Source organism: Thermodesulfobacteriota bacterium (assembly GCA_034189135.1).
Lineage (GTDB): Bacteria > Desulfobacterota > Desulfobacteria > Desulfobacterales > JAUWMJ01 > JAUWMJ01.
Map to the genome: position 1 here is coordinate 1 of JAXHVO010000014.1, position 57,671 is coordinate 57,671.

The 57,671-nt window shown below is 46.3% G+C and carries 48 protein-coding genes (1 of these 48 running past the window's edge); 28 read left to right on the top strand and 20 right to left on the bottom strand.

The features are described 5' to 3' along the window. The first annotated feature begins 132 nt into the window (after window positions 1–132). The 6 genes from SWH54_01545 to SWH54_01570 all read left to right on the top strand — a co-directional run bounded on the left by SWH54_01545 (window position 133) and on the right by SWH54_01570 (window position 4,564). The gene (locus SWH54_01545; protein ID MDY6789927.1) at window positions 133–807 is read left to right on the top strand and encodes an MBL fold metallo-hydrolase; all 675 of its coding nucleotides are present in this window, start codon (window positions 133–135) and stop codon (window positions 805–807) included. Window positions 808–817: 10 nt separating this feature from the next. Next, the gene (locus SWH54_01550; GenBank protein ID MDY6789928.1) at window positions 818–1,273 is read left to right on the top strand and encodes a pyridoxamine 5'-phosphate oxidase family protein; all 456 of its coding nucleotides are present in this window, start codon (window positions 818–820) and stop codon (window positions 1,271–1,273) included. Between the two features lie 92 nt (window positions 1,274–1,365). Next, window positions 1,366–2,133, top strand: coding sequence for a 3-hydroxyacyl-CoA dehydrogenase (locus SWH54_01555; GenBank protein ID MDY6789929.1), 768 nt, complete (start codon window positions 1,366–1,368; stop codon window positions 2,131–2,133). A gap of 65 nt (window positions 2,134–2,198) precedes the next feature. Then, window positions 2,199–3,371, top strand: a complete 1,173-nt coding sequence (locus tag SWH54_01560) for a beta-ketoacyl synthase N-terminal-like domain-containing protein (protein MDY6789930.1) — start codon at window positions 2,199–2,201, stop codon at window positions 3,369–3,371. Then, complete coding sequence (locus SWH54_01565; protein MDY6789931.1) at window positions 3,368–3,769, top strand: Zn-ribbon domain-containing OB-fold protein; 402 nt, start codon at window positions 3,368–3,370, stop codon at window positions 3,767–3,769. The genes SWH54_01560 and SWH54_01565 overlap by 4 nt, the downstream gene beginning before the upstream one ends. Window positions 3,770–3,775: 6 nt before the next feature. Beyond that, complete coding sequence (locus tag SWH54_01570) at window positions 3,776–4,564, top strand: creatininase family protein (GenBank protein MDY6789932.1); 789 nt, start codon at window positions 3,776–3,778, stop codon at window positions 4,562–4,564. Between the two features lie 200 nt (window positions 4,565–4,764). Here the strand turns inward: SWH54_01570 and SWH54_01575 are convergent, their stop codons facing one another. Next, complete coding sequence (locus SWH54_01575) at window positions 4,765–7,146, bottom strand: VIT domain-containing protein (protein ID MDY6789933.1); 2,382 nt, start codon at window positions 7,144–7,146, stop codon at window positions 4,765–4,767. A 361-nt stretch (window positions 7,147–7,507) separates the two neighbouring features. Between SWH54_01575 and SWH54_01580 the strand changes: the two genes are divergently transcribed. Beyond that, complete coding sequence (locus SWH54_01580; GenBank protein ID MDY6789934.1) at window positions 7,508–10,585, top strand: trypsin-like peptidase domain-containing protein; 3,078 nt, start codon at window positions 7,508–7,510, stop codon at window positions 10,583–10,585. Window positions 10,586–10,991: 406 nt separating this feature from the next. Here SWH54_01580 and SWH54_01585 read toward each other — a convergent pair whose 3' ends face one another. Together SWH54_01585 and SWH54_01590 are read right to left on the bottom strand one after the other, a co-directional pair. Beyond that, window positions 10,992–12,260: a propanoyl-CoA acyltransferase gene (locus SWH54_01585; protein ID MDY6789935.1), complete on the bottom strand. Its 1,269-nt coding sequence runs from the start codon at window positions 12,258–12,260 to the stop codon at window positions 10,992–10,994. Between the two features lie 115 nt (window positions 12,261–12,375). Then, the gene (locus tag SWH54_01590; GenBank protein MDY6789936.1) at window positions 12,376–13,161 is read right to left on the bottom strand and encodes an SDR family oxidoreductase; all 786 of its coding nucleotides are present in this window, start codon (window positions 13,159–13,161) and stop codon (window positions 12,376–12,378) included. A gap of 238 nt (window positions 13,162–13,399) precedes the next feature. On the opposite strand from SWH54_01590, the gene SWH54_01595 reads away from it, so the two are divergent. Further along, on the top strand, window positions 13,400–15,394 hold the full coding sequence (locus tag SWH54_01595) for an acyl CoA:acetate/3-ketoacid CoA transferase (GenBank protein MDY6789937.1): 1,995 nt from the start codon (window positions 13,400–13,402) through the stop codon (window positions 15,392–15,394). Window positions 15,395–15,470: 76 nt separating this feature from the next. On the opposite strand, the gene SWH54_01600 is transcribed toward SWH54_01595, so the two are convergent. Next, window positions 15,471–16,877 (bottom strand): sigma 54-interacting transcriptional regulator, encoded by a 1,407-nt coding sequence (locus SWH54_01600; GenBank protein ID MDY6789938.1) that lies wholly within the window; start codon window positions 16,875–16,877, stop codon window positions 15,471–15,473. A gap of 298 nt (window positions 16,878–17,175) precedes the next feature. Here SWH54_01600 and SWH54_01605 point away from each other — a divergent pair, with 298 nt between their 5' ends. The 15 genes from SWH54_01605 (at window position 17,176) to SWH54_01675 (ending at window position 34,824) form a co-directional block, all read left to right on the top strand. After that, window positions 17,176–18,015 (top strand): SDR family oxidoreductase, encoded by an 840-nt coding sequence (locus SWH54_01605; protein MDY6789939.1) that lies wholly within the window; start codon window positions 17,176–17,178, stop codon window positions 18,013–18,015. Window positions 18,016–18,189: 174 nt separating this feature from the next. After that, window positions 18,190–19,272 carry a TRAP transporter substrate-binding protein gene (locus tag SWH54_01610; GenBank protein ID MDY6789940.1) on the top strand — a complete coding sequence of 361 codons (1,083 nt, stop codon included), beginning with the start codon at window positions 18,190–18,192 and terminating at the stop codon, window positions 19,270–19,272. Window positions 19,273–19,425: 153 nt separating this feature from the next. Then, window positions 19,426–19,947 (top strand): TRAP transporter small permease subunit, encoded by a 522-nt coding sequence (locus SWH54_01615; GenBank protein ID MDY6789941.1) that lies wholly within the window; start codon window positions 19,426–19,428, stop codon window positions 19,945–19,947. Window positions 19,948–19,950: 3 nt separating this feature from the next. Further along, window positions 19,951–21,336, top strand: coding sequence for a TRAP transporter large permease subunit (locus SWH54_01620; GenBank protein ID MDY6789942.1), 1,386 nt, complete (start codon window positions 19,951–19,953; stop codon window positions 21,334–21,336). Window positions 21,337–21,373: 37 nt separating this feature from the next. Beyond that, window positions 21,374–22,639: an ABC transporter substrate-binding protein gene (locus tag SWH54_01625; protein MDY6789943.1), complete on the top strand. Its 1,266-nt coding sequence runs from the start codon at window positions 21,374–21,376 to the stop codon at window positions 22,637–22,639. Between the two features lie 35 nt (window positions 22,640–22,674). Beyond that, window positions 22,675–23,205, top strand: a complete 531-nt coding sequence (locus SWH54_01630) for a universal stress protein (protein MDY6789944.1) — start codon at window positions 22,675–22,677, stop codon at window positions 23,203–23,205. A gap of 47 nt (window positions 23,206–23,252) precedes the next feature. Next, window positions 23,253–24,788 (top strand): AMP-binding protein, encoded by a 1,536-nt coding sequence (locus tag SWH54_01635; GenBank protein MDY6789945.1) that lies wholly within the window; start codon window positions 23,253–23,255, stop codon window positions 24,786–24,788. 505 nt (window positions 24,789–25,293) lie between these two features. After that, window positions 25,294–26,124 carry an SDR family NAD(P)-dependent oxidoreductase gene (locus tag SWH54_01640; protein ID MDY6789946.1) on the top strand — a complete coding sequence of 277 codons (831 nt, stop codon included), beginning with the start codon at window positions 25,294–25,296 and terminating at the stop codon, window positions 26,122–26,124. A gap of 170 nt (window positions 26,125–26,294) precedes the next feature. Further along, window positions 26,295–28,022, top strand: coding sequence for a thiamine pyrophosphate-binding protein (locus SWH54_01645; protein MDY6789947.1), 1,728 nt, complete (start codon window positions 26,295–26,297; stop codon window positions 28,020–28,022). 49 nt (window positions 28,023–28,071) lie between these two features. Next, window positions 28,072–29,019: a bile acid:sodium symporter family protein gene (locus SWH54_01650; protein MDY6789948.1), complete on the top strand. Its 948-nt coding sequence runs from the start codon at window positions 28,072–28,074 to the stop codon at window positions 29,017–29,019. 4 nt (window positions 29,020–29,023) lie between these two features. Continuing rightward, complete coding sequence (locus SWH54_01655; GenBank protein MDY6789949.1) at window positions 29,024–29,836, top strand: SDR family oxidoreductase; 813 nt, start codon at window positions 29,024–29,026, stop codon at window positions 29,834–29,836. A gap of 285 nt (window positions 29,837–30,121) precedes the next feature. After that, window positions 30,122–31,315, top strand: a complete 1,194-nt coding sequence (locus SWH54_01660; GenBank protein MDY6789950.1) for a BMP family ABC transporter substrate-binding protein — start codon at window positions 30,122–30,124, stop codon at window positions 31,313–31,315. 49 nt (window positions 31,316–31,364) lie between these two features. Beyond that, entirely contained in the window at window positions 31,365–32,822 is a 1,458-nt protein-coding gene (locus tag SWH54_01665) for an ATP-binding cassette domain-containing protein (protein ID MDY6789951.1), read from the top strand. After that, entirely contained in the window at window positions 32,823–33,851 is a 1,029-nt protein-coding gene (locus tag SWH54_01670) for an ABC transporter permease (protein ID MDY6789952.1), read from the top strand. It begins immediately after the preceding gene. Next, the gene (locus tag SWH54_01675; GenBank protein MDY6789953.1) at window positions 33,844–34,824 is read left to right on the top strand and encodes an ABC transporter permease; all 981 of its coding nucleotides are present in this window, start codon (window positions 33,844–33,846) and stop codon (window positions 34,822–34,824) included. Before SWH54_01670 ends, SWH54_01675 begins: the two co-directional genes overlap by 8 nt. A 473-nt stretch (window positions 34,825–35,297) precedes the next feature. Here the strand turns inward: SWH54_01675 and SWH54_01680 are convergent, their stop codons facing one another. Then, window positions 35,298–35,822, bottom strand: coding sequence for a peptidylprolyl isomerase (locus tag SWH54_01680; protein MDY6789954.1), 525 nt, complete (start codon window positions 35,820–35,822; stop codon window positions 35,298–35,300). A 294-nt stretch (window positions 35,823–36,116) separates the two neighbouring features. On the opposite strand from SWH54_01680, the gene SWH54_01685 reads away from it, so the two are divergent. The 3 genes from SWH54_01685 (at window position 36,117) to SWH54_01695 (ending at window position 39,035) form a co-directional block, all read left to right on the top strand. Next, window positions 36,117–36,461, top strand: coding sequence for a metalloregulator ArsR/SmtB family transcription factor (locus tag SWH54_01685; protein MDY6789955.1), 345 nt, complete (start codon window positions 36,117–36,119; stop codon window positions 36,459–36,461). An 18-nt stretch (window positions 36,462–36,479) separates the two neighbouring features. Next, the gene (locus tag SWH54_01690) at window positions 36,480–37,550 is read left to right on the top strand and encodes an SO_0444 family Cu/Zn efflux transporter (protein ID MDY6789956.1); all 1,071 of its coding nucleotides are present in this window, start codon (window positions 36,480–36,482) and stop codon (window positions 37,548–37,550) included. 126 nt (window positions 37,551–37,676) lie between these two features. Next, complete coding sequence (locus SWH54_01695) at window positions 37,677–39,035, top strand: MFS transporter (protein MDY6789957.1); 1,359 nt, start codon at window positions 37,677–37,679, stop codon at window positions 39,033–39,035. Window positions 39,036–39,154: 119 nt separating this feature from the next. Here SWH54_01695 and SWH54_01700 read toward each other — a convergent pair whose 3' ends face one another. The 6 genes from SWH54_01700 to SWH54_01725 all read right to left on the bottom strand — a co-directional run bounded on the left by SWH54_01700 (window position 39,155) and on the right by SWH54_01725 (window position 46,659). Beyond that, complete coding sequence (locus SWH54_01700; protein MDY6789958.1) at window positions 39,155–40,321, bottom strand: iron-containing alcohol dehydrogenase; 1,167 nt, start codon at window positions 40,319–40,321, stop codon at window positions 39,155–39,157. A gap of 394 nt (window positions 40,322–40,715) precedes the next feature. Next, complete coding sequence (locus tag SWH54_01705; GenBank protein MDY6789959.1) at window positions 40,716–42,575, bottom strand: aldehyde ferredoxin oxidoreductase C-terminal domain-containing protein; 1,860 nt, start codon at window positions 42,573–42,575, stop codon at window positions 40,716–40,718. A 101-nt stretch (window positions 42,576–42,676) separates the two neighbouring features. After that, the gene (locus SWH54_01710; protein MDY6789960.1) at window positions 42,677–43,537 is read right to left on the bottom strand and encodes an ABC transporter permease; all 861 of its coding nucleotides are present in this window, start codon (window positions 43,535–43,537) and stop codon (window positions 42,677–42,679) included. After that, window positions 43,534–44,391: an ABC transporter permease gene (locus tag SWH54_01715; GenBank protein MDY6789961.1), complete on the bottom strand. Its 858-nt coding sequence runs from the start codon at window positions 44,389–44,391 to the stop codon at window positions 43,534–43,536. The genes SWH54_01710 and SWH54_01715 overlap by 4 nt, the downstream gene beginning before the upstream one ends. Window positions 44,392–44,394: 3 nt before the next feature. Next, window positions 44,395–45,477, bottom strand: coding sequence for an ABC transporter ATP-binding protein (locus tag SWH54_01720; protein ID MDY6789962.1), 1,083 nt, complete (start codon window positions 45,475–45,477; stop codon window positions 44,395–44,397). 117 nt (window positions 45,478–45,594) lie between these two features. Next, on the bottom strand, window positions 45,595–46,659 hold the full coding sequence (locus tag SWH54_01725) for an extracellular solute-binding protein (GenBank protein ID MDY6789963.1): 1,065 nt from the start codon (window positions 46,657–46,659) through the stop codon (window positions 45,595–45,597). A gap of 355 nt (window positions 46,660–47,014) precedes the next feature. On the opposite strand from SWH54_01725, the gene SWH54_01730 reads away from it, so the two are divergent. Both SWH54_01730 and SWH54_01735 read left to right on the top strand, forming a co-directional pair. Beyond that, window positions 47,015–47,824 (top strand): glycerophosphodiester phosphodiesterase family protein, encoded by an 810-nt coding sequence (locus SWH54_01730; protein ID MDY6789964.1) that lies wholly within the window; start codon window positions 47,015–47,017, stop codon window positions 47,822–47,824. A gap of 46 nt (window positions 47,825–47,870) precedes the next feature. Next, complete coding sequence (locus tag SWH54_01735) at window positions 47,871–48,734, top strand: type 1 glutamine amidotransferase (protein MDY6789965.1); 864 nt, start codon at window positions 47,871–47,873, stop codon at window positions 48,732–48,734. Window positions 48,735–48,963: 229 nt separating this feature from the next. On the opposite strand, the gene SWH54_01740 is transcribed toward SWH54_01735, so the two are convergent. The 9 genes from SWH54_01740 to SWH54_01780 form a co-directional block, all read right to left on the bottom strand. Continuing rightward, a complete protein-coding gene (locus SWH54_01740; GenBank protein MDY6789966.1) occupies window positions 48,964–50,445 on the bottom strand; it encodes a cache domain-containing protein in 1,482 nt (493 codons plus the stop codon). Between the two features lie 243 nt (window positions 50,446–50,688). Further along, window positions 50,689–51,156, bottom strand: coding sequence for a hypothetical protein (locus SWH54_01745; protein MDY6789967.1), 468 nt, complete (start codon window positions 51,154–51,156; stop codon window positions 50,689–50,691). A gap of 352 nt (window positions 51,157–51,508) precedes the next feature. Then, the gene (locus tag SWH54_01750; GenBank protein ID MDY6789968.1) at window positions 51,509–52,264 is read right to left on the bottom strand and encodes a lactate utilization protein; all 756 of its coding nucleotides are present in this window, start codon (window positions 52,262–52,264) and stop codon (window positions 51,509–51,511) included. After that, window positions 52,257–53,693, bottom strand: coding sequence for a LutB/LldF family L-lactate oxidation iron-sulfur protein (locus SWH54_01755; GenBank protein MDY6789969.1), 1,437 nt, complete (start codon window positions 53,691–53,693; stop codon window positions 52,257–52,259). Before SWH54_01755 ends, SWH54_01750 begins: the two co-directional genes overlap by 8 nt. 132 nt (window positions 53,694–53,825) lie before the next feature. Continuing rightward, window positions 53,826–54,554, bottom strand: a complete 729-nt coding sequence (locus SWH54_01760) for a (Fe-S)-binding protein (protein MDY6789970.1) — start codon at window positions 54,552–54,554, stop codon at window positions 53,826–53,828. Window positions 54,555–54,601: 47 nt separating this feature from the next. Continuing rightward, window positions 54,602–55,297: an ABC transporter ATP-binding protein gene (locus tag SWH54_01765; protein MDY6789971.1), complete on the bottom strand. Its 696-nt coding sequence runs from the start codon at window positions 55,295–55,297 to the stop codon at window positions 54,602–54,604. After that, on the bottom strand, window positions 55,285–56,034 hold the full coding sequence (locus SWH54_01770; protein MDY6789972.1) for an ABC transporter ATP-binding protein: 750 nt from the start codon (window positions 56,032–56,034) through the stop codon (window positions 55,285–55,287). Before SWH54_01770 ends, SWH54_01765 begins: the two co-directional genes overlap by 13 nt. Continuing rightward, the gene (locus SWH54_01775; GenBank protein MDY6789973.1) at window positions 56,035–56,988 is read right to left on the bottom strand and encodes a branched-chain amino acid ABC transporter permease; all 954 of its coding nucleotides are present in this window, start codon (window positions 56,986–56,988) and stop codon (window positions 56,035–56,037) included. 6 nt (window positions 56,989–56,994) lie between these two features. Continuing rightward, on the bottom strand, window positions 56,995–57,671 hold the 3' portion of the coding sequence (locus SWH54_01780) for a branched-chain amino acid ABC transporter permease (GenBank protein MDY6789974.1). It continues 220 nt past the right edge of the window; only the last 677 of its 897 coding nucleotides appear in the window; its start codon lies beyond the right edge, outside the window; its stop codon occupies window positions 56,995–56,997.

Here is a 57,671-nt window from a genome sequence, read left to right on the forward strand (position 1 = left end):
CCTTTAACGAGTTGCCAATGCAAGTAAATTATGCATTTTCTGGAAAATCTTCGTTTTACTTCTATGCGATTTTACATCGTAAATTCAAACAGTTTTCAATTGTCGTTCAGACACTATCTAGGTGAGATAAAGATGGCGGTTAATATTTATCCAATTCCCCTCGGTGTGGCTCAGTGTTATGTCATCCAGGATAAAGGCGCTGTAATGATCGATGCGGGCGCTCCTAAAAAATCAACCCAATTTTTAAAAACCATTGAACACCATGGAATAAGCCCCAATGATATCAAGCTAATCATCCCAACCCATGGGCATTGGGATCATATCGGATCAGCAAAGGATATCAAACAAATAACCGGGGCAAGAATTGCCATGCACCATCGAGAAAAGGAATGGCTGGAAAAGTCTCAAAAGCATATTCCTCCTGCAGTTAATCTCTGGGGTCATATTATTGTTAAAACATTGGGGGGCTTACTGCCCCTAATCCGTTTTCCGGCCGCCCAAGTCGACATCACTTTAGAAGATGAAGATTTTTCTTTAACCGAGTTTGAGATTCCCGGAAAAATTATTTATACTCCCGGACATTCTCCTGGATCTGTCAGTGTTTTATTGGACACCGGAGATGCTTTTGTAGGTGACCTGGCCATGAGTTCGTTTCCATTGCGCTTAAGCCCCGGCCTGCCCATATTTGCTGACGATATTACACAAGTCAAAAACAGCTTAAAGTTATTGCTGGACAAAGGCGCCACCACCATTTATCCGGCACATGGCAAATCATTTCCTGCAGAATTGATTCGAACATTTTTATAAAAGGAACCGCATGAGAAGAAGTGAAAAAGAAATCACAGATCAATCGACCATCGAGGCAATCATTCATGCTTCCCTTGTTTGTCGCTTGGCTTTATCAGATGGGAATCAACCCTATATTGTGCCCTTATGTTTTGGCTACCGGAACCAAACGTTGTATTTTCACAGCGCCCGGGAAGGTAAAAAGATAGACCTACTCAAAAAAAACAATCGCACTTGCTTTGAATTTGACGTGAACAGCGAAATCATAGAAGCTGATAAACCATGTAAATGGGGCATGAAATACCAAAGCGTGATCGGATTTGGCAAAGCGATCTTTGTTGAAAATGTGGAAGAAAAGCAAAAGGGGTTAAACATCATCATGAATCATTATTCCAATCGAACTTGGCCGTTTGCCGAAAAAGCCATCGAGAAGATAGCTGTCATTAAAATCGAAATAGAGAAAATGACCGGCAAATATTCCTCATGATAATTCTTAAATGAGTAAAGAGTATAATAAACCGCAAAGCTTACCATGCTTTGTTAAAATTACCGTTATATTTTTAACTAAAGGAGTACGGTATGGAAATTGAAAACTGCGTGGCAATTGTGACCGGAGGTGCTTCCGGGCTGGGTGAGGCTTGTGTGCGTCAACTGGTAAAAGACGGGGCCACGGTTTCTATTTTTGACTTTGCACCGGAAAGGGGCCGACAGGTAGCAAAAGACCTGGGAGATTCGGTTATTTTCTGCCAAGCCGACGTCGCCGACGAAACCGATGTGGCATCAGCAATTGAGGAAACCGTCCGGGCATTTGGAGCCATACATGTGGCCATTAACTGTGCGGGGATGGGAATCCCGGAAAAAGTGCTCGGCAAAGACGGACCCATGGTGATGGAAAATTTTTATAGAACCCTGAATATTAACCTGGGCGGAACCCTAAATGTGATCCGCCTGGCTGCAGAAAAAATGGTAGACAATTCTCCCAATGCGGACGGAGAAAGGGGTGTGGTAATTAACACCTCATCTATTGCCGCATTTGAAGGGCAAATAGGGCAGGTTGCCTACAGCGCTTCCAAAGCTGCAATCGCAGGAATAACCCTTCCCATCGCACGTGAATTTGCCGATTACGGTATCCGGGTAATGACTATCGCACCCGGCCTTTTTGACACACCGATGATGGCCGGTCTTTCCGAGGAAGTAAAAGAAGCGCTGGGCAAGATGATTCCTTTCCCCAAACGCCTGGGATACCCTTCGGAATATGCACGGATGGCGAAACACATCATAGAAAACCCGGTTCTAAACGGTGAGACCATTCGCCTCGATTCCGCCATACGAATGGCTGCACGATAACAACCGAAATCAGCATTAAGCTATGCATTTTTCGATAAAATGAATTTCATCACAAGGAGTTTATTATGCGAGAAGTAGCAATCACGGGCGTCGGAATGACTCCCTTTGGTATTTTCGACAGAACCAATGTGGAGCTTTTCAGCCAGGCGGCACTTGAAGCAATGGCTGATTCCAATATTGAATCCAGGAACATTCAGGCTCTTTTCTTCGGGAACTGCCTTGGGGCCTTTGAAGAAGGCCAGCTTCATATGGCGCCTTTTATCCATTCAGCACTGGACCTTCCAGTGTCTGCACCGGCCACCCGCTTTGAAAGTGCATGCGCCACAGCTACCGTGGCGATTCGACACGCAGCGCTGCTGGTTGCCGCCGGTGTTTACGATGTTGTTCTGGCCGGTGGAACGGAAAGGGCGGCAGCCATGGGTACGCCCCTGGCGACACGAACCTTTGCCATGGCATCACATGCTCAGTACGAAACCCCGACAGGAATAACCTTTCCCGGAGTTTTTGCCATGGCCACGCACATGTATGCTCAAAAATACAACATCGAATTGAAAGAACTGAAAAAGCATATGGCGGAGATCGCCGTTAAAAATCACTTTCACGGTACAAAAAATCCAAAGGCGCACTTTCAGAAGGAAATCGATGTAGATAAGGTTTTAAACGGCATGATGGTGGCTGACCCACTTCAACTGCTCGACTGTTGCCCCTTTTCTGACGGAGCAGCGGCAGTGGTGATATCCGATGCGGCTAAGGCGAAAGATCTGGTAAAACAGCCAATTTTTATCGCCGGGATGGGACAGGCATCGGCCGGGCCCCTTCATATTCAGCAGGACCTGACGCGGGTAATCGCCAGAGAGACTTCATCCCGGAATGCGTATAAACAGGCCGGAGTAAAACCAACCGATATAGATGTTTGTGAGCTTCACGACTGCTTTACTACTGCTGAAATTCTAGCTATTGAAAGCCTGGGCTTTTATGAATTCGGCAGCGGATATGACGCAGCCACCAAAGGTGAAACCCGGATCGGCGGTAAAATAGCAATCAACCCCTCGGGAGGCCTTAAAGCCAAGGGGCACCCCATCGGCGCCACAGGCGCAGCACAGGTTACTGAAATCGTTGAGCAGCTCAGAGGCAAATCCGGTGATCGCCAGGTACAGGGGGCAAAAATCGGCCTGGTGGACACTCTGGGCGGAGATTTTGGAACTGTTTGCAATATTATTTTAAGGAGCGAAAGATGAAAAACCAACTGACTTTCAACCGCTATCAGGATGCTTTGACAGAAGATAGACTTTTGGGGTTATACTGTGAGGAATGCGGCACCTGCACACTTCCGCCTCAGGCCGTTTGCCGTTCGTGTGGAGGACACAAACTGAATGAGAAAGAAATTGGCAACACCGGAACTTTACGAACATTTACCGTCATACGAGTGGCGGCTGAAGGGATGACGCCCCCCTTTATCGTTGCCCTGGTTGAAACCGATTCAGGGGCATGGGTAATGGGAAACCTTGAAGGCGTGGATCCGGACAATACCGGTATGGAGCTGCTGGGACAACAGGTGAAAATTACCAGTCGGATAGTCAAAGGGGATATCTATGCTTACGGCGATATCCGTGTCCCTGTTTTCTCTCCGATATAAAACCAAATGAAAAAAGTAGTAAAACCAACGGAACCTGTTTTTTTTGGACGCATGAACACACAACTAGAAAATCTGTCATACCCTGAAGTGGAACAATATCTGAAAAAAAATGATATTATCCTTGTTCCCACCGGTTCGGTGGAACAGCACAGCCCCTATGGATTGATCGGGACCGATTTCATCACGGCCGAAGCTGTGGCCCAAAGGGTTGCACGAGCCATGCAGATACTTGTCGCTCCGACCGTCAAATATGGCGTCTCCCCTCATCATATGGCATTCAGTGGTACAGTTAGCCTTGTGCCCGACACGATGATCATGCTGATTTCAGATATTATTCAATCGCTGGTTGCCCACGGTTTCAGACGAATCGTATTCATCAACGGTCATGGTGGAAATATAAATGCCATAAAAACCGCCATGGAAAGGTTAAAAGCACAGAAGATCCAAGGATGTTTCGAAGTAATCTCCTGGTATGAAATGGAGGAAATACAACAGTTGAGCGAAGACCTTTACTCGGCTGAAGAAGGACATCATGCAACCCCCAGCGAAGTCTCCATCACCAGATACTTGAGGCCGGAGGCATTCGAAACCAAACCTGCTCACGAACTGCAGGTTAAAAATCCAAAATACTACTGGCCGCTGACCTGTGAAGAAATGAAAAAAGTATTTCCCGACGGTCGTATGGAATCCGCCCCATGGCTGGCGACGGCTGATCATGGCCTGAAACTACTGGATGAAGCGAGTCGAGCGATCCAGAAAAAAGTTGATGAGATCATGCTCCTCAAGGTGTTATAAGGAAGAACGAACCCCTTTACTCTTACAACTCACTTGAGCAGCTACCCCATCTCTGTTAAAAAGACATATCAATATATTGCTATCCTTTTTAAAATTCCTATGTTTTTAAATTCCGCTGACCGATTTTGACCATACCGGAAAGGCATGATCAAAATCGGTACATAGGGTAGTTTTTAACAGTACTTTTCGTTGAGTTTGTTTCATTTCAAAAGAAATGTCACTGTAATGCTACCTGTTTTACTTCCTTTTGGAGATAGAAACCGAAGGGTTTTTAGTTTTTGAATCATGCAGCCTTCAAGCGCTTGGACCTTCTTGGTGCCGCTCCCCCGGATTACTTTTGTCACCCTGCCGCTGGAATCGACCTTTAAAGTAAATATAAACTCTTTTTTTAGATTCCATTGCCACCAATGTTTCTTGTCGTAGCACCGATTTATGGTGGGAACAAACTTTTCAAATATTGTCACAACTGCTTCTCTTCTCAGTCTTCCGTTTACAGAGATTTTGCCTAATTTAATATGAATACGTTTATGATTTTCTTTATCTGAGATCGTCCCTGAAGATAAGATATCATCCTTTTCGTCTTCACATCTTTCTCTCTTTTCTTCCATCGGTTTACTTCTGCGGACCAGTAAAGATGGAGAAGCCGCAAGGGGTGAAATCCCTTTTGCCATACGAGATTTTCCTCCCACAGCGTAATCGGAAACGCCTTGGGGCAATGGTAAAGGCTGCCTGACCGTTGAAGCTTTGCCGTGTTTTAATCGGGCCTGCGTATCAACGGCAACAAATGAAGTATATCGGGTTAAAAGGTTATAGGTGAGGCCAAGGCTTGTGACCTCCTTGACTAGCTCATCGTCAGGTCCTAACCGATTATAATCGGACAGAAGAGCAATACGGTGCCTGGCCCACAAATAACGAAGAGCAAAGTTTGTTTTTAATGGTTCTACTTTTGCCACATTTACTTTCTTCCTGTAGGTGTGGTCTCCGGCAATTCCTTTCACAACTATACTGCCCTGTGGCGTGCCGCGCCATTTGCCGAAAAGAATAACAGGACGCTGGGCCATTACATCGGGGATGCTTGGCGGTTCAATGTCATAGGTTTTAAATTTGTCAAAGTCCACTGTAATTCCTGTCAAAACCGGCGACTCAATTAGCTTTCTGGATTTTACCGCCTTTTGCTGTGCTTCATCCGGCCGAGTAATGATAAACGGTTCTCCCATACCGACTCTGGCCATTCCTTCGATAAGATAGCGGTTTACGCTGGATCCGATACCAAAGGCAAACATATTGGCAGTGCCGAGATTGTTTCGGATCAGGTCAAATGCTTCTTTTTCAACGGAAACATAACCATCGGTAACAATGACCACGTTGCGCGAGTACCCTTTGGTCCCCTGCAAAGAAAGTGCTTTTTTCAACGCCGGAAGCAACCGGGTTCCTCCTCCGCCCCGCTGGCGCTCAATGACATTGATGGCATGATTAATATTCTGTCGGGTTGCCGGCAAAGACCTTTCCGACATTACAGTAGACCCCCCTGCAAACAAAAGAACGTTAAACCTGTCGGATGAACGCAGGTTACCGATCAAATCTTTAAGAAGTTTTTTGGATATATTTAAAGGAAAACCGTTCATAGATCCTGAAACGTCCACAATAAACATATATTCTCGAGGAGGTATCTGGTACTCTTTTACCCGCTTGGGGGGTTGAAGCATGAGCAGAAAAAAGTTTTCCCTTTCCCCTGTGGAAAGAAGAAGTCCTGTTTCTATCTTTCCGCCGGCAAGCCGGTATTTTAATATAAAATCACGGTTTCCCGCATATTGTTCAGATGGGTTAAGCTGAATGGATGCAAAATTTGATCCCTTATATCGGATATCAACCTTGTGTGTTTCACAACTGATGTCCTGAATAGGAAGACCTGCCGCAAGGTCTAATTTCATATCGAAGGTATAGGGTGCCGATTCTCCCTCATGAAGATATGGATTTGACGTCCAGTTTTCCGATGATCCCTTCTGGTCTGACGGCTGGTCAACATAGCGAGGGCCCACAACCGTCGGATAAACAAACTGGTAAACCGTATCGGTGGGTATCAGCAGCTCGTTATATTTAAGCTCCACCTTTATCAAGTCCCCTGGCAGAACATTTGCCACATTCATCTGAAATACATTGGGCCGCTGCTGTTCTAAAAGTGATGCACTCTTTCCTTCCTGTTTGGCCTGCTCATATTCGCGACGGGCTGCCTCACGCTCTCGAATTTTAGCAGTAATCACACGTTCGCCGATGGTCATTTTCATCCCGTAAACCGCAGCCCGGGTAGAAGCGGGGAACACGTAAATCGCCTCTAAAGGCTTTTTGCCTTCATTTTTATAAATCTGTGTAATCATGACATCAGCAATAACGCCTGAAATATTTACTTTTGCTGAAGTCGATTTCAGTGGCAACCGCTCTGTCTGAGGATCGTCACTCTTCACAAAAAAATACGGTGATAATGTCTGATGGGCATTTTTTTCCGGTTGTGCCAAAATGGTTTTTGCCAGCAGCAGCCCAAAAGCTGCGATGAGAATCGTTACTGTTATTTTTTTAAGTTTCATGGTAAACCTCCTTTTGTTTTTTTTGGTTTTATCTGCTTAGACAAAAGGCAGGCAAAAAAGTTCCCAAAAAATTTGATTTAAAATTGAGGTGTCCAATCTTAGCATTGTTAACTTAGGTTCTTAGAGTGGAGACTGCTTTTTTCAGGCTTGATAGAGATATGGCAGGTTTTTGATAAATTGATATAATAAACAATTTCTGTTATAAGGAACATACTATAAATTGAAGCGCCTGGGCGAATCGGCTTTCTTAATATTGAACCCCACTGTAATTGAAGGACGTTTTGAAACTGATTTACCTTCGCCCTGATACCGGCAATTTGTGCTGGTTTTGTCATACACGTTCAACGAGCTCACTATAATCATGAAAATATGCCAAAAATGTGGACAAATGGTGGCCGAAGAGATCTTGTCCTGCCCTTCTTGCGGGAATGAAGTGGTTGAAGGAAGAAAATATATAGATGATTATCAAATTGTCGAAGTCCTCCACGAAGGATATTCCAGCATCCTATGCCGTGCGATTAAGGAGGGCACGGATGATCCGGTAATGATCCGCATTTTCACGCTTCAATCCGGAGTCGATGAGGAGATCGCTGAGCGGCTACAGGAAGAGCTTGAGGAACTTAAGAAGCTTCCGGAAAATTATTTCGTCAGGCATTTGGAAATCCGAAAATCATCCGACGGACTTTGGTACAGGGTCAGTGAATGGATTGAAACGGAAACCTGGGGTAATTTGTTGGCCTCCGGTCGCCTCCAGGACTTTCGAACAGCTTGCAAACTTTTTTACAAGATCGCATCCATTCTCGAGGGTCTCCACCAAATCGGACATTTTATCCCCCACCTTATTTTAAATGACCTGATTATCATCAAGAACGACAAAAAAGATCTTGAAGTAAAAATAGATTACAAAGTTTCCCGCTTTCTTGATCCCCAGATGGGTCAGTCTCCCCCCATGCTGAAAAAACTTATTGCCAGCCATCCGGATATTATTCACCAGCGCCCCCTCGATTTCAGGAGTGGAATATGGTCTTTGGGAAAAGCTTTGGTGGAAATTCTTTCTGCTGACTATGAAATCAAAGATTTTCATGCCAAAATAGATGAATTGCAACTCCCCCAAGATGCTAAAGTTCTGCTAAAAATTATGCTGGCTGACGATCCCGATCTCAGGCCACAGTCGATGTCAGAGGTGGCTGATAACTTATCGCAGCTAATCGATAGTAAGGCTGAAGCCATACCATCTCCGGTAGTTGAAATCAGAGGGCTTAAAAAAAGAGTAAGCCTTCTGGTACTTATTTTGTCCATGCTGCTGGTAGTTGGCATATTGGCGTGGCTCTATTTTCCTTTCAAAAATCGAAATAGCGAAGAGATCCTTGAAGATTTCGCCAACAGGTATGCGTCATCCGTCGCCTTTGTTTTAGCCGATTACTGGCTGGAAGATGGAAAAAATTATTTTTACCGCAATCGAACCGAAGGAACCGCCTTTCTGGTGGATAAAGAAGGCTACCTCCTGACCAATCGCCACGTTGCCTGTCCATGGCTGGAGGATAATAACCTTTATATACTGATTAACCGGCTCAAACAGCTTCAAAGACCTGTTCGTTTAGGATATCGACTCTTTTTATGGTTTGAAGGGGAAAAAGCCTTTAAACGCCTGCCGAACTTACCCGGCAGCCCCGATTTAGAAGATATTTATTTTGTTGAATCCGCATATAGTACTGATGGAATTTCCCGGCTGACCATAGCTGGAGTCGCCAAACCGCCGGTGAAGACCTGGCAACTGATCAAATCTCCACTTAAGGATGACTTTGCTGTGCTAAAAGTGGACCGGCTTCCTGATGGACTGGTCCCGCTGCCCATTGACTATGAAATGGAAGCGTTGAAAATTCAAAAACTTTCACCGGTAATTACACTGGGATTTCCTCTCGGCAGCCGCACCCAGGCAAATACAGTGAATGTCAGTGTGACCAGGGGACATGTCCGGCGAACATTTGAAAACCTGATTCAGGTGGATACATCCATACACCGGGGTAACAGTGGGGGACCAATTATTGATACCAGCGGGAAAGTGATCGGTATTGCCTCAAAAGTGGCTGCAGACTACACCGCCGGCCCCAGGCCGGTAATCACTCTTCTGTCGGACATAGGAATGGTACTGCCCATAACCAAGGCTGCGGCCTTTCTTAATGAATTGAAATCCGGGCAAACCAAATGGAACGGCGTTTTAGACCTATCCGTTGATATCAAGATAAAACAGATTGCCGATTTGGCCCGTAAGGGGAAATGGGACCAGGCCAGAGCACTGGCCGATAAAGACCTGAAGGTAAGTTTTGATCCCATGCTGGTTATGGCAGCAGGAATGATGCACCTTTGTTCAGAAGACTACCAGGGAGCAAAGCACCTTTTCAGCCAAGCTTTATCAATGGATAGCGAAAATAATCAAGCAAGGTGGATGCTTTTTTTAATCGATTGGATGGAAAACCGGTCAACTGTGAGTCTTTATCGCCAGGAATTAATCGCTTTGGACTGGCGGTCGCCGTTCGAGTTTTACGGTTACCTGGTGCAGGTTCTGGAAAGACTCATAGATGAAGCCTCAGCCGTTAGGGGTGGGTATTCCGAGGATGAGAAGAGCTGGCTTTACTATATCCTTAGCCTTGTTCGTCTAAATCAGGGAAACCTGGAAGATTCCGAGACGCTGCTGAGAAAGGCTGTATTGGTCGCTAACAACGACAGCTGGCCTTATCTCCTATCTATTTCCAGGCTGGAACAGGTTCAAAAACAACGGCTGGCATCCCTGAAAAGAAAAACCAAAAGAACTGGATATCTATCTGATACAAAAAAATTTTCGCAAACAATAAAAAAAGACTATTTGCTCAAAAAAGAACGCCTTGAAAAACTCGCACCTCTTGTTTCCAGGCTTAAAGCAAATTCCATAACTCCGGGAGACAAGCGGGAAATATTAGAAAAAATCATGGAGATTGTTAAAGTTAATGATGCCATCCTCGTGGGGATGGCCTATTACAGCGCGATGAGCGAAGAATGGGAGCTTGCCCTGAAGTATGCCCGGGCTTTCCTTGAAGTTGGAGGTCGAGAAAATGCAGGACGTTTAAGCGTTGGTTTGCTGGAGCCCTGTATACTGAACCATATGGGTCGAAAAGATGAAGCAATGAAAAGACTCAAAGTGCTCAGTGTTCAGACAAATAATCATTGGTACAGACATATCGCAAAATGCCTGCTGGGTGAAGAAACCGAGCAATCCATTGTTAAAAGAACGGGTGAAAGCCCGGAATATATGCTTACCGCCCATTGTGCTCTGGGATTCTGGGCAGAAGGTATCGGTGAAAACAAGAAAGCGTTAAAGCACTATAAAGAGGCCCTTGGATCGTATATGGATGACTGGCTCGAATACGAGTTTACCGTGGAGCGGATCAAAAAGTTGAAATAGATTTCAAAACAGACACTCATAAAAGGGAGTGTCTCTCATTTAGTAGAAAGGGTAAGTTAAGCAAGATCAAAATATAATGAATTAAAGGGCTGCAAAGTTTTTCATTCTCTACTCAGTTTGTCCGAAGAAGTGCCCCAATCCCAATTGGTTAAACCCGATTTCCCGATAAATAGCCGGCTGCCACTCTTATGGAAAAATTTGAAGAGGGCTTTATGTTTTCCTATCATGATGATACTTGGTGCCGGTTTGACAAAACCAGACCTACTTAATTGGGGGGTCGCAATGGCCTTTTTTGTGAACTGTTTGATCTTTAAGGATTGTTATACTGTTTGCCATATTGGTCAGTCAGGGGAAGCGTCCATTTGCCCGGACGAACTGAGTGGCGATTGAAAAACTCCCCGACCCTTCATTTAATCCTTTTAAGGGTTGTGGCGCAGTTCGTAACCGCCGAGCCACCGACATTAAAAACAACCCCGATTTCCGGCTGTCGCTTTTGAGGTGCTGCGCCTATCGGCTCACCCACCAGCTGTTTATAAGCCAGGGCATGCATGGAAGTGCCGGTGGCACCCACCGGATGGCCTTTGGACTTCAGACCTCCGGAAAGGTTTATCGGACAGTCATCATCCCGTGTATACTTTCCTTCAATAAAATCCCACCCACCCTGACCATCTTTGGAGAGGCCAAGTGCTTCCACACTGAGAATTTGATTGATGGTAAAACAATCATGAACTTCAGCGAAGTCAACGTCTTCTATGGTAATACCGGCCTCCTCAAACGATTTATTAATCGCCTGTTTACCCGCTGTGAGCTCATGCATATTGGGTCGTACATTTTCCGCCAGCCTTTCGGTGGTTTGGCCAATGCCGGTGATTTCAACAGCCCTGTTGCTGATAGAGACGGCTTCATCGGTGGGAGCGATAACCAGGGCGGCCGCTCCGTCGGTCACCAGTGAGCAATCGTGCAATCTCAACGGAGGGGCAATCATGGGATTGCCTCCCTTACCTCCATCAGGGAGGCTTAAGATTGCTTCTGAATTGGTAAGGCCCAGCCTGTCCGGCGGACTTCCCTTACCGAAATGGGCCAGAGGATTTTCCAAACCGTTACGGTAGCATAGAGCTGATACGGCTGCCAGCATTTGCCGTAATTCTTCGGCACTGTACCCGTAATGCGCTTGATAGCCTTTGGCATATTCGGCAAACAGGCCCGGAAACGTCATTCCTTTTGAACCCTCTGTGGGCCAGTGGGATGAACAGGCCAGTACGTGGGTCATGTCTTTGGTGCTTAGCAGATTCATTTTTTCCACGCCGATAATAAGCGCTCTGTTAAATCGTCCGGATTCGATCCCATATACGGCATTATAGAGCGCCACCGATGATGATGCACAGGCTCCTTCTGTGCGTGTGGTGGGAATAAAACGCATCGATTCAGGGGCCACTTCCAGTCCCAGCGGTCCGACATGCTCTTGATTAAGAAAGAGTGAAGGGGAACAGGAGCCAACCCAGATGCCGTCAATCTCCTCCGGCTCCAGGCCGGCATCTGCAAGGGCACCTTTCCCGGCCTCGATCAACAAATCATAGTAGGAGACCATGTCTTTGACCTCTCCCGTTTCTCTGTTTTTTTCAACAAACGCCCCAAACTTTGTATTGTATGCACCAATGATGCTGACTTTACTCATGAGTTTTCCTTTCGACTAATATCAGTTTACCCGGTTTGCCCGCTAGAAACAACCGGTCAAAACCAGACGTGATGTGTCACAATCCAAGGTTGCCTCTTAGACCACTTAAAGGATTCTATCCTTTAGACCCCAGGCGTAATCCTCCGTGCACAAAAAACACCTCCCCGGCCAGGGCTTCGTTTCGATAGAGTTCGCCGGCTAAGGATGCCACCTCCTCAGGTTCAATCAAACGGCCGATGGGAACATCCTGCAATATTTTATCCAAGGCTTTTTGATTCATGCCCTTTAAGATGGCCGTGGCACAATATCCCGGCGCAATGGCCACACAACGGATTTTATCGGAAAGACCGCGACGGAAAAATTCCGCGGTAAGCACTTTCGGCATCACCGACATGGCCGCTTTGGTAGAAGAATAGTTGATCTGACCGGCCGTACCCAGAGAACCTGTGGAAGATACCAGGCAAATGAGTCCTTTGCAGTTGTGGTTGATCATCCGTTCGGTGCACTCGCGTACCGTTAAAAATACACCGGTCAGGTTAATGTCCACCACTTTTTGAAACTGATCCAGGGCCATTTTCTTTTTCACTTTACCGGTTTCTCGATCTGTGGCTACCATAAGCCCGTCCATTATAATTCCGGCAAAGGGCGCCACCAGGTTAATCCGACCATATTTTTCTATGGCCACATCTGCCAGCCGGGCACAATCGTTTTCATCAGTTACGTTACAGATAACCGTCGCCACTTCTCCGGTGATTTTTTCAGCCGCATTTTTTAATGGTTGTTCAGCAATATCGCCGATAACCACTTTTCCTCCTCGTTGCGTCCAGTACCGGGCCATTGCCAGTCCGATACCACTGGTACCGCCGGTAATCACCGCCACAGAATCTTTTATTTCCAGCATGATATCCCCCTCACATTTTTATATTTACTCACAGTATTTTAATCTGCAAACATTATACCAAATTGAAACATAGAAGATTTTTTTTAGGCAAAAGTATATCAGTCACTCAAATTTTACCTGAGGCACTGTTTTTGCAAGGGAATTTTACGGGATGAGATCTCAATAATCTTTCCTAAATTTGACCCGTTGAGCGAGCCAAACCAATTTTTCACTCAAATATCAACAGGGAGGCGAAAATATGAAGGGCATAGAAGGACAAAAAAAACATCCGGTACTTTCTTCCTTACCTCCACAAAGAGCCAAAAAAGGAAAAATTGTGTCGGCTGAAGAAGCCATTCGGGTGATTCGAGATGGTGACACCGTGGCAACCGGGGGTTTTGTGGGGACCGGTTTTCCCGAAGAGTTGGCGGTGGTTTTGGAACAATATTTTCTGGAAAATAAAAAACCCAAAAATCTGACCCTGGTATATGCCGCCGGTCAGGGGGACGGTGCAGACAGGGGACTGAATCATCTCGGACATGAAGGGCTTGTAAAAAAAGTCATTGGCGGTCACTGGGGACTGGTTCCCAAGCTGCAAAAACTGGCGGTGGAAAATAAAATTGTGGCTTACAATCTTCCCCAGGGCGTTATTTCGCATATGTATCGGGACATTGCTGCAAAGAAACCGCGAACCATTACTTCGGTGGGGCTTGGCACTTTTGTCGACCCCAGGAATGGCGGCGGAAAACTTAACGATTTGACCACAGATGACATGGTAGAACTGATCATATTTGATGACAATGAATACCTGGCCTACAAGACGTTCCCCATAAGCGTGGCGATTCTGCGGGGGACCACCGCCGATACAAACGGTAATATCACCATGGAAAAAGAAGCCCTGACACTGGAATCGCTTGCCATCGCAACGGCAGCTAAGAATTCGGGTGGTTTTGTCATTGTACAGGTGGAAAGAATTGCCGAGCCCGGTACATTAAATGCCAGGCAGGTAAAAATTCCCGGTATTATGGTGGACTGTGTGGTGGTTTCCCGACCGGAGAACCACTGGCAGACATTTGCCGATAGGTATAACCCGTCTTTCAGCAGTGAGGTTAAGGTCCCCATTCAATCGGTTGCCGCTATGGAGATGAGCGCCCGAAAAATCATTGCCCGCCGGGCCGCTTTTGAGCTAAAGGCCAACAGCGTGGTGAATCTGGGAATCGGCATGCCGGAAGGCATCGCCAATGTGGCCAACGAAGAAAAAATACTTGATCATATCACCCTGACTGCAGAGCCTGGTGTTATTGGCGGAATCCCGGCAGGCGGTCTTAATTTCGGTGCTGCAACCAACACCGAAGCGGTAATCGACCAACCCAATCAGTTTGATTTTTACGATGGCGGGGGGCTGGACCTGGCTTTTCTGGGGCTGGCCCAGGCCGATAAAAACGGCAATTTAAACGTCAGTAAATTCGGACCTAAGCTGGCAGGTGCCGGCGGTTTTATCAATATCAGTCAGAATGCGAAAAAAATTTTTTTTGTGGGCACCTTCACGGCCGCCGGTTTGAAGATTTCTTTAAATGGGGAAGGCTTGAATATTGAGCAGGAAGGAAAAGTAAATAAATTTACCGACCGGGTGGAGCATGTCACTTTCAGTGGCGAATACGCCCGTAGGAAAAATCAATCGGTGATGTATATAACCGAGCGTTGTGTTTTCACCCTGACTGATGAGGGTATGGAGTTGATTGAAATCGCACCGGGGGTGGATATTGAAAAAGACATACTGGGCCACATGGATTTCAAACCGATTATCCACGGTGCGCCGCGGCAAATGGACGCCAGGATCTTCAGGCCGGAGCCTATGGGGCTGAAAGATGACCTTCTCACCCTCAGATTGGAAGATCGTTTTACCTATGATCCGGTGGAAAATTTATTTTTTGTTAATTTTGAACGATTTTCAGTGACTTCCAGTGAGATGGTGAATGACATTAAAAAAGCGGTGGAAAAGATTCTTTCACCATTGGGTCAAAAGGTCTACACCATTGTCAATTACGATGATTTCAACATTTTACCCGACCTGGTGGACGATTACACCGACATGGTTAAGTATCTGGTTGATCATTATTATTCAGGGGTGACGCGCTACACCACCAGTGCTTTTCTCAGAATGAAACTGGGGGGCGCATTGCAACAGCGTGATGTGGCGCCGCATATTTATGAGAGCAGTGAAGAGGCATCCCGTGCGCTAAAACGCGGGTGATGCTCACCAACCTTATAATGCTCGATGGCCCTTCGCTCTCAGGGCCATCATTAATATGTATCAATTTGGCTACAGGTTAATCCGGCTGAAGCGCAATACTGTACTTTTTCATCTTCTTATATAAAAGCGTACGATGGATGCCGAGCAGACCGGCGGCCTTTGCCTTGTTATAATTTGTTTCTTCCAGGGCAAATAAAATGGCCTCTCTTTCTGCCGCTGCCTGGGCTTCTTTAATTGATGATTGATTGTTTTGTATGGTCTGTTGCCGGCCCCGGCTAAGATAAAGCGGCAGGTCTTTTACCTGAATGGTGTGACCCTCCAGAGCAGACAGCGCCCGCTCCAGGACATTGGACAGTTCCCGCACATTTCCCGGCCAATCCGCCTCTCTGAGTATGGCCTCCGTACTTTTATCCAACCGGATGCCCGACATGGTTGCCTCCTGTGCCAGATTTTTCAGCAGATACCGTGCCAGAAGAACAATATCGCTTCGTCTTTTACGCAACGGTGTAATGTGGATCGGTATAACGTTCAGTCGATAAAAAAGGTCCTTACGAAATCGGCCACTGTCCACCATTTCTTCCAAGTTCTGATTGGTGGCGGCAATGAGGCGAAAATCAGATCGGATGAGCTTGTTTCCCCCCACCCGTTCGAATTCCTTTTCTTCCAGAACCCTGAGCAGTTTGGGTTGCATTTCCAGAGGTAGATCCCCTATCTCGTCCAGAAATATTGTGCCCTTTTGGGCCAATTCAAATTTTCCGGGTTTGCCGCCGGCTCGTGCCCCGGTAAACGCCCCTTTTTCATAGCCGAAAAGTTCCGATTCCAGTAAATCCTTGGGGATTGCCGCACAGTTGATACGGACAAAGGGGTATAGCTTGCGGAGACTGGCGTGATGTATGGCCTGGGCAAACAGCTCTTTACCGGTACCGCTCTCTCCGGATATCAGCACCGGAAACTGGTTGGTGGACGCAATGAGGGCTTCTTTTTTTAATGATTTAATGGTCTTGCCGTGTCCAATGATGCTGTCGAACGTGTACTTGGTCGAACGCAAATTAAAAAGCTCTTCCTCATACAGCTTGACCTTCGATTCCAGCAGAGAAAGGTTTTTGGCCAGCTTGCCCACGTCCCTGACATCTTTGAACATCACCTGTCCGAAGACTGCGATGACCTGACCCTCTTTTTTGATCGGAATCCGTTGAACCACCATTTTTTGCCCCTTAATGCGATGGGATCGGTTAATTTCCGGTTTACCGGTTTTGGCCACAATATGCATGCGACTGTTTTCAATCGCTTCCGTGCAGTGTTTACCAATCTGTTCCGCAGGGTTTAGTCCCAAAAAATGACCGTAAGGCCTGTTAAAGTGGGTAATAAAGCCTTTGGCATCCGTTACCATGGAACCGTTATAAATACTGTCAAAGATGAGCCGGTACATCTCAAGTTGTTCCCGGGTTTTTTTCAACTCTCGGCGGAGTTTTTTATCTTCCATGAGGTCTTCCTCCGACAACTTGGAAAAACGGTATTTATGGACGACTTATTATTGTATCAACGAGGCGACATGTATAGATTTTGATACAGTTTTTGTATATACCTTGGACGATGCTGTGTCGAGAAAAAAATGAATATCACTTATAAATTTAAGCCAATCCGTGTGAGTATACCCTGCAAGATCGACAGGCGGTGTCTTTAAAAATTTTCCCTTGGACCTCACTTAAGTTGTGGCCTGAAATTTGCAGGAATCATTTTCAAGCAGGGTTTGTGAACTTTTGCTTTCAGGAGGAACGCTGGTGGAGATTAAAGAACCGGAAATCAAACGCGATGAGATTCTGATCCTTCAAAATGATCAATTCAACCCGAATAATGTTTGTATTGTCACCGGTTCGGGGACAGGAATCGGCAGAGCCACCGCCATTGCCGCTGCGGCAAATAATTTAATGACCGTCGGTCTGGATATAAACGAAGAGGAGGGGAATAAAACTCAGAAAATGGCTCGCGATATGGGCGGGCAAATGATTTTTATCAAAACGGACCTGACAAAGGATGAAGAACTAGAGCATGCTGTGGTCGAAGCCACCAAGCTGGGAGCGATTAAATATCTGGCCAATATCGCAGGCATTCAACACATCGATTCGGTCGACAATTTCCCCATGGAAAAATATGATCTGATGCAGCGACTCATGCTGCGGGCTCCGTTTTACCTTTCCAAGCTCACCATCCCGCATATGAAAAAAAGCCAGGGCGGAAGTGGGGTAATTGGCCACATGGCATCAATCCATGCCCATATCTGCACGGTCAACAAACCGGTTTACAATATCACTAAGTTTGGTTTGAGGGCACTGGCGCAGTCCATCTCCGCAGAAGGTAACGGCAAGATCCGCTCGTTTACCATCAGTGCAGGATTTGTAAAAACGCCTTTGGCACTCAACCAGATACCGGCGCAAGCTACTCAGCGGGGTATTTCTCAGGAAGAAGTGGTCCGTGATGTGATGATGGGTAAATCGCAGATTAAAGAGATGATGTCGCCTATTCAGGTGGCGAACCTGTTTCTTTTTGGTTTTTCTGATTTTGCCAGCTATCTGGTCGGTGGGGATCTTCTCTTCGATGGCGGGGTTGTTTTAACCTATTAATTTTAAATTTTTTAAACCAAAGGAGTGAGTTTCGGTGCGTGTAGATCAATACAGCGGGCGGATGAACTGTTAAATGGGCGATAAATGTATGACAAAATTTCCCAGTTGATCCCCATTTCGTTTCAGCCGATAGAACCTGCATAAACTGTAACTAGCAAAAAGGAGGAAAAAATCATGAAAAAAGTTGCACTTATTACAATGATCCTGTTCGCATTTGCGGCCGTTTTCAGCTTGTCCATGGGAACTGCGCTGGCGAAAGAAAAGAAGATTTTACTTAAAGTACCGATGGCCTATCCCTCAAAGCTTCCGGGACTGGGCACCACCATTATCTGGATGGCGGAAAGAATTGAACTCCTCAGCAATAACACAATGAAAATTAAAATCTATGAACCGGGCAAACTGATTCCCCCGTTTGAAATGCTCGATGCAGTTAATGCCGGCAAGGTCAACGCCTGTTACGGTGTTTCCGGATACTGGCAGGGTAAGTTTCCTGCAGCATCCTTTTTTACTGCGGTTCCTTTCGGACCGGAGGCCACCGAGTACATTGCATGGATTTACTACGGAAATGGGATGAAGCTCTGGCAAAAAATGTATGATGACGGCGGAATGAATGTCAAAGCACTGCTCTGTGGGGTGTTACCTCCGGAAACCTCTGGATGGTACGTTAAAGAAATCAAGAGTATTAAAGATTTTAAAGGGCTGCCGATTCGCTTTTTTGGGCTCGGTGGCAAGGCCCTTCAAAAATTGGGTGCGTCGGTTACCCAAATCCCGGGGGGCGAAATTTTTGCCGCTCTTGAGAAAAGGGCCATTGAAGGGTCCGAGTTTTCCATGCCCGCCATCGACACCAAGCTCGGGTTTTATAAAATTGCCAAATACAACTATTTTCCCGGCTGGCATCAGCAGGCCACCCTGTTCGAACTGCTGATCAACAAAGATGTCTGGAATTCGATGAGCGACAGACAGCGCATGCTCATTGAAGTGCTGTGCAAGGCCAGCACCCTGGACACCATGGCCTGGACCGAATCGATTCAGTACAAAGTCATGCTGGAGAACGAAACCAAACATGGGGTGAAGAACATGTACTGGTCAGATGACATGCTGGCCAAGTTCAACCAGGCCTGGCTGGACGTAGCAAAAGAATCTTCGGCCAAAGATGCCTTTTTCAAAGAGGTGTGGGATGACCTGCAGAAGTTTCGCGGTGAATACAAAATCTGGAAAGATTACGGATTTTTGCCCAGGCCCAAACCCGGCAAATAGTGATGCGGGATGATCCGGAATAATTGCGGCAAAAGGCAGTAAACCTCCTCCCATTATTCCGGACGGCATTTAATAGACCCTCTCTAAATGAGACCCAGGTGGCATCGATACGGTGCCACCTTATCTTCTACCACCCTTTATAGGGACATCGCCATGAATAAAGAGACAAAAGAAACCCCAAACAGATTCAGTGACACCATTGATATCATTATCCGTCGCATTGGTCATGTTTTGATGTGGGCCAATTGCATCGTCATTCTGCTTATTATTCTTCAGGTCATTTTACGATACGGGTTCGGCCACGGACTGGTGATTCTGGAAGAACTCCAGTGGCACTTTTATGCCGTGGGGTTTATGTTCGGTCTTTCCTATGCGGTCATGACCGATTCTCATGTGGGCATGGACCTGGTTTACGATAAAATTTCACCCAAGTGGCAATGCCGGTTGGATATTTTAGGCCTCCTGTTTCTATTGCTCCCCTTTGCAGCGATTCTCTGCTACCAGTGCCTTGATTTTGTCCATGAATCCTGGCGGCTCAACGAACGGTCGGTGGCACCCCAGGGATTGCCCTGGCGCTGGGCGATCAAGTCTGTTGTACCCATATCGTTTGCTCTGGTCGTGCTGGCTTCACTTTCAAGATTGGTCCGGACCCTATCAACCTTAAGGAGATTGTAGCCCATGGAGATCAGCGATTATCTGGTCATTTTTATGTTCGTTACATTTATTGCGCTGCTGTTTACCGGGTTCCCCATCGCGTGGGTTCTGGGCGGTACGGCAGTCATTTTTACCGGCGTCGGCATGCTGGCCGATATCTATCTGGACGCGTTTACCGGAATTAACTACGTGGTATTTAGTATGAACGTCAATCGCGTGTATCGGTTCATGTACAACTGGGTTCTGATCGCCCTGCCGATGTTCATCTTTATGGGGCTGATGCTTGATCGATCGGGAATAGCCGAAAAAATGATGAAATCCATGCAGAACCTCTTTGGTAAAGTCCACGGCGGTCTTGCAGTAACGGTCTGTTTGATCGGAATTATTCTGGCAGCCTCCACCGGAATTGTAGGGGCTTCCGTCGTCCTGTTGGGACTGTTGACCATTCCGGCCATGATGAAGCAGGGGTATTCCAAAACTTTCGCAGTAGGCACCGTTGCCGGTTCCGGAACCCTGGGCATATTGATTCCGCCCAGCATTATGCTGGTGATCATGGCCGATCAACTTGCGCTTTCCGTTGGCGATCTTTTTATGGGCGCTGTGTTCCCGGGTTTGATACTCGGTATCCTTTATATTTCTTACATTCTTCTCGTCGGGCTGATTCGACCGAAAACAGTTCCCCTGGATCCGGAACGAAAACCGATCAAGTTGCGCATGATTTGGGAGGCATTGAAAGATATACTGCCGGCGGGGCTTTTGATTCTTGCCGTTCTCGGCTCGATATTCGCCGGCGTCACCACACCTACGGAAGCCAGCGGTGTCGGTGCATTGGGAGCGATTATTCTGGCTGCTATAAACCGAAAATTTTCATGGACCGTTTTAAAAGAGGTAACCGCCGCCTGTTTCAATACGACTGCTTATATTTACGGTATACTTATCGGCGCCACCGCGTTTGCCTTAGTGCTCCGAAGCCTGGGCGGGGATGAATTCATTGAATCTATCCTGACGGGACTGCCTTTTGGCCCATACGGGATCATGGCCTTTATCCTTTTCTGTGTGTTTCTCCTGGGTTTTTTCCTGGACTGGATCGAAATTACATTGATTATCCTGCCCTTGGTTGCACCGGTTATTGATGGCCTGGGGTTACCGATCAATGGTTATGGTGTGGTGGATAATCCATCCCTGGTATGGTTCACCATCCTGATTGCGGTGACACTTCAAACCTCGTTTTTGTCACCGCCGGTCGGATTCGCTCTGTTTTACCTGAAAGGTATTTGTCCTCCGGAAGTGACACTTGGAGATATATACAAGGGCGTGGTGCCCTTCATCATACTTCAGCTTATCGGTATGCTCCTAATTGCATACTGGCCCCAACTGGTGACCTGGCTGCCTGCGATCGCTTATCGGTAATTTGTTTAACCGGCAGCAATGGGCCTGTGAGAAGTCAATGGTAAAAATAATAAAAGAGGTAGACGGTATGATTCATAAAACTGTATATGTGCCAACTCTGATTGCTTTTTTGATTATAGGCAACTTCTTAATGGCAGGTGTATCGGCTGCGGAGCCATACCATTTGGGTGTTGCCCTTGGCCTTTCAGGGACCGGTGCGCCGTACTCCCAGGAGGCAGTTGAAGCCATTGAGGTTGCAGCCAATGAAATCAATACCCGGGGCGGTTTACTCGGACGATATCCGATTAAACTGTTCATTCGAGACACCCAAACTAATCCGCAAGTCGCCACCAAAGTGGTCACCAACCTGATAAAGACCAACCGAGTGAAGTGCATTATCGGAACGTACTCAAGCGCATGTGCCATGGCCATTAAACCGATCTGTCGCTCCAATCAAGTGCTGCATATCGCCACCATCAGCAATTCGGAAAGCATCAGCAAAATTGACTTCAGCCCCTACACCTATTCTGTGGTTCCAAACACTTACATGATGGCCAAGGGGGTGGTCATGGGAGTGGCGAAACTGGCCCGCGAAAAAGGGTGGAAGCGTTATGCCACCATTGCTTCTGATTATGCCTGGGGTCGCTCGAGTCAAAAAATCCAGGTGGAACTCCTGAAAACGTATGCACCCAGCCTGGAACTGGTCGGAGAGTACTGGCCGCCTCTGGGACAGATTCAGTTCAATGCGTTTATTATTGCCATGATGGCGCAAAAGCCCGATTTTGTCTTGGGAACCATTGGCGGTGCCGATAATGCATACTGGATGCGGGATGCACGCGAATACCGTTTTTTCAAAAAGGTGGAATACCCTGGGAGTTTAATCAGTGTATCTGAGCTGATTCGGCAATCTCTGAGCATTCGTAGAGGGCGCTATGGGCGCTGCCGGGCACCCTTTTTTGCCCATTTAGATGTTCCCATGATGAAAAATTTTGTAGCGAACTATCTGGCAAAATACGACCGCCATCCCACGGACTGGGCGGCCATGTCCTATGACGGTGTATACGCCCTGAACCAGGGAATTAAAGCGGCCGGCAGTATAGAGAGCCAGAAAGTCGCGGAAGCCATGAAGGGCCTGACCATTGATACGACCCGGGGAAGGCTTTTTTTCAGGAAAATTGACAACCAGCTCAGCTGCTCTGCTTATTTTGGCCGGGTGGCGGATGATTCGGCATATGATTTTCCCATATACCAGGATCTGCAGGAATTGAAAGGGCCGGATATCTGGCGGCCGGAAGAAGAGATAATGGCTGCGCGCAAAAAATAGAGATAAAAGATTGCGGCAGCGAAGAGAGAGGAATCATGATACCTGAAATAAAAAATATACTGTTTACTACCGATCTGTCAAAAAATGCCAAAAACTCATTTTATTACGCCCTGTCCCTGTCCAGCCGGTATGATGCGAATATCATTCTGCTGCATGTCATGGAGGATTATTCATCTTCTACTCGAAGCGTTCATTTGGAAAGCTTTTTGGGAAAAGAAAGATGGGAAGAGCTTCAAAAAAGTCATGAGGATGAGGCGAGACAGATCCTGATCGGAAAAAAAAGAGACAGTATAATCATCACCCAGGCCCTGGGAGAATTCTGCGAGTCGGCAAAAGCGGAAATGGACCAAACCAAAATCTCCACTGAGGACATTGTGGTTGCCAGAGGCAATACCGTAGATGAAATATTATCTCTCGCTAAACAAAAAAATTGCGATCTAATCGTCATGGGATACTATGTACGTGGTAAACTGGGAGAAGCTTTTCTGGGAAGCACTGCCCGCAGGGTAATTCGGCGCAGTAAGATTCCGGTTTTGCTGGTGCGGCTTGATGAAAAAGAGGCTTGACCCTGGTTTTTATCAATACAAACAATCATTAAAAAAAGGAGGAACTGTTGAACATCGGATCTATTTTTACCCGCCACGCCAAATACAGGCCTGACCATACGGCCGTCATTTTCCAGAACCAAAGGATTTCTTATAGCCAGCATAATGAAAGCATCAATCGTTTGGCCAATGCCATGCTGCAAATGGGTGTTCAAAAAGGAACCAAAGTGGCAACCATTTTGCCAAACTGCATTGAGCTTCTGGAAATATACTGGGCTGCAGCAAAGATTGGTGCCGTCGTAGTACCGATGAGTACACTGCTGTTGGCAAATGCCTTGCGTTCGCTTCTCAACGATTCGGATGCCAAACTTATTATTACCAATACTGCTTTTGCGGATATATTAAATCAAATCAGAGAAGATTTGACCCACATTCCTGATGATCGGTATATCATAACCGATGCAACGGATGCCGATGGATATCATGATTATCATGCGATCAAAGCAGCTGCTGACAGCAAGGAGCCTCAGAGTGACGCAATCAGCGGAGATGATCTCTTCAATATCATGTACAGCAGCGGCACTACCGGACTTCCCAAAGGCATTGTCCATACCCATGCCATCCGCATTGCTTATGGGACTTCCTTTGCAGCAGCTTTTCGGTTAAAACCTGAAAGCATTAACATGCATGCCGGCGCCATTGTCTTTAACGGTGCGTTTGTGGATCTGATGCCTACGGTTTTTCAAGGCGCCACCTATATACTTCTGCCCCAGTTTGATCCCGTTGAATACATAGAAACCATCGAAAAGGAAAAAGTAACCCACATCATGGTGGTTCCTGCTCAAATTATTGCCATCCTCAACGCTCCCAACTATGATCCTAAAAAATTAGAATCACTGGAAATGATTCTCACATTGGGTGCCCCCTTGCACATGGAGCACAAAGAGGCACTGACTCGTGATCTTCCGGGGCGGTTTTACGAACTCTATGGATTAACAGAAGGCTTCGTTACGGTTCTCGATAAGGAGGACTATTATAAAAAGCCTAAATCAGTGGGCGTTCCTCCTCCTCTGTTTGAAATGAAAATTGTCGATGAGCTGGATAGAGAGATTCCCTCCGGTAAAGTCGGAGAGATTTGCGGGAAAGGTCCGATTTTAATGCCTGGATACTATAAGCGAGATGATTTGACCCAAAAAGCGATCGTCAACGGATGGCTCCACTCCGGAGATCTCGGATATGTAGATGAAGACGGGTTCCTGTACTTGGTTGACCGCATAAAAGATATGATCATATCTGGTGGAGTCAACGTATACCCCAGAGACATAGAAGAGGTTATCGTTCAGCATCCTGCTGTGAGTGAAGTAGCGGTATTCGGTGTCCCCGATAAAAAATGGGGGGAGGTACCGGTGGCCACTGTGACATTGGTGCCGGGAGCCCATGCAACAGCTGAAGAACTGAAGGCATGGCTCAATGAACGTGTTGGAGCCAAATTCCAGCGTGTGGCTTACTTAAGTATACTGGACGAGTTTCCCAGAAATGTGGCTGGAAAAATTCTCAAACGTGAAATGCGTGATAACTATTCGAAAAACAATAAAAAGAAGTAATACTATCGCATATCTCTTATCATAGCCTTAGTCGTTGCTAAAAACCGTGCCAAAAGAGTTATAATAGAGTGAAGCGTACGTTCACCGAAAAAATGGAGATTGCCCGGCCAATTCCCGAAACTTCATGACTTTTCCTTACTATCATTGATGTGCCTCCCTGAAAGGACAAAAATTCGTTTTGCAGGTCCGTAGCAAACAAAAAGTTTAGCAGCTGCCGGGATTGAATAATAACATGCTGTGCCATGATTGACGGAACGGTCCCTATCGCCACGTATTTCTTTTAGATCCTTTCAAATCGGATTTTTGTATGAGTTTGTGATTGCCTATCCCAGTACTGATAAAAAGTTAAATCCAAGACACCAAAAAAACTACCCAAGCTTTGATTGATAAAATTGATGGAAAGCGGTTTAGGTGAATTCATCCTTGACCGACGCCTTAAAACCATTTATTGTTTGTGGAACGCTATTCGACAAACTAATTTTACAGCTTTTCTTTTGAAAACCTCATGTATCAAGATCTGAAAGGAAAAAATGCGCTGGTTGTCGGTTCCGGTAAAAAAACCGGGATTGGGTTTGGCATTGCCGAAAAACTGGCCGGGTGCGGGACAAACATCATTATTGCCGACCTGGGAAACATTTCCCGAGATGACATTGATGTAAAAACCGCCCGCACAGGTGAGATGCAAAGCATTGCCAAAAGCCTTAAGGAAGATTTTTCCGTTAAAACCCTTGCCGTATCGGTGGACATCACAAAGACAGATTCCATTGCACTGATGATGGAACAGATCCAAACCCATTTTTCCCAAATTGATATTTTATGCAACAATGCGGGGGCGTCCATCGGAGTCCCCAATGCCATCCACACCTATGATGAGTCTGCCTGGATGAAGACCATCGACATTAATCTTCACGGCGTTTTCCGGGTAACGCGGGCTGTGCTTCCCATGATGATGGGACGCCCGGGCAGCATCATCAATTCCGCATCAAAGGCCGGAAAGGAAGCACCGTTATTTAACGGAGCCTATGCCGTGGCAAAAGCAGGCGTGATCATGATGACCAAGGTGCTGGCAAAAGAGCTGGCTGGAGCCGGTATAAGGGTAAATGCCATATGTCCCGGTGTGATTGATACGGACCTGACACGATGGCGCTTTGGCCTGGAAGCACAATTTTTTGAAAGCTCTATAAAAGAACGGGAAGAAGAGATGAAAAAAACCATCCCACTGGGCCGCCTCGGCACCATTGATGAAGTCGCCAACCTGGTGGCTTTTCTCGCCTCCGAGCAGTCCTCATACATGACCGGACAGGCCGTCAACATTACCGGCGGCCAATTGATGTAAATCGAGACCATAGGCCGATTTAGATATCCTTTTTTTAACTATATCAACTTTGGTACCCCTATTTTGCTGGAAAAGACACCCTGACGGTACCAAGCATAAAAAATCAGAGCCAAATCAACTACTTATAAATCCAAATCACGGAAAACCGTAATTAATTAACGGGAGGTCTTATGGCTGAAATTACAGGAGGAGAGCTTTTATTGAGGTGTTTGCATGCCGAAGGCGTGCGTTATATTAATGCCATTACCGACGGAACCTACATGATGGTGATCGAAGCCATAGAGCGTTTGGGAGACAAACTGGGTATCAAGCTCATCGTTCCGCGCCATGAAGCTGCGGCCGCCCATGCCTGTGATGCCTATACCCGGATCACCGGAGAGCCGGCAGTGGTGATGGCATGCGCAGGACCGGGAGCAGCCAACCTGGTTGCCGGTATAATGTGCGCCCAGGCAGAGGGAAGTCCGGTTGTGGCCATCACCACCACCAGACGCAGCGAAATATCCGATTCCTATGTTCACCAGGGCGGCATGCAGGTAAGCAACCATCTGGATATCTTTAAACCGGCCGTCAAGTGGAACGGGAAAGTGGATCACTGGACCCGTATTCCGGACATGGTGCGTCACGCCTTTAGAACCGCATTATGCGGACGGCCCGGGCCCACCCATATTCTTATTCCTGAAGACATCATCAGCCGGAAGGAAGATGAAAAAAGTGTAAGCCTTTATTCTCCCGAACAATACCGGGTGACGGAAAGAATGCCGGCCGACCAGAACTTTATCCAAAAAGCCGCCAAGATGCTGGTGGAAGCAGACCTTGTCAATATTCACTGTGGCAATGGCGCCGAGCGGGCAGGTGCAGGGGATGAAGTTCTTGTACTGGCCGAATACCTGGGATGCCCTGTCACTCACACCATAAGGGCCCGGGGCATTATACCCGACACCCATCCCCAGTGTTTTCATCCCACCTGCCTTTCGCGCATTGCGGCAAACGGCCAGTCCGATGTGGTGCTTGCCGTGGGCACACGGTTGGGAGAACTCAATATGTGGGGTCGGCCACCCATGTTTGGTGAACCTGATCAACAGCGCCTCATTCAGATTGATACGGAACCGTCCAACATCGGGCTGAACCGGCCCACGGATGTCCCGCTCATCGGCGATGCAAAAACCGTATTGGCCCAGATCTTTGAAGCGGTTAAGGCATTCACAAAGCAAAAGCCCCTGCACGCAAAAATTCAAGAGTTTCGTACCATCCAGGACCAATGGCAAAAAGAGCTTGATGATGCGGTCACAGACATGGATATGAAGCCGATGCTGACCGGCCAGATTCTGAAAGTATGCAATGATTTTTTTGACCATGACGCCATCTTTGTCATGGACGGAGGCAACACCACCCTGTGGGATCTCCACTACCATATTGCCCACAGACAGAGATCGGTGGTCTACTCCATGAACTATGGCCATCTGGGAACAGGGCTCCCCTATGCCATCGGCGCCAAGCTCGCCTGCCCTGAAAAAGCAGTATATTGTGTGACCGGTGACAGTGCATTCGGGTTCAACATCCAGGAGTTGGAGACCGCCGTCCGGAATAAGCTTCCGGTAATCGTCATTGTAGCGGTTGACGGTGCCTACGGCATGGAAAAAAGTGCTCAACTCAGGCAGTTCGGAAGGGAGGCGGACTGGTTCGGTCATGACCATGCCCCGGTCCGGTACGACCTGGTGGGAACCGCCATGGGTTGCCACGGAGAATATGTGGAAACCGGTAACGAGATCTTGCCGGCCCTTGATCGTTCAGCGGCCTCAGGAAAACCTGCCGTGATTCATGCGGTGGTCGATCCTGACGCCAATGTCGATCCCCCGGGCAACTGGCTTTGGGCGGCGGCACGGACAGGAAAGATGTAAAAGCGTCAGATGGTACCAAAAAGAACCCGGCAAAAAAGGAGATCCAAGTATGGAACCCACTGTAGTGGACCAGATTCAACTCAATTTCAACTCCAAAGGCCTGTTGATCGTCAATGCCGCTATTGGTTTGATGATGCTGGGAGTTGCCCTTGAACTCAAGCTGGAGGATTTCAAAAGGATCATACGCTCTCCAAAGGCACCCGGCATCGGTCTTCTGGCGCAGTTCATCCTGTTGCCGGCATTTACCTTTATATTGATTTTAATATTAAGGCCCCAGCCATCCATTGCCCTTGGGATGATTCTGGTGGCGGCCTGCCCCGGCGGAAACCTATCCAATCTGATGACGTATCTTGCCAAAGGAAACTGTGCCGTATCCATCAGCATGACAGCCGTATCAACCATAGCCGCCATAGTCATGACCCCTTTGAACCTGAGTTTATGGGGAAGCCTGAACCCGGATACCGCCCAGATTTTAAGAAAAGTGAGTCTGAGCCCGGCGGATGTGTTTTTCACCGTTTTTATCATACTGGGAATCCCCATGGCAGTGGGCATGACCCTCTCCCGGATTTTTCCAAATCTGTCCAAAAAGGTAAGAAAACCTTTTAAGATCTTTACCCTTATCTTTTTCATCGCCATCGTCTTCGGTGCCCTGGCAGCCAACTGGAAAATTTTTCTTCAGGTGATTGGTCTGATTGTTTTCGCCGTGCTGATCCACAATGCCCTGGCATTGAACCTGGGATACTGGAGTTCAAAATTGGCCGGTCTGCATGAGCGGGACTGCCGGGCGGTGTCCATTGAAGTGGGCATTCAGAATTCCGCCCTGGGCCTTGTTCTGGTATTTAATTTTTTCCACGGGCTGGGCGGGATGGCTATTCTTGTCGGCTGGTGGGGAATTTGGCACATTATTGCCGGGTTGATTGCCGCATTTATTTTTTCACGAAAAAAGCTGGATGATGATGGGGAATACGTAAACGACCTTCAGCAGCAAAAACCATAATAAAATGAAAACAGAGCCATTTAAAGAAAAAGTGGTGGTGGTCACCGGTGCAGCATCTGGCATAGGAGCGGCATTGTGCCGGCAGTTTGCCGAAAACGGAGCAAAAATCGGACTGGTTGATATGGATGAGGCAAATGCCCACCAGCTTGAAAAGGAACTATCCGCAAAAGGCGCATCAACCTGTGTGACCCGGTGTGACGTGGCGAATGAAAATTCCTGCATCGCTGCCATGGACACCATCGACTCCTGTTTTGGCGGGGTGGATATATTGGTAAACAACGCCGGCATCACCTTGAGAGACAGCTTTAGAAACACAGTATCTTCCGCCTATAAAAAAGTGATGGAGGTTAATTTTTTCGGGTCCCTTTACTGGGCCAAAGCCGCCCTCGACAGCCTGATACAACGCAAAGGGATCATAATTGTCACCTCAAGCATTGCAGGGATTGCTCCTCTTCCCGGAAGAACCGGGTATTGTGCCAGTAAATTCGCCCTGCACGGGCTTTTTGAAACCCTTCGTCTGGAAATGGCGCCATATGGGGTGCATGTGATGATGGTTTGCCCCACCTTTGTCATTACCGGGCTGCAGAAAAGGGCGCTGGGAGGAGATGGGCGCATCACAACGCGTCTCCAGTCCACCATGGGAAAACCACAGACACCGGAAGCACTTGCAAGGATCATCTGCCATGGGGCTCTAAAAAGGAAGAAATGGATCATCCCCACCTTTCAGGGAAGGCTTGCCTGGTTTATGAGAGGCCTTGCGCCCGGGGTTTACGATCGGTTTGTTTTAAAACAGTTTGAATCGGAGCTGGCAAGATAGATTGGCCTGCCAATGGAATTGAATGTTGCGGATGGCATTATGGGACATAGGGATCGAAGATAAAGAGAAAAAAAGAAACCGGTTTAATATAAAATCCATATCATATCTAACTTGACCAGATCTGATGTAGCATTTTTTTCTTTTATGCCGAGGCTGTGACCAACAAAATCAGGGGAACTTTGGCTTGTTTTATGTGGTATAGGTCTGCAACGTTTGGGTTGACATTTCCTGCTATTGTTCCTATTCTCCGCTCGAAAAAACAATCTTGAAAAAGGAGGAGTAAGTATGTTTAAGAAATATTTTTGGGTGATTTGTATAGCTATAGCCTGTCTTTCCTTGTCATTAACAACCCCCTTTATTGCCGCAGCCGCAGATAAGAAGTTCACATTTGGGATGCTTCTGGTGGGGCCTTACAATGACCACGGCTGGAGTCAGGCCCATTTCGATGCGGGTAAATATGTAGAAGAAAAGATCCCCGGGACAAAGATGATCTACATCGATAAGGTCAACCCTGTTGACAGGCAGGGGGTCACTGTCCCCCAGTTAGTGGATGATATGGTTTCAAAAGGGGCAAAGCTGATCATCGCCAATTCTGATGACATGAAAGACGGAATCAGAGAGGCGGCCCTCATGCACCCAAAGACTTACTTCCTTCATGTTTCAGGGGATGATGTTCTGACCGGAAAAGCCCCGAAAAATTTGTCCAACGTCATGGGCCGCATGGAATATGGAAAAATGATGGCGGGCTTTGCGGCGGCTCTTACCACAAAAACAGGCAAAATCGGTTACCTCGGTCCCCTTGTCAATGAAGAGACCCGGCGACTGGTGGTATCCTGTTATGTCGGAGCTCGCTACGCATGGGAAAAAATCCGCCATAAAAAAGCAAAAGATCTGACATTTAAGGTGACATGGATCGGGTTCTGGTTCAACATCCCCGGTGTCACCTCAGACCCGACCCAAGTGGGACAAAATTTATTTAATACCGGCCATGATGTGGTCATATCCGGCATTGACACCACCGAGGCCCTTGTGGTCGCAAAGCAAAATCGGAAACAAGGCAAAAAGGTCTGGGCCATACCTTACGACTACAAGGGAGCCTGTGCAGGAGCCGGGGACGTCTGCCTTGGGGTCCCCTATTTCAACTGGGGTCCTGATTATGTCAAATTCATCAAAGCGGTGATGGATGGTAAATGGAAGCAGCAGTGGGTTTGGTCCGGACCCGACTGGAACGATATCAATAATCCTGATACCAGCGCCGTGGGATTTCTCCCTGGTCAGGCACTCTCCTCATCGGTTCAAAAATCTCTTGACGCCTTCATAAAAGACCTTGCATCAGGAAAGGTCCAGCTCTTTAAAGGACCGCTCGACTACCAGGACGGTACTCCCTTTCTTAAGGCCGGAGAAATTGCTTCAGATAAAAAGATATGGTACATGAAACAACTCCTGAAAGGGATGGAGGGTCTGAGCAAGGCAAAGTAGTGTTTCAACTGAGCAACCACTCTCAATTGAAAGTTAATTGCTATTCGTTATGAGGATCACACTCCGGGATATCCATAAGCACTACGGAAAGATACATGCCAACGATGGGATAAATATGGAGATCGCCCGGGGTACGATCCATGGGCTGTTGGGAGAAAACGGGGCTGGGAAAAGCACCCTGATGAAAATTCTGGCCGGCTATATCCCAAAAACCGGAGGCACGATACTCTTAGACGGCAAACCGGTGAACTACAAAACGACTGCTCAGGCCACCGAATTGGGCATCGGTATGCTCTACCAGGATCCCCTTGATTTTCTTCAACTTTCGGTTCTGGAAAACTTCATGATCGGCCTTTCCCATGGCCTATACAGTGGATATACAGGCTTCCGCCATAAACTAACGGATTCATGCGACTTTTTTGGTTTTAGCCTGGACCCTGATGCCCCCGTTCACAGCCTCACGGTGGGTGAACGACAGCAACTTGAACTTTTAAGGCTCCTCGCCCTGGGGGTACAGATCCTGATACTAGATGAGCCGACCACCGGTATATCAAGTATCCAGAAAGAAATTTTGTTTAAGGCTCTACGACAACTCGCTTCTCAACAAAAAACGATTCTGTTGGTTTCCCATAAACTGAATGATGTGGAGACCCTGTGTGACCGTTCTACCGTTTTGAGAGAGGGAAGGGTCGCCGGCGAGATGGATCGGCCTTTTGACACACATACCCTTCTGGAATGGATGTTTGGCACCCCGCCCCTGCCCCCCGCACGCCCTGAAATAAAACCGGGTCAGGTTACTCTGGTAATGGAAAAGGTTTCTGCATCAGGGGGCCATGCGGGCTTGAAGAATTGCACCATGACCATGCGGCAGGGTGAGGTGATCGGCCTTGTCGGTCTGGAAGGAAGCGGCCAGGGCATCTTCCTTCGCCTGGCCGCCGGCCTGGAAAAACCGGAAAAAGGGACAATCCAGCTGCATCAAAAATTAATGTCAGGCAGAGACTATCACACCTTCAAGTCACAGGGGGTCTCATTTCTGCCGACTGCCCGGCTGGAAGAAGGCCTTATCCCCGGCCTGACCATAACAGAACACTTTGCGCTCCACCAGAACAAAGGCATTATCATACCATGGGAAATGTCAAGAAGACAGGCTGATGAAAAAATTGAACTATTCAAGATAGTGGGAACTCCCTCATCAACAGTGGAATCACTCTCAGGTGGCAACCAGCAACGGCTGCTCCTGTCACTCATGTCCGCAGACCCCTATCTTCTTCTGCTGGAGCAGCCCACACGGGGCTTGGATATGGAATCTGCTCGCTGGGTATGGCAGCAGCTGATGTCTCATGCTGATAAAGGAGCAGGCATCATCTTTTCATCAGCAGAATTGGAGGAAATCCTCCTGGTGGCAGACCGGGTTCTTGTTTTTTTCAATGGAACGGTGGTCAAGGATGTTAAAACCCGAGACACCAACTTAAATGAGCTTGGCAGGGCAATCGCAGGAACTGTCTAAATGCAGGATTTTAAGCAATCATTGTTTCATAACGTGTGTCTCATTGCAGTCGTCCTCTGCCTGGCCACCCTCATCCTGCTCATTTCCGGCGCTCCACCCATCGATGCCTTCAAACACCTCTTTTTAGGCTCTCTCGGTTCATGGATTAAATTTTCACGGGTCCTAATGGCATGGATTCCTCTTACCCTTTGCGCATGTGGACTGGTGTATACCTTCAGGATCGGGTTGTGGAATATCGGAGTGGAAGGTCAGGTGGTAGCCGGAGCCATTTCCGCAACTTCAATCCTGCGTTTGGGTGAAACGAGCGGAACACCCGAACTTTTTCTGTTGCTTGCCTTTGTTGGGGGAATGTTAGGCGGTGGGCTCTGGGCGGCTTTTGCCGGATTTCTTAAAACCAAAGGGGGGGTCAACGAAATATTTGCCGGGCTGGGGCTGAACTTTGTCGCCCAGGCAATCACCCTCTGGCTCATATTCGGACCCTGGAAACGACCCGGTATCGCCTCCATGAGCGGCACCAAGCCCTTCTCAGCTGAAATGTGGCTCCCGATCCTCACCGACCTGAGGCTTTCGCCCGCAGGTCTGTTGTTGACAGTAGTCGCCCTTATCGCCACCGGGTGGATCCTTGAACAAACCCGCCTGGGGCTTGCTCTCAAAGGAATAGGGCGTAACCCCCAGGCCGCCTATCTCCACGGTCTGAAACCAGACATATATATGCTTTTTGCTATGGGGCTGGCTGGAGGTTGCGCCGGTCTGGCCGGCACCTTCCAGGTCACCGGCGTATATCACCGCCTCATTCCAGCCATATCAAGTAATTACGGATATCTGGCACTCCTGGTGGTGATGCTGGCAAACTACCGAATCTGGTGGACTCCGGCCATTGCCTTTTTCTTTGCCTGTCTTAATGTGGGAAGTATCCAGCTCCCCATGATGCTGCAACTTGACTCTTCTTTGAGCGGGATCATCCAAGGGGCTCTGGTGCTGACCACACTTTTCATGCAGGCATGGCGAGTGAGGAAAAAGAATGGATGATTTGCATGTCACTATCCTTATAGCCTCCATTGTCGCCGGCGCTGCACCCATTGTTCTGGCCGCTTTAGGCGAAACCTTATCAGAGAAGGCAGGAGTAATAAATCTTTCCTTAGATGGTTCAATACTCCTGTCCGCTATGGTCGCTTTTGCCGTCGTATTTCAGACCCATAGCCTCCCCTTAGGTTTCTTGGCCGGTGCTTTGACAGGAAGTTTGGTGGCCTGTCTGGTGGGTCTTTTCAGTATTTACCTTGGCCAGTCGCAGGTGGCTGTAGGATTTGTCCTTACCCTGACCGCCCGTGACCTGGCCTATTTTTTCGGCAATCCCTACTCACGGCTCTATGGCCCACAGGCAGAACCGTGGCCGATCCCCGCTCTCCACGAAATTCCCTTTTTAGGACCGATCTTTTTCCAGCATAGCGCCCCTGTCTATCTGAGCATACTTATGATTTTCATGCTGTGGTGGTATTTGTACCGAACCCCCATGGGTCTCTGTCTCCGAGCCGTTGGGGAGAATCCAGAAGCCGCCTATGCCAGAGGTACCAATACACGTAAAATCCAGATGTGGTATACAATGATAGGTGGTCTAATGATAGGCCTTGCGGGAGCCACTTTTTCTTTGTGCACCAAACCGGGGTGGGGGCGTCCCCAGGGAGCTGAAGGCACAGGATGGATCGCCCTTGCCATCGTCATTTTCGGAGGATGGCACCCGGTAAAGGCTGCAATGGGGGCTTACCTGTTTGCCTTTCTCCAGATTATGGGGATTCAGCTCCAGGGTTTGTTTCCCTCCATACCTGCCCAGGTATTCCAGGTGGCGCCCTTTCCCCTTATGATCTTCACTCTCGTTCTCACACACGTGGCCCAAAAGGGGCGTGTTCATGGCCCGACAACTTCCCCTAAAATCTACCGCCGTATCATGAACATGTTAAGCACATCTGCGCCAGCGGCCCTGGGTAAGCCTTTCCGGCCGGATTAAAGAATCCGGGCTCAATGGAATCATTTATTTTACACCGAACTTGCTTTTGAAAGTGGATAAAGCTGAAATTCCGCTGGAGGTGCCATAGCAGGATAAGAAATCGTAAAGAAAGAACCAACTGTCTTCATTATAATTAAATGATCGGGGAGTTTCTTATCAATAGCCTTTTTTGTGAATCGTTTGAGCTTTAATATTTGTTAGTGGTTCGTCCGGAGAAGCGCCCATTTGCCCGTATCAGCCTTAACAATCATTTCGAGAAACTGGTGTTCGGTCCGCCTAGGCGGACTGAGATTCGATTTGAACCACCCCCAAGGGGCAGTAACCTACGGCAGCGTTGATCGTCTCTGCCTGTATGGATATAACTGAGAAGATAGGGGGCGTACAGAGTGCTGGACTTATTTGTTAAAGCTGATACGGGCAAATGGGCGCTTCTCCGAACGAACTGAGTAAAGAAAGTAAGATCCTGAAAAAAGTCAGCGTTGAATGGTAACCTTGTTAATCACTACTGGTTCCAGCGGTTTGTCCCCGGCTCCGGTTTTCACTGCGCCTATTGTTTTCACTACCTCCATTCCACTAATGACTTTACCAAAAACAGAGTGCCGGTCATCTAAATGCGGAGTAGGATCAAGCGTGATAAAAAACTGGCTCCCGTTGGTCCCCGGTCCTGCATTGGCCATGGAAAGCACCCCTTCGCTTTCATGGCGAAGGGACGGATGGAATTCGTCTTTGAACCGGTATCCCGGACCACCCATGCCGGTTCCAGTGGGACAGCCCCCTTGAATCATAAATCCTTGAATCACGCGGTGAAAGATTAAACCGTCATAAAAGTTCTCCCCTCTTTCAGTCTCCTGTCTCCCCTCTGCAAGATTAATAAAATTCCATACTGTCTCTGGGCACTCCTTGGCGTAAAGCTCCGCTTCGAAAACCCCAAGGCTGGTGTCAAAAACAGCCACCGGCCGGTCGATCTCCTCCGTATAATCTATTTTTTCAGTCATCATTCCTCCAGTTACATTTTCTGAAATATTTACCCAATATCCCCTGCATAAAATTTCCGTTTGGGCATGAGAAGATGATTGAGCGTTTAGTTGTTAAATCGTATTGATTAAATTTACTTTTTTAGCAACTGTATAGGGAATTTCTCCTGACATGTCAATTTGATTGTTGAAAAAACCCTTTCCTTTACTTTTGGGTGTATCTCTGGATTAATATTTCGGTAAATATTCTATTTTGCATTGACATGATATAATAATTGAATTATCATATGAATAATTGTTCATATGAAGAGGTGTTAAATGGATATATGTGCTGTTAAATGCATTAACGAAAAAAAAGTTAAACAAACTGTAAAAACCATGCCCCGACCGGAGGATATCGGGCAGATGGCGGATATATTTAAAGCGTTAAGTGATCCGAGCAGACTTAAAATCGTTCTGACATTGTTAAGCCAGGAGCATTGTGTATGCGATATCGCCGCCATTTGCAACCAGACGGAATCCGCCATATCACACCAGCTTCGTATATTAAGGACATTGAAAATTGTAAAGAACCGTAGAGAGGGTAAAATTATATACTACTCTATTGAGGATGACCATGTGATCTCACTGATTCACATGAGTCTTAATCATGTCAAACATTAAAATTGAGGCGTTTCTGCCATGTCGGTTATATACCAAATCTTAAAAGAATCTTGGCTGATTTATCTTGATGTGGCGATTTATATGCTGTTTGGTTTTTTTGTTGCAGGCATCCTGTATGTCTTTTTCAAAGCGGAAAAAATTAAACAATACCTTGGAACCAGCAAAATAAAACCTGTCATTTTATCCGCACTCTTTGGAATACCCATCCCTTTATGCTCTTGTGGGGTGGTACCAGTGGCCACAGCTCTTAAAAAGCAAGGGGCCAATAGCGGTGCCGCATTATCCTTTATGATTGCCACCCCTGAATCCGGCGTGGATTCCATAGCCGTATCCTGGGCCATGCTGGACCCGATCATGACAGTGATTCGACCCGTTGCCGGATTTATTACTGCGGTTTCCACGGGAATTGCCGAAAATATTTTTGGAGCCGATGATACCTCCAATAAGCAAGATATGATAAAAAAAACCGGTGCCTGCGACTGTGCCCAAGGCAGCTGTACAGTTATCCCGCGAGACGGTAAAACCCTGCCTGTAAGATTGATTAATGGAATTAAATATGGTTATGGGGAATTGTTGACTGATATTGCCAAGCCCTTTACCATCGGAATCTTCGTCGCCGGTCTGATTACCTTCTTGTTCCCGGACGATCTTACCCTCTGGGCCAATGATCACAATTTCTTATCCATGCTGGCCATGCTGGCAGCAGGAATTCCCATGTATGTCTGTGCCACAGCATCCACACCCATTGCAGCCGCCCTGATACTGAAAGGCCTGAATCCCGGTGCAGCACTGGTGTTCTTGCTGGCCGGCCCTGCAACCAATGCGGCAACCATAAATATTATTAAAAATATATTCAGCACACGGGTCCTGGTGATATATTTATCAATGATTACCATTTGCTCTCTTGCCACGGGCCTTTTTGTTGACTGGCTGTACGCCTTTTATGCCGTTGAAGCAAGTGCGGTTATCGGGCAGGCTGCCCAAATCTTTCCCCAACATATCCAATTGATTGCTGCCGCCATATTGACGGTACTCATCGTTGTCAATGTGATCGCAAATTTCAACCAACGGGCTGTAACGGATGCCTGAGCCTGGCGGAGGTCAGCCCTTTCTCATCCACCTCCCCTTTATTATCTGAAGTTCTGTATTATATTTTTTAAATACGCGATTCATATTGAAGCAATGCGAAAACAATAAAAGGACCAAACCCCCGAATTGAATACCATATCAACAGCGCCATCTCGCTCACCGTTTTCCATCCCCAACATCCGGTTGTTTATTGCCTTTAAGGTTTTGTTCAATTCAAGATTCTACTATCCGGTCTTTACCATTCTGTTCCTTGATTTCGGCCTGACTGTGGCGCAGTTTTCCATCCTCAACGCCGTCTGGGCAGCCACCATTGTCCTTACCGAAGTTCCCTCAGGTGCTCTGGCTGATATTATCGGAAGGAAACGACTCCTTGTCTTTGCAGCATTCATTATGATTGTAGAAATCGGTATCATCAGTTTTATACCAAAAGCAGATCCTTTGGTTATTTTCATGGTTTTCCTGGTCAACCGGGTGTTAAGCGGCTTGGCAGAAGCGGCTGCCAGCGGTGCGGATGAAGCCATCGCCTATGATTCCCTGGCCTCTCAAGGAAACCCTGATCAGTGGGGCAGAGTTCTGGAAGTTTTAATACGATTTCAATCCATCGGGTTTATTGTTGCCATGAGCGTAGGTGCAGCTATTTATGATCCGGTCCTGCTGGAAAAGATTTGCCGGTTTTTCGGCCTTGCGGTAAAGCTGTCTCAGGAAACCACCATGCGATTTCCTTTATACCTTACATTTTTCCTGGCAGTTCTTGCATTTATCACTACCCTCAAAATGGAAGAACCGGCTTGTGAATCTTCTTCATCCGATTGCGGAACAAAGCAAATCAGCCAGGCCTTTGGTTTAACCCTAAAAGCAGGTTTCTGGATTTTAAAAACCCCCTTTGCCCTGTCTGTCATCCTTTTTGGAATGCTGTTTGACGGCATTATCAGAATGACGGTCACGCTGTCCAGCCAATACTACAGGATGATCGAACTGCCGGAATCCACTTTCGGTATTATTGGATCGCTGGTCGCCATGCTGGGGCTGGTAATTCCTAAAATGGCGAAAAAAATCGCAGAAAACCGTTCCCCGTCATTTTCCCTGTGGATCACAGCCGGATTAACCATCGCAGGTCTTTCAACAATGAGCTTTTTCTGGCCCTATGCCGGTTTGTTACCCGCTTTGGTCACTTTCGGTTCGATGTATTTCACCGGTTTTTTTGTAAGCTTTTATATTAACCAGATCACATCATCCGATCAAAGGGCGACGGTCTTGAGTTTTAAAGGGCTGTCCTACAATATTTCTTATGGGGTATTGGGTATTTTTTATGCCCTGCTGTTAAAAATCAAAAAGCAAGGTATTGATTCAGCACAAGTTGAAAATATAGTTTTTAAGGATACGTTTTCCTGGTTTCCCATTGCCTTTTCGGTCTGGTTTTTCATTTTGATAACCATCTATTTTTTGTGGTTCAATAGACCCTCATCACTGCCCAAGGAAGAATAAAACCGGTGCGGATTGGTAAATTCAAGTTGGCAAAAAAGCCCATCAATTTAACTCAAGGCATTTAAGATCGGTTGGAGACAAGAGAAGAAATACTCAAACATTCTCAGTGAAATTTTTAATTACCCGACTAAAGCCGACAGAAAGACCTGTTTCATGTCTTTTTCTTTCATAGGTATTGGATTGGTCGAAGCGGTGGGGTCATTTACTGCTTTTTGGGCTATTTCATCTACACGCGAGTCATTGATCCCCAGTTTACTTAAATTGGAAGCCATATTAAATTCTTTACGCAGGTTGAGTATCAGTTTGACAATCGCCTCAAAGGAAGGCTTTGGAAGATTCAAATAAGCGGCAAGCAGGGTCATTTTAGCTTCGATTGCGGATCGGTTGAACTGCAACACATATGGCATTAAGATCGCGTTCAACAATCCATGATGAACATCGTAAATAGCCCCAAGAGGATGCGCCAAAGAATGCATCGCTCCCAGGCCTTTCTGAAATGCGGTCGCCCCCATACTGGCTGCCACCAGCATGTGACTGCGGGCTTCCAGGTTTTTTCCATCCCTGACAGCCACCGGGAGCCATTTGGTGATCAAGCGGATTCCTTCCACTGCGATTCCATCTGCCATGGGATGATATCCAGGCGCGCAATAGGCTTCCAAACAATGTGACAGCGCATCCATTCCGGTTGCAGCGGTGAGATCGTTTGGAAGACCAAGGGTCAATGCCGGATCAGAAATGACAACTGTCGGCAGCATTTTGGGGTGGAAGATAATTTTTTTTAAATGGGTTTCTTCCTGTACAATTACCGAAGCGCGTCCGACTTCCGAACCGGTCCCGGCGGTGGTAGGAACCGCAATAATCGGTGCGATCCCGTTGGGATCGGCTTTGCTCCAGTTATCACCGATATCTTCAAAATCCCATAATGGCTGCTTTTGACCGGAAACCAGAGCGATCGCTTTGGCGACGTCCAGGGCGCTTCCGCCACCAAACGCGACGACCCCGTCATACCCGTTTTCGCGGTATGCTTTTAGTCCGTCTTCCACATTTTTCCCGGTAGGATTGGGCTTAATATCAAAAAAGATGCCCGTTGAGATTCCTTTTTTACCTGTCGCCTGCAAAACAGATTCAACCATTGGAAGTTTGGCGATTCCAGGATCAGTGATTAATAATGGTTTTTTAATCTGAAATTCTTTACAAACAGACGCCAGTTCACTAATCCTTCCTGCTCCGAATCGTATCGAAGTCGGATAGTTCCAGTTGGTAATTATTTTCTCAAAATCAGACATATGATTTCCTTGAAATTATGGTTGTTAATTCAACAACTCAAGTTTTACACCTCTATTTGGCAAAAGATTATGCCCTGATGGCGCGTAAGATATAAAATCGAATATGAATCGAAACGGTTATATTATTTTCTGTAAGGTGATATGTGGGTCATTTCTACACTTTGTCGCTGTGTCCTGATATTTGGGATAGATGTACAAATTTTTATCATTTAGCAACTCATGCACTTTATCCCAAATATCAGGACACGCTGCCAATCGATTATATTCATATCACCTGGAAGAAAATGATATAATCGTTTCGGTTCACGCTTTCCACACGAATCAACTCATAAAATATTGGGGCTTCGCTGTAAATATGTAATGCGACACTTGAGTGAATAGTTAGAAACTGATTTTACACTCCAAGTTCTCGCAGGATTTTTTCATTCGGTCGGCCACGTTCATCCCAGTTCCAAAGGCGATAATAATGCTTTCGCGCGGCCTCAAAATCGGCTCTGTTGATCTTCAATCCGTTGGTCGGACCCGCGGGTGTTTCTTCTTCCAAATACGGTAGAAACGCCTCATCAGTCCCGCCAAAGTCAATAAATAGCTTTTTTTGCAATTGAACGGCTGATTCTCCCAGTTTCATCAATTCGTTAAAATCGTAATCAAAGCCGGTTGCACCATTGATCAGCGAAACTATTTCACCAAATGTCAGGATATTACCCGGACCATAGATGAACATACAGACACTCAACGCATCCATGGCCGAATAGTAGATTTGCGTCATGCGTGCGATTTCGACTTTGTTCTTATCTAAGTCAAAAGGACCGGAACGGATATCCAAACCAAATTCCTTTAAAGAATCCGTACTTGCCGCGATCCAGTCATGTTCCAGTTTCATGTGATCTCCAGGGTTCGGACCGTGGTGATATCCGAAACCGATTCCGGGTTTTGTTTTAGGCAAATGTGCCGGCGTCCCCATGCCTTGGAAAAATCTGAGGTAAGGTCGGGTCTGTTTCCCCAATTTACGCCAGGCGACTTCAACTCCCCGGGCCATGATATCGGCCAGTTCTCCCTCACGCTTAGCCATGGCTTCAATCAGGGCATATGCTTTTTGCGATTCTCCAAATCGAATGGAAAAATTGAAACGGTCCTCTTGTAACGCGCCATTTTCGTAACAATCCATCAGAAATGCGATCTGATTCCCCACTGTGATTGTATCCATCCCCATTCGATTACACAGTTCACATAGCTTTAGCCCCTCAGATAAAGAGGTAATCCCCAAATTCGGTCCCAGCAAGGCCATGCTCTCATATTCAGCCAGTGCGGTGTATTCGCTATTTGCTTTTAATTGTTTTTTGCAAGCCACATAGCACCCTTTACACGGAGTGCTTTTTCCAACAAATTTTTCATTAATATTCGAGTGTGCTATTTCCTGTCGGGCATTTTGATCCTCAATATAGGATTGATTAAAATTTTTGACCGGGATATTCCCCGCATTCTGATTCAGTGCCAATAGCCCGAATGTTCCGTATTGCCTGAGTACTCCCAGGAATCCAGTAGGATTACTCTCAAATGCCTGCCTGAACCTTTGGGCACCGATTCTATTCACCTCCTTGACCTGATCCGGATTTTTAAATACCGGTTTTTGATTGCCTCCGATGCAGATCGCTTTAACTTTTTTGGCTCCCAAAACTGCTCCAAGTCCCCCTCTACCCGCGTAATGCTCCGGTTCGAACATGATATTCGCAGTTGTCACTTGGTTTTCGCCGGCCGGTCCGATAGTGGCTATGCTGTGTTTTTTGTCTACCTTTTTGGAAATCTGTTGATAAGTGGTGACACGATCTTTTCCCCACCATTTAGCGGCATCTTGGAAAGAGACAATTTCGTTATCAATATTCAACCAGGTGGGATTGTCGGCTTTTCCTGTGATGACAAGGGCATCGAATCCGGCACGCTTCATACAGGGTCCGAATTCACCGCCTGCCTGCGATGTAAAGATCCCAGGTGTTTCTGCAGAAAGCGATAAAACATTAACCCGTGTGGCGCCGCATACTCCTCCCCCTGCAAGCGGGCCGGTGGCAAATATTATGGAATTTTGTGCAGAAAAAGGAGTCAGGTTGGTTTGATTTTTTGTCTGTTCTTCAAATAACCGGGCAGCTAAAAATGACCCACCCAGATATTTTTTATAATACGCTTCATCCCTGGTTAGAATTTCGCTCTTCTTTTCGGAAAGATTCACCAAAAGGATCTTCCCCATAAAACCATTCATGGCACTACTCCAAAAATAAACTAAGAAAATGAATCAACTGAATAGACTTCCCTGCAAAACATTACTTTTTAGACATCTCCAATATTTAGACTGAAAATGGTTTACAACTCTTTTCCCGGTTTACTGAAGGTCAAATTTATCAATGCCAATATAGAGGTTCCCACAATCAAGAGAAATGAGATCGCATTGATTACCGGAGTACTGCCGTCCCGCAATTGCAAATAAAGATTGATGGGCAGGGTTGGCTCTGATCCCACTAAAAACAGGGTGGTATTGAAGTTTTCAAAGCTCATCAAAAACGCCACTGCTCCGGAACTGATCAAAGCAGGCTTTAAGAATTTTAGGGTGATATGCCAAATAACTTCAAAGCGGTTGGCCCCTAGATTATAGGCCGCTTCTTCCAATGTTCGGTCAAATTTTTTCAATCGAGCGGATACCACCAGGGATACAAATGTGGAAATAAAGGCAAATTGACCCATGACCACCAGCCAAAATCCAGGTCTTAACATCTCAATATCCAGACCAAATGTATCCTCAAAATAGATACCCAAACTGTTAACTGAACTTAAAATCGATATCCCTAAAATAACGCCGGGGATGACCAGGGGTGCCAGCATTAAAAAATACAGCAGGTTTTTGAAACGAAAATCTTCCTGTTCAAAAAGAAAGGCAGCGCATGTCCCAACCACTAATGACAGGAGGCTGACAAAAAAAGCTGTTTGTACACTGATCCAGATACTCCTGAGATTAATCTGATCGTTAAAAATCCCAACCCGATCGGCCTGGTTTGCGGTAAACCATTCAAGGGTAAATCCATTCCATGGCAAAGATGGAAATTGCGAATCATTAAAAGCCAGCACACAGGTGACAACCAATGGGGCAAATAAAAAGGTAAAATAAAACAGAATATATAATTTAAATCCCCAAGCATAGGTTTGGGATTGAGGTAAAGATCGTATCATTGTGCGACCCTGCTGAGTTTTTGGCCGCTAACTCTTAAAGCCAGCCAGATAATCAAGGACGATAATGCCAGCAATAAAAAGCCAAATGCAGCACCCTGGTTCCAGTTTAAGCTGGCAATAAACTGATTGTAGATTTGTTCGGTAAACCACAGAGCGTTTTTTCCTCCCATTAAATTGGGTGTCAGATAATTACCCAAGGTTAACATAAACACAACAATGGAACCGGAAACAATTCCCGGGACAGAATGTGGAATAACAATTTTAAACAGAATGGACCACATATTGGCCCCTAAATCATAAGCCGCCTCGATCAAACTGTTGTCCAGACTTTCCATCACAGACAACAGCGGAACCACCATAAATAACATGGTGGTGTATACCAATCCCATAATCATGGTTGCATCGTTATATAGCATTTCAATGGGTTGATCTAAAATCCCCAGTTTCAACAAAAAATGATTGATGACCCCACTTTCTCTTAACAGACTCATCCAACCGTAAATTCTCACAATCTCGCTCACCCAAAAAGGCAGCAGGAGTAAAATGGTTAAAAATCCTTTATAACGGAAAGAAGCCACTTTAGTAATATAAAATGCAACCGGAAAGGAAATCACAAATGTTAAAAAAGTGGTGATAATGGAATAAATGGCGGTACGGACAAATGTCTTCCAATAGATCGGTTCAAAAAAGAACTCTTTATAATTATACAACCCCCAGGTCATCTCGCCATAGTCGTCTTCCGTGCGAAAAGAATTAATCAATAAATCCAAATGGGGAAGTACAATCAACAAGAATAACCATAATAAAACCGGACTTAAAAAAAAGAAAAATGCCCATCGTGTGTTTGATCGCATAAGTTATTTTAAGAAGCAAATACCGGATTTTCGATCCCAACCGATTTCCAGTTGGTCATCGGGTTTAACATGATCGAATTGTCTATTTTGAGGTAGAGCAACGAGTAGTTCTTTGGTTGAGTTCTCAGGATAAACCAGCAGGCGGCTCCCGGCACCATCAAACAATATAGATTTGACTTTTACCTGAAACCGGTTGATATCTTTCAGGCTGGGATCAGGTTGAATCAGCATGGCTTCCGGTCGTAAGTAGAGATCTACCGGATCATCCACTTGCACTGTCTTTTTGATTTTGGTTTGAAACCGGTTCCCTTCATCTGTGATGATCGTTGCAAAATCGCCATCCACCTGTTTCACTGACCCGGACCAGCTGTTATTATCCCCAACAAACATGGCTATAAACGGAGTTTTTGGATTATGATACAGATTTTGCGGCGTATCCACCTGTTCAAAAGCACCGTTGTTCATCACCGCCACATGATCAGACATCACCAATGCCTCAGACTGATCATGAGTGATATACATAAAAGTAGTCCCAATTTTCTGCTGCAACGTTTTCAGTTCCACTTTCATATACTCTCTCAATTTAAGATCAAGTGCACCCAGTGGTTCATCCAACAAAAGAACAGTCGGTTCCAATATCAAACATCTGGCAATGGCAACCCGCTGTTTTTGTCCCCCTGACAGTTGATCAATTTTCTTTTCTTCAAAACCGGTTAATCCAACACGATGGAGAATATCGGTGACTTTTGGGCCAATGTTTTCTTTTGTTTCCCCGCGTCTTTTTAAACCGAATGCAATATTTTCAGCGACATTCATCATGGGAAATAAGGCTAAATGCTGGAATACCATATTGACCGGGCGTTTATTGGGAGAAACGCCAACCACATCTTTTCCCCTGATTTCGATGGAACCCAAGGTTGGATCAGAGAAACCGGCGATCATTCTTAATAAAGTGGTTTTCCCGCAACCGGAAGGACCCAGGATGGAAAAAAACTTACCATTTTCAATATCAAAACTGACAGAATTTACCGCAGTAAAAGAACCAAACTTTTTGGTGACATTTTTAACGGATAAATCGATCTGCATTATTTATCCTTGGGATAGGGTATGGAATAGAAATTATGTAATTTATGAAAACGATTCCCCTTGAACCCGAAGGTTCAAGGGGACAATAAAATCAGGTAAGCGTCTTTGACTCACTCATTATTTAGCCGCCTTTACCCTGTCTAAAATTTTCCCTTCAATGGATTCAATCTTGGTGCTTGGGACTGGAGGATACCACTTCATATTATCGATATCAGCCTGTGAAAAACAGCGTTTCAAGTTGGCTTTCATGGTGGGTTCAACCAGTTCAAGTGCACCATCTGAAGCGGTTGAATATTTTTCCATGTTAGTAAAAATTGCCGCATTGTCCGGTCGCAGCATAAAGTTGATCCACTGGTAAGCCCCTGATATATTTTTTGCTTTGGCAGGAATCGCAAATGTATCCACCCAGGCCAATGCACCGGTATCCGGTACTATGTAGTCGATATCCGGATTTTCGCCATGGAGCTTCCATCCACCACTATCCCATCCCATCGCCACATGTACCTCACCGGATCTCACGGATTGCAGGAGTGAGTCTCCATTGGTCCAGTAATTCTTAACCAAGCCTTTGCCTTTAATCATCTTCTGACCCATGGACTCCATTAACGCTTTGTATTCTTTAATGTTATTATACTTTTCAAAGGGATTGACGCCGGAAGCAAATGCAGCAGCCAGCAAGGTCGGCCGCTTCAAACGGTAACTGATCCGTCCGGCATATTTAGGATCAAACAAAGCGTTAAAGCTTTTTACATCCGGTGCATATTTTTTATTCACAATAAGAGCGGAACTCCCCCAGCAAAAAGGAACACCATACCCTTTCCCTTTCACCGTGGTATTCATTTTGGTCGCTTTCAGCATGGATGGAATGAACCAATAACTCTTTATCCGTGAATAATCAATCGGTTGATAAATCCGATTCTTCTTTTGAACCGCAGTGATACGATCCTGGCTGGGCTGGGCCACATCAAATCCGGCACCTCTGGTTGCAATTAATTTCGCAATCATTTCTTCATTATTTGAATAGGTCGCTTTCACTTCGATTCCGGTTTCTTTTTTAAACTTATCGATCAGAATCTTCGGCGAATAGCCCTTCCAGGTTAATAAATTTAATGTTTCTGCCGATACAGATCCTGCACAAATCAGAAACATCACCCCCACCCACATGATAAATAATTTTTTCATTTGAATCCTCCCATATAGAAAGTTACCGATTAGATTAGTATACCTAAAATCCCGCTGCTTTCACAAGCCGATGCCCTTGTAAAACGGCATCTTTGTGGTAAATGAAACAAAGTGAAAAATCTGATATTATTTTATAATGATATGAATTTTTAATGTCAATTTAAATCTTTTCCCATTCAAGAGCTTTCAGGCTATTTTATTTTGTAGTTATATTTTGTTGCTTTTTTTATTATTTTGTATCAAATTTTTTCTGTTGATTCTTTTCAAAGCAAATATGCTATCTTTTCTGTTTGCGGATGATAAACCTAAAAACCTTTCTTTTGTGGGTGAAAATCAGAGGAGGGTAAAGCGTTAAATGATTTTAAATATTGCTCACCGAGGAGCTCGCAGTATTGCTCCGGAAAACACGCTGACTGCAGCACAGAAAGCATATGATCAGGGTGCCCACATGTGGGAAACCGATATCGGCGTGACCAAAGATGAACAACTGATTTTATTTCATAACGATTCCCTATCTCTGACAACCGATGCCGCAAGTCGATTTCCTAATCGCCATCCCTGGACATTTACTTCATTTACTTTAGACGAGATTAGAAGCCTTGATGCCGGTTCCTGGTTTGTCCAAACAGATCCGCACCGGCAAATTCTGGCTGGAAATATTTCCCAAACCGATTTAGACAGTTATTGCGGGGTAAAAGTCCCCACCTTAACAGAAGCGATCGAACTGACTCAGAAATTAAACTGGAAAATCAATTTGGAGTTAAAAGTGCTTCCAGCTGAAATGAAGCATTTTCCCGTTTTGGATCGTGTGCTTGGTGAATTAGATCGGATGAAATTTTCCGTCGATCAGTTCGTTATATCTTCTTTTAATCACGACTGGTTGCGGGAAATCCGGAAGAAACGGCCCGAATATAAAGTCGAAGCATTGATCGGTTATCCAGAAGTCAAACCGATAAACTGGGGGAACTTTGAATTTGCTACTTATAATGTTAACCGAAAGGTTACTACGCCCGAAGAAATAAAGAAGGTCTCCCAAAAAGGAATTAAAATTAATTTATATAACATTAATGACAAAAATGACATGATTCAATTTATCGAGGCCGGAGCCTCTGGAATCATAACTGACTATCCTCAAATCATGAGCAAAATGGGGTACTGCAGATAAGAATGTTCATAGCACACATTTTTCATCAATCAATTAAAAGGAGCCAATGATGACCCGGCCGAATCGAGTTCATATTTGTATACTCAACTGCTATCCGAAAGCCAGTCGGGAAAACTTCGACCGTTCCGATGTGGGACATCCCCATGATCTATTTAAGGGTTTTTTTAATCGATACCTGCCGAATGCGATCATCGATATCTCTTTTATTGCCGATGTCGGGGAAGCCCTGCCCACTGGAACAGAGTTGAGCGATTACGACGGTTATGTCTGGACCGGTTCAGATTTAACTATCTATCACACAGATGACCCAAGAGTCTCAAGACAAATTGAACTTTGCCGGGAAATCTTCAAAAGCGGAATTCCCTCATTTGGGAGTTGCTGGGGAATTCAAATGGCCTGTCTGGTCGCGGGGGGTGCGGTAAAGAAAAATCCAAAAGGACGGGAATGGGCCATTGCCAAAAATATTCGCCTGACCGAAGCCGGCAAACGATCAGACATGCTAAAGGGAAAACCGGATAAGTTTGATGCCTTCATCATGCATCTTGACGAAGTCTCCCGTTTGCCGCAAGGAGTGGAGTTGTTAGCCACCAATGACCATACCACTGTTCAGGCAGTCGAAGTAACCTTTGATCAGGGAACGTTCTGGGCAACACAGTATCATCCGGAATACAATTTATTTGAAATGTCCCGATTGATTTCCGCACGTGCCACCCCCCTGGTTACTGAAGGATTTTTTAAGCAAGAGGACGGGGTAAAGAAATATGCTTCAGATTTAAAAAAGCTGCATAATCACCCGGAATCCGAATCTCTAAGAAATAAGCTGGATATTCAAGACGACATTACCGATTCCGACATTAGAGAGTTAGAATTAAGAAATTGGGTTGATATGCAGGTGATGGGAAACCGTTAAATCTTGTTTAATAGGGAGTTGCTTAGCCAAAGCGGATTAAGTTGAAATTCCGTTTTGTTTATGGCAAGGGAATAGATCTTAATATATGGTACGTTAATATGAATTGAGACCTTTGAAAACGGTAATTTGAGCCTGACACCGAGAAACAGGCTATGCGCCACCGGGCAGACGCAAACTTCGGGAATAACCGTTATGCAAAGGCCTCATATCCTGTATATCCGATAAATTTTTATCTGGACATTGCCAGTTTCAGGCTGATCACCAGCCGGTTAAAGGACTTGGTTAGCACACCGATTTCATCTTTTCGGTCTTCATTTAGAACATCCAGGTCTCTCTTTCCCTGGCTGATCAAATTGGCCACCGTGGTCAGTTCATTAATGGGTTTGGTAATATTATTACCGATGAACAATCCCACGAGAATCGACAACAGGAGAACCACGACAAATACAACAATAATGAAGTTTCGAATGGCCACAGCGGGTTTAACCACTTCGCCCTTGGATGCCACTATGCCCATACTGGCACCAATGGTCTGCAACGGAGCATATGCCGTGTATTTGATTCCATCTCCGGCATCATAAGTATCAATACCGGATCGACCCTTGATCATTTTACTGATAATACTATTAAACTCGGGATTATCGGTTTTTAATAGATTCTGTGTCTTATAGGTGGTATCCCATCTGGCATCGCCGGATTTCATACCCGGTCTCACCAGCACACTTCCCTTTCGACTCACCAGAAAGGCGTAACTGTCATACCCGATATCCAGGGTAAGAATATCTTTCTGGAGTGTGTCCAGAAGCACGTCGAACCCCACCACGCCGGCCAAAACATTCTTAGCCTTAAACACGGGTGCAGCGCATGTCACCACCAGTTTCTTGGTGTTGGCATCCACATAAGGCTCGGTCCAGATAATCCCCTTTTTTTTCTTTGCGCTAAGATACCAGGGACGTTGGGTTACATCGAACGCTTTGAGTTTTTCAATCACACCGACCACTGCCTCGTTATCGAAGACCGTCATTTTTGTTTCAGTCCCGAAATACCCGAGACTCAGGTATGGATTGTTAGAAACCACACTCTTCAGTACCAGACCGACCTGCTGAATAAAAAGTCTTTCATTATTCAACTTGGCATTCAAAGAGGGATTCCCGTATCCGGTGCCGTCCCAGGGCATCAGGGTTTTTATCCCAATATCCGTTTTAATGTCTTCTCTTTTATAGGTGACACTTGCATAATCGGCCAAACCCAAAACTTCTTCTTTAATCCTCTCGAAAGTAAGGGCATATTCTTTTGATTTAAGCAGTGTATTTTTTTTAAGGTGCTCTTCTGCCTGTTTTGAAAGTGCGCTCCGACTCTGGGAGCTGGCAATAAAACCCGCTATAGCAAGAGAAATGACCACTAAGGCCACAATGATCATAGTGATTTTGGATCTAATAGACAGGCCTTCGATGCCCAGTTTTTCTTTGGCAGATTTCTTTCTCGTTTTTCCCTTCACAGGTTTCGAGACCTGATAACTTTTCCCTGAGGCCTTTGATTGGGATTCAGCCTTTGAGGACATGCCGGAAGGCGAAGAAACCTGCCCTTCAGCGGGTTTGTATGCCGTAATAATTTGCCCGCAAGACGTGCACTTAAACTTCGCTGATTCGCCCTTGATCTTTTCAGGGTCTATTCGATATTGTTTGCCGCATCCCTCACATGTGGTGATCATGACTCAATTCCTTTCTTTTTTAGTTTTAACCATATACAATATTTTATATATTAAAAATCGTTTGCAGTAATATTTACCTTAACCGGTGCAGTCAATTTAGTAACCGTCACCCATGGGCATAAAAAAATTAAACAGGATTACCCGGCGCTTCACCAGGCAGCCATAGACGTGCGGCTTATCCGTCAAATTAATTGCATCAATGAGAACTTTCTTGAATATTTTCATGTGCATCACAATGTTCAATTAACCTTTAGCGACGGACTTGGCCAGCATGGCCTTGCGAAACACCTTTTTTTTATCATCGACTGGAATTTTTGCGGAAAGGATATCAATCAACTCCGCTGCCCGATTGACAGGCACACTTGTAGGTGATACGGCCATTCGTCTCATAACGTCCTTGATTACCGTATTGGCGATTGGTCCCATGATTTCAGCAAGTTTGGATTGCAACAGGTTGATAAAATCACTGTCCAGCATGGGAACCGCTTTTTCAACCTTTACAATCAAATTTTGCTGATAGAGCTTGTGGAGTATGGCCCTTAAATCATGCATATTCATTTTAAGAAAACGGGAAACAGCATCGATATCTCTTGACCCATCCAATGCATAAAGGACATCCAGCATGCGTGCGTTCAGTGATATCTTTCCCATATCAAGATTGACGTTGACCTTGAAAATCATATGAGAAATATTACCGGCGAAAAGTTCCATATAAAAATCACTTCCTTTTCTATGAAAATACTGGGTTTATGACTTATCAAAGAATTTTTTTTATGCTAAATATGGTACGCGTGTAGTGAAACCATAATATGGTGCCTTTTCATTACCTTGAGACCTTTACAAAATGGAATATCCATTCTCATCCGGGTTCCCACATAATCAATAACTATATCAGATGTTGAACAGATTGTCAATAGGCCACTGAGCTAAATGGTAAAAAATTCAGGAAATTAGAGAGCGGGACACCGATCTTTCACCAGCTTCGCCACGGTGTTAAATACTCCAGAAATGGACAAACAGGGAAGTGAAATACTTAATAAAGCTCTAACCAAGTATTGGCCCCTCATGTAAGAACAAACAAATAAAGTTCCCTTGGGCCATGGGCGCCATCCACCAAGGTCGCCTCAATATCCGCCGTTTTGCTGGGGCCGGTGATAAAAGTCATACAGTCTGTAATACCTTCGGCCCGTTCATCGGGGTCCCACTTTAGCAGCGTGTACAACTCTTTCAAGTCAGCAAGAATCTGATCCAGCCTGATAACTGCGATGTGAATAGATGGGAGAAGTGAAACGCATCGGGGTTGTCCGATGCGGCTTTTCATGGTCAGGGTGGCGGTTTGGGCAATACAGTAGTCTGCGGAGGTAACACCAATGAATGAACCGGCCGCCCGCCTGCCAAATTCTTTTTTCCATTTTTCTCCTGATTTTATATCCGGATAATAAACAGGGATATCATGCGCCTGTAGTTGTGCAGATAGCTCCAGACTCCTGACCAACGGATGATCCCACGCCACCACCATCTTTTTATCTCCCCATTCAGGTTTTTTTTCGACAGCAATTCGTGAGATGGCTGCGGCAGTTGAGGCTGCGTCTTTTTCTTCAATAACCACCATGTTTAGCAACCTGCCGGTTTCAGCAACTTGTTTGAGCAGAGCAAAGGCCATTTTTTTACTGCGTCCCTTAATTTGTTCAAGAAGCCTTAAATCGTCTTCATCCGGAACACCTGGGATGATATCTTTCAGTACCAGCTTGCGGGAATCTGTCCGGTTCAGTGCTTTTCTTATATGACCGATAAATTCGGCCTGTTCGATCTCAGTCATTCTGTTTTTCCGCAGTATTTTTTTTAAACCTGTGGATGAAACTCGGATATGCAAATTGCTTCAAATCACGGCTTTGGGTCCAGCCCTTTCCAGCAAAGGGAAGCGAGCGAATCATTTTGTTTTTTTCTGGAAGCAATTTTTGCCCCATATACGCGGTTTTAAGAAAAAGATCGTAAAGAGGCCGGCTTCGTATCAGCCATGACCACACAGAAAAAGAGGCCTGTTCAACCCTGCTTTTTACCTTTACGTTCCAGGTTTTATCCCCTTCGGCAAGTTTGGCGCGGAGCAGAAGAAGCATCCGGGGGATATCGATGTTGACCGGGCAGGCCTCCATGCAAGCGCCACACAGGGATTCGCCAAGGCAAAGGTCACAGGCCTGGTTGATCCCCACCAGCAGGGGGTTCACTACAGCTCCGACAGGTCCTGAATAAGCATAACCGTATGAGTGTCCGCCTATTTTACCGTAAACAGGACAAACATTCAGACAGGCGCCGCAGCGGATGCAGCAGAGTATTTCTCTGAAATCCGTATCCGCAAGAATTCGGCTTCTGCCGTTATCGATAATGATAAGGTGGAACTCCTCGGGACCGTCTGTCTGTCCCTCTCTCCCGGGGCCTCCGATATAGCTGACATAGCCAGCCATGTTCTGAGCAGCAGCACCCATGGCCAGAAGTCTGAAAAGAATTTCGTGGTCTTTGAGATCAGCTACGACTCTTTCCATACCCATGAAAGCAACGTGCACTTTCGGCAGAGTGGTGGCCATCCTGATATTTCCTTCGTTGGAAACGGTGGTGATATGCCCGCTTTCTGCGCATGCGAGGTTACATCCAGAGATTCCCATATCCGCTTGGAGGAACTTTTCCCGCAGGGCTTTTCTGGCAACCCGGGTTAAAGCGGGAGGGTCATCAGTATATGAAATCCCCAGCTTTTCCTGAAAAAGACGGCCAACCTGTTCCTTTGTTTTATGGATAGCCGGTGCGATGATATGTGACGGTTTTTCCCCTGCAAGCTGGACGATGTACTCACCAAGATCTGTTTCCACGGTTTCAATACCGGCATCATCCAGTGCATCGTTGAGCCCGATCTCTTCGGTAAGCATCGACTTGCCCTTAACCGCCAGCTTTACATGATGCTTTCGGGCAATTTGAAGGCAATGATTTACAGCGGTCTTGCCGTCAGGGGCGAAATGGATATGGCCGCCGTTTTGCCGTATTCCGTCGGCAAGTGCGACCAGCAGAACATCAAGGTTTTCAATGGACCTCATCCTGATATCATGGGCCTTTAACCTTAAATCCGGCCCCTCGGGCAGTTTGCGGTAACCTTCGGCAGTTCCCCTGCCGAAACGCTGCTGAAGGTTTGCCAGAGCTTTTTGAAGCACAGGATTGTTTATGGCTTCCTGTGCTTTGGGCTTGTAATTTGAATAATTCAAGCGTCTCCTTTATGGCTTGCCCATGGAGTGAAAAGTGTCGGAAGGTGAACGGTGATATTCCTTTAACGATAAATTGATCACAGCAAAAGGCTTGCTGACGTTAAACGCCAGTCTGTAGTTGACCAATACCGGTTACCCGGCCAGTAACTGTGCAATATGCAAAGTTTTTACAGATGACCCCACCCTGCTAAGCCTTCCCTGGATGTTCATCAGGCAGCTTACATCGCAGCCTGTCACCGTATCTGCTCCGGAAGCAATGATGTGATTTATTTTATCATCTACCATTGCCGTGGAAATCACCGGGTATTTGACGGAAAATGTTCCACCGAAACCACAGCATCTGTCTGAGTCTTTCATTTCAACAAGTTCGGCTTTTTTGATATTCCGTATCAGCCGCCGCGGCTGTTCACTGATACCCAACCCCCTCAGCAGGTGACAAGAATCGTGATACGTAATTTTTCCATGGTAACAGGCACCCACATCCTCAATTTTAAGGATATCCACAATGTACTGGCTCAGCTCGAATGTTCTGAGGCCCACCTGAACAGCCCGTTCAAACCACTTTGCATCATCTTCAAAAAGATCTCGATAGCGGTTTTTAACCATATCTACGCATGATCCGGAGGGACATACGATTGCTTCCGAGTCTTCGAAGATTTCAATGAATCGTTTTGCCGCTACCCTGGCAGCTTTACGATAGCCAGCATTAAAGGCAGGCTGCCCGCAGCATGTCTGATCCAGCGGGCAGTTTAGGGGAATACCGAGCTTGTTGAAAATGGTAACCATGGCCTCTCCCACTTCGGGATAGAGTCCATCCACCAGGCATTGTACAAACAGGGTGACATTTTTTGCAAATTTCATCACTCAAAAATCTGGTCGGTTGAATGAATAGTTGAGACCGGAAAGATTTACACACACAGGTATTTATTTCTAATCTCTTCGTTGTCGTTAAGATCGTCGCTGGTGCCGTGGTATTTGATCACACCGTTGTCAATGATATACCCCCGGTCGCTCAGGCGCAAGGCAACTTCCAGGTTCTGTTCTGCCAAAAGAACGGTCATACCACTTTCCTTGAGGCGGGCAATCTGATCTTCAAGCATGTTCACGATCAGGGGTGCCAATCCCTCGGTGGGCTCATCGAGTAAAATAAACTCAGGATTGGTCATCAGTGCTCTGGCGATGGTCAGCATCTGTTGCTCACCGCCGCTGAGAAATCCGGCTTTACGGGTATCTATTTCTCCCAAAGCCGGGTAAAATTCATACACCCGATCCTTGTTCCACCCGCCATCTTGAAAGCTTCTCTCAGAGATTTCCAGGTTTTCCCCCACAGTGAGATCGGCAAACACCCGGCGATCGTCAGGAACAAATCCAATTCCCATGCGGGCCATCAGGTATGGTTTTTGGCCGGTACAGGTGATGCCTTTAAATTTGATAAATCCCTGCTGAGGTGGTGTTAACCCCATAATACTTTTAATGGTTGTGCTTTTCCCCGCACCGTTTCGTCCCAGCAGGCAGACAATCTCACCCTGATTCACTTCGAGCGAAACACCGAAAAGAATATGGCTCAGGCCATAAAAAGTATGGATTTTTTCTACGTGGAGCATTGGTCTGCACCTCCCAAATAGGCTTCCCGTACCTGTTGGTTATTTCGCACCTCGTCCGGAGGACCCTGGATAATCGATTTTCCCTGCTGCATGACCATGATCTGGCTGGCAATGGAGAACACCATTCCCATATCGTGCTCACAGAACAGAATGGTAAGCCCGAGATCACCGGATAGCCTCTTCATTAGCCGAAGTGTTACAGCGGTTTCTTCCGGTGACATACCGGCAGTGGGTTCATCCAGAATAAGCAACTCGGGACGGTTCCCCAAGGCAATTGCAATTTCCAGAACTTTTTGATCACCGTGAGACAGGGATCCGCTGGTCATCTCCGACTTGTCTATGAGGCCAACACTTTCTAAAATTTTCCGCGTTTCAGCCACAGCCATGGTTTTTGCCGGACGGAAGATATTGAAGGTTTTTTTTCGATAAGAGAGAACAGCAACCTGAACATTTTCAAATACGGTGAGGCGGTTGAAGATATTGACCACCTGATAGGATCGGCTGATTCCTTTGCGACAAACCAGATAGGGTGCCAGCCCGGCGATATTTTCTTCCTTGAACAAAATAGTCCCAGAAGTCGGTGCGAGCTGGCCGGTGATTAGATGAAACAAAGTGGTTTTTCCGGCACCATTGGGCCCGATCACGGCAACCACATCACCTTTTTCAACATTGAGCGCGGTATCGTTGACCGCCAGAAATCCGTCAAACGATTTTTGAAGGGCTTGAACTTGAAGCATCTATCCCTCCCTCTTTTCAGCAGGCACAACCTTTTTGAGAAACAGACCGAGCACGCCTTCCGGCAAAAAGAAAATAAGCAGCATTAACACAATGCCTAGAATCAGGGTCCAGTATTCAGTGTAAATCCCGACGAAAGTTCTCAAGGTAATGATTATTGCGGCTCCCAGTGCAGGGCCCATGAAAATGAACCAACCACCCAGCAGACACATGATAAGAATTTCCAGAGAGAAGGTCCAGAACATCAGATCGGGGAATACCGATCCTTCAACGGTAACAAACAGGGTCCCGGCGATCCCGGCAAAAAATGCTGCAATTACCTGGCCCACCAGTTGCTGCCTCTGCACATTAACACCGACTGCCTGGCATCGTTCAGGGTTATCCCGGATCCCTTGAAAGGTTCTCCCGAAGGGCGAATTGACGATCATGTACATCAACAACAGGCAGACCGCTGTAACGATCAGATTGAAATAGTACGCACCCGTGGACGCGCCGATCAGATCCGGAATGGGAATACCGTGGATACCGTCGTCTCCCCCGGTAAAGGAATACCAGCGATAGGTAATTGCCCAGACCAGGGATCCGAGGGAAATTTGCAGCATGCCGAAATAGAGCTTGGTCAATCGTACGGTAATCAGCCCCAGCACAAGTCCGAGAAGAGCGGAACAAAAGGGCGCGATCACATAACCAATCCACGGGGGCAGTCCGGATTTGGTGACGAATAAAGCAAAGGCATAGGCACCAAATCCGTAAAAAACCGCATGATGAAACTGGTACATGCCGCCGAACCCCAGGACCATATTGAGGCTGGTGGCCAGAAGACAGATGGCAAAAATGAGTGCGAAAAGGTAGACGTAAAACCTCGGCAGGAACTGGGGCAATAACAAAAGTACTGCCAGCATCACTATACCGATAATGGTTGTCTTTTTACTAAACAGGGCTTTAAATGGGGTCATCTCTCCCTACCATGTCGATTTAAGTAGTCCTTTTGGACGAAGCATAAGAACCGTAATAACTGCAATATAAGGAAAAACAATGGCAAATTGCGGCCACACCAGAATTCCTATTGAATCTGTCAGACCAAAAATGAGAGCTCCCAGCAATGCGCCCCATATATTTCCCAGGCCACCTATGATAACAATGAGGAAAGCTTCAATAATAATTGCATGATCCATTCCTTGGGTGATATTCTGTGTCGGAGCAACGAGAGCCCCTCCCAGACCCGCAAGAAAACATCCTATGACAAATACTGCTGCAAATACCCAGCTGACATTAATACCGATTGCTCCCACCATCTCACGGTCCACGGCAGCAGCGCGTGCAATTTTGCCTATTTTAGTTTTGTTGGTTAAAAACCACAAACCTGCTGCCACCAGAGGTCCCACGACCAGCAAAAACAGATTATATCGCGGGAAAGGAAACCCAGAGATGGAAAAGGAACCCTGCATAAATACTGGAGCGGTCAGGCTCCTGTAATCCGAGCCCCACACAAGTTTCACAAGATCTCCAAATACGAGAGTGAAAGCAAAGGTAAACAAAAGTAGCATTAAATGTTCTCTTTCGTACAGATGGCAAAAAAGTCCCCTCTCAACAATGAAGCTGATCATAGCCACACCAATGGGAGCAAGGAAAAGAGCGA

What these genes read in the sequence shown, in the direction of transcription:
- SWH54_01590 (MDY6789936.1), bottom strand. Translation starts at nt 13,161, where the DNA reads ATGCTGGAAATAAAAGATTCTGTGGCGGTGATTACCGGCGGTACCAGT.
- SWH54_01600 (MDY6789938.1), bottom strand. Translation starts at nt 16,877, where the DNA reads ATGGAAGATAAAAAACTCCGCCGAGAGTTGAAAAAAACCCGGGAACAA.
- SWH54_01760 (MDY6789970.1), bottom strand. Translation starts at nt 54,554, where the DNA reads ATGAAATTTGCAAAAAATGTCACCCTGTTTGTACAATGCCTGGTGGAT.
- SWH54_01580 (MDY6789934.1), top strand. Translation starts at nt 7,508, where the DNA reads ATGAAAATATGCCAAAAATGTGGACAAATGGTGGCCGAAGAGATCTTG.
- SWH54_01625 (MDY6789943.1), top strand. Translation starts at nt 21,374, where the DNA reads ATGGTAAAAATAATAAAAGAGGTAGACGGTATGATTCATAAAACTGTA.
- SWH54_01685 (MDY6789955.1), top strand. Translation starts at nt 36,117, where the DNA reads ATGGATATATGTGCTGTTAAATGCATTAACGAAAAAAAAGTTAAACAA.
- SWH54_01575 (MDY6789933.1), bottom strand. Translation starts at nt 7,146, where the DNA reads ATGAAACTTAAAAAAATAACAGTAACGATTCTCATCGCAGCTTTTGGG.
- SWH54_01745 (MDY6789967.1), bottom strand. Translation starts at nt 51,156, where the DNA reads ATGGAACTTTTCGCCGGTAATATTTCTCATATGATTTTCAAGGTCAAC.
- SWH54_01620 (MDY6789942.1), top strand. Translation starts at nt 19,951, where the DNA reads ATGGAGATCAGCGATTATCTGGTCATTTTTATGTTCGTTACATTTATT.
- SWH54_01555 (MDY6789929.1), top strand. Translation starts at nt 1,366, where the DNA reads ATGGAAATTGAAAACTGCGTGGCAATTGTGACCGGAGGTGCTTCCGGG.
- SWH54_01560 (MDY6789930.1), top strand. Translation starts at nt 2,199, where the DNA reads ATGCGAGAAGTAGCAATCACGGGCGTCGGAATGACTCCCTTTGGTATT.
- SWH54_01715 (MDY6789961.1), bottom strand. Translation starts at nt 44,391, where the DNA reads ATGCGATCAAACACACGATGGGCATTTTTCTTTTTTTTAAGTCCGGTT.
- SWH54_01675 (MDY6789953.1), top strand. Translation starts at nt 33,844, where the DNA reads ATGGATGATTTGCATGTCACTATCCTTATAGCCTCCATTGTCGCCGGC.
- SWH54_01765 (MDY6789971.1), bottom strand. Translation starts at nt 55,297, where the DNA reads ATGCTCCACGTAGAAAAAATCCATACTTTTTATGGCCTGAGCCATATT.
- SWH54_01615 (MDY6789941.1), top strand. Translation starts at nt 19,426, where the DNA reads ATGAATAAAGAGACAAAAGAAACCCCAAACAGATTCAGTGACACCATT.
- SWH54_01665 (MDY6789951.1), top strand. Translation starts at nt 31,365, where the DNA reads ATGAGGATCACACTCCGGGATATCCATAAGCACTACGGAAAGATACAT.
- SWH54_01550 (MDY6789928.1), top strand. Translation starts at nt 818, where the DNA reads ATGAGAAGAAGTGAAAAAGAAATCACAGATCAATCGACCATCGAGGCA.
- SWH54_01650 (MDY6789948.1), top strand. Translation starts at nt 28,072, where the DNA reads ATGGAACCCACTGTAGTGGACCAGATTCAACTCAATTTCAACTCCAAA.
- SWH54_01720 (MDY6789962.1), bottom strand. Translation starts at nt 45,477, where the DNA reads ATGCAGATCGATTTATCCGTTAAAAATGTCACCAAAAAGTTTGGTTCT.
- SWH54_01725 (MDY6789963.1), bottom strand. Translation starts at nt 46,659, where the DNA reads ATGAAAAAATTATTTATCATGTGGGTGGGGGTGATGTTTCTGATTTGT.
- SWH54_01660 (MDY6789950.1), top strand. Translation starts at nt 30,122, where the DNA reads ATGTTTAAGAAATATTTTTGGGTGATTTGTATAGCTATAGCCTGTCTT.
- SWH54_01610 (MDY6789940.1), top strand. Translation starts at nt 18,190, where the DNA reads ATGAAAAAAGTTGCACTTATTACAATGATCCTGTTCGCATTTGCGGCC.
- SWH54_01645 (MDY6789947.1), top strand. Translation starts at nt 26,295, where the DNA reads ATGGCTGAAATTACAGGAGGAGAGCTTTTATTGAGGTGTTTGCATGCC.
- SWH54_01710 (MDY6789960.1), bottom strand. Translation starts at nt 43,537, where the DNA reads ATGATACGATCTTTACCTCAATCCCAAACCTATGCTTGGGGATTTAAA.
- SWH54_01750 (MDY6789968.1), bottom strand. Translation starts at nt 52,264, where the DNA reads ATGACTGAGATCGAACAGGCCGAATTTATCGGTCATATAAGAAAAGCA.
- SWH54_01735 (MDY6789965.1), top strand. Translation starts at nt 47,871, where the DNA reads ATGATGACCCGGCCGAATCGAGTTCATATTTGTATACTCAACTGCTAT.
- SWH54_01690 (MDY6789956.1), top strand. Translation starts at nt 36,480, where the DNA reads ATGTCGGTTATATACCAAATCTTAAAAGAATCTTGGCTGATTTATCTT.
- SWH54_01655 (MDY6789949.1), top strand. Translation starts at nt 29,024, where the DNA reads ATGAAAACAGAGCCATTTAAAGAAAAAGTGGTGGTGGTCACCGGTGCA.
- SWH54_01680 (MDY6789954.1), bottom strand. Translation starts at nt 35,822, where the DNA reads ATGATGACTGAAAAAATAGATTATACGGAGGAGATCGACCGGCCGGTG.
- SWH54_01730 (MDY6789964.1), top strand. Translation starts at nt 47,015, where the DNA reads ATGATTTTAAATATTGCTCACCGAGGAGCTCGCAGTATTGCTCCGGAA.
- SWH54_01775 (MDY6789973.1), bottom strand. Translation starts at nt 56,988, where the DNA reads ATGACCCCATTTAAAGCCCTGTTTAGTAAAAAGACAACCATTATCGGT.
- SWH54_01565 (MDY6789931.1), top strand. Translation starts at nt 3,368, where the DNA reads ATGAAAAACCAACTGACTTTCAACCGCTATCAGGATGCTTTGACAGAA.
- SWH54_01705 (MDY6789959.1), bottom strand. Translation starts at nt 42,575, where the DNA reads ATGAATGGTTTTATGGGGAAGATCCTTTTGGTGAATCTTTCCGAAAAG.
- SWH54_01630 (MDY6789944.1), top strand. Translation starts at nt 22,675, where the DNA reads ATGATACCTGAAATAAAAAATATACTGTTTACTACCGATCTGTCAAAA.
- SWH54_01585 (MDY6789935.1), bottom strand. Translation starts at nt 12,260, where the DNA reads ATGAGTAAAGTCAGCATCATTGGTGCATACAATACAAAGTTTGGGGCG.
- SWH54_01545 (MDY6789927.1), top strand. Translation starts at nt 133, where the DNA reads ATGGCGGTTAATATTTATCCAATTCCCCTCGGTGTGGCTCAGTGTTAT.
- SWH54_01570 (MDY6789932.1), top strand. Translation starts at nt 3,776, where the DNA reads ATGAAAAAAGTAGTAAAACCAACGGAACCTGTTTTTTTTGGACGCATG.
- SWH54_01740 (MDY6789966.1), bottom strand. Translation starts at nt 50,445, where the DNA reads ATGATCACCACATGTGAGGGATGCGGCAAACAATATCGAATAGACCCT.
- SWH54_01770 (MDY6789972.1), bottom strand. Translation starts at nt 56,034, where the DNA reads ATGCTTCAAGTTCAAGCCCTTCAAAAATCGTTTGACGGATTTCTGGCG.
- SWH54_01595 (MDY6789937.1), top strand. Translation starts at nt 13,400, where the DNA reads ATGAAGGGCATAGAAGGACAAAAAAAACATCCGGTACTTTCTTCCTTA.
- SWH54_01670 (MDY6789952.1), top strand. Translation starts at nt 32,823, where the DNA reads ATGCAGGATTTTAAGCAATCATTGTTTCATAACGTGTGTCTCATTGCA.
- SWH54_01640 (MDY6789946.1), top strand. Translation starts at nt 25,294, where the DNA reads ATGTATCAAGATCTGAAAGGAAAAAATGCGCTGGTTGTCGGTTCCGGT.
- SWH54_01700 (MDY6789958.1), bottom strand. Translation starts at nt 40,321, where the DNA reads ATGTCTGATTTTGAGAAAATAATTACCAACTGGAACTATCCGACTTCG.